Source organism: Embleya sp. NPDC056575 (assembly GCF_042793325.1).
Lineage (GTDB): Bacteria > Actinomycetota > Actinomycetes > Streptomycetales > Streptomycetaceae > Embleya.
In genome coordinates this window covers 1-57,671 of record NZ_JBHTVA010000022.1, presented here as the reverse complement: position 1 = coordinate 57,671, position 57,671 = coordinate 1, and the positions used below count along the sequence as shown (strand labels likewise).

37 protein-coding genes and 2 pseudogenes (1 of these 39 running past the window's edge) are annotated in these 57,671 nt (G+C 73.5%); 19 read left to right on the top strand and 20 right to left on the bottom strand.

The window, feature by feature from the left end; genetic code table 11:
* The 4 genes and pseudogenes from ACFRCG_RS19100 to ACFRCG_RS19085 form a co-directional block, all read left to right on the top strand.
* Nucleotides 1-3,538 (top strand): annotated as a pseudogene (locus ACFRCG_RS19100) (SDR family NAD(P)-dependent oxidoreductase); its annotated part reaches 6,911 nt to the left of the window's first position; the annotation flags it as partial.
* Entirely contained in the window at nt 3,424-10,308 is a 6,885-nt protein-coding gene (locus ACFRCG_RS19095) for an SDR family NAD(P)-dependent oxidoreductase (RefSeq protein WP_380032917.1), read from the top strand. The pseudogene ACFRCG_RS19100 and the gene ACFRCG_RS19095, both read left to right, overlap by 115 nt.
* 173 nt (nt 10,309-10,481) lie before the next feature.
* Nucleotides 10,482-18,221: an SDR family NAD(P)-dependent oxidoreductase gene (locus tag ACFRCG_RS19090; RefSeq protein ID WP_380033026.1), complete on the top strand. Its 7,740-nt coding sequence runs from the start codon at nt 10,482-10,484 to the stop codon at nt 18,219-18,221.
* Nucleotides 18,221-22,396, top strand: a complete 4,176-nt coding sequence (locus tag ACFRCG_RS19085; RefSeq protein ID WP_380032915.1) for a type I polyketide synthase — start codon at nt 18,221-18,223, stop codon at nt 22,394-22,396. The genes ACFRCG_RS19090 and ACFRCG_RS19085 overlap by 1 nt, the downstream gene beginning before the upstream one ends.
* 81 nt (nt 22,397-22,477) lie before the next feature.
* Here ACFRCG_RS19085 and ACFRCG_RS19080 read toward each other — a convergent pair.
* Nucleotides 22,478-30,103: pseudogene (locus ACFRCG_RS19080) on the bottom strand (SDR family NAD(P)-dependent oxidoreductase); the annotation flags it as partial.
* A gap of 290 nt (nt 30,104-30,393) precedes the next feature.
* Entirely contained in the window at nt 30,394-31,164 is a 771-nt protein-coding gene (locus tag ACFRCG_RS19075) for a TetR/AcrR family transcriptional regulator (RefSeq protein WP_380032913.1), read from the bottom strand.
* Between the two features lie 147 nt (nt 31,165-31,311).
* On the opposite strand from ACFRCG_RS19075, the gene ACFRCG_RS19070 reads away from it, so the two are divergent.
* A complete protein-coding gene (locus ACFRCG_RS19070; RefSeq protein WP_380032911.1) occupies nt 31,312-31,761 on the top strand; it encodes a DUF1707 domain-containing protein in 450 nt (149 codons plus the stop codon).
* A 35-nt stretch (nt 31,762-31,796) separates the two neighbouring features.
* Here ACFRCG_RS19070 and ACFRCG_RS19065 read toward each other — a convergent pair whose 3' ends face one another.
* From ACFRCG_RS19065 to ACFRCG_RS19025, 9 genes are all read right to left on the bottom strand, one after another.
* Entirely contained in the window at nt 31,797-32,339 is a 543-nt protein-coding gene (locus ACFRCG_RS19065; RefSeq protein ID WP_380032909.1) for a GNAT family N-acetyltransferase, read from the bottom strand.
* A 124-nt stretch (nt 32,340-32,463) separates the two neighbouring features.
* Entirely contained in the window at nt 32,464-32,688 is a 225-nt protein-coding gene (locus ACFRCG_RS19060; protein ID WP_380032907.1) for a hypothetical protein, read from the bottom strand.
* Nucleotides 32,689-33,136: 448 nt separating this feature from the next.
* Nucleotides 33,137-33,307 (bottom strand): DUF5670 family protein, encoded by a 171-nt coding sequence (locus tag ACFRCG_RS19055; protein ID WP_078973839.1) that lies wholly within the window; start codon nt 33,305-33,307, stop codon nt 33,137-33,139.
* A 127-nt stretch (nt 33,308-33,434) separates the two neighbouring features.
* Nucleotides 33,435-33,773 (bottom strand): ArsR/SmtB family transcription factor, encoded by a 339-nt coding sequence (locus ACFRCG_RS19050; protein ID WP_380032905.1) that lies wholly within the window; start codon nt 33,771-33,773, stop codon nt 33,435-33,437.
* A 213-nt stretch (nt 33,774-33,986) separates the two neighbouring features.
* Entirely contained in the window at nt 33,987-34,922 is a 936-nt protein-coding gene (gene nrfD, locus ACFRCG_RS19045; RefSeq protein WP_380032903.1) for an NrfD/PsrC family molybdoenzyme membrane anchor subunit, read from the bottom strand.
* Nucleotides 34,919-35,815, bottom strand: a complete 897-nt coding sequence (locus ACFRCG_RS19040; protein WP_380032901.1) for a 4Fe-4S dicluster domain-containing protein — start codon at nt 35,813-35,815, stop codon at nt 34,919-34,921. The genes nrfD and ACFRCG_RS19040 overlap by 4 nt, the downstream gene beginning before the upstream one ends.
* Before the next feature lies 1 nt (nt 35,816).
* On the bottom strand, nt 35,817-39,089 hold the full coding sequence (gene fdh, locus ACFRCG_RS19035) for a formate dehydrogenase (protein ID WP_380032899.1): 3,273 nt from the start codon (nt 39,087-39,089) through the stop codon (nt 35,817-35,819).
* A gap of 105 nt (nt 39,090-39,194) precedes the next feature.
* Nucleotides 39,195-40,055 (bottom strand): Rieske 2Fe-2S domain-containing protein, encoded by an 861-nt coding sequence (locus ACFRCG_RS19030; RefSeq protein WP_380032897.1) that lies wholly within the window; start codon nt 40,053-40,055, stop codon nt 39,195-39,197.
* A 140-nt stretch (nt 40,056-40,195) separates the two neighbouring features.
* A complete protein-coding gene (locus ACFRCG_RS19025) occupies nt 40,196-40,645 on the bottom strand; it encodes an Hsp20/alpha crystallin family protein (RefSeq protein WP_380032895.1) in 450 nt (149 codons plus the stop codon).
* A gap of 181 nt (nt 40,646-40,826) precedes the next feature.
* Here ACFRCG_RS19025 and ACFRCG_RS19020 point away from each other — a divergent pair, with 181 nt between their 5' ends.
* Entirely contained in the window at nt 40,827-41,498 is a 672-nt protein-coding gene (locus tag ACFRCG_RS19020) for a type III effector protein (RefSeq protein WP_380032894.1), read from the top strand.
* 30 nt (nt 41,499-41,528) lie between these two features.
* On the opposite strand, the gene ACFRCG_RS19015 is transcribed toward ACFRCG_RS19020, so the two are convergent.
* Nucleotides 41,529-42,368, bottom strand: coding sequence for an SDR family oxidoreductase (locus ACFRCG_RS19015; RefSeq protein ID WP_380032892.1), 840 nt, complete (start codon nt 42,366-42,368; stop codon nt 41,529-41,531).
* A gap of 199 nt (nt 42,369-42,567) precedes the next feature.
* Here ACFRCG_RS19015 and ACFRCG_RS19010 point away from each other — a divergent pair, with 199 nt between their 5' ends.
* The gene (locus ACFRCG_RS19010; protein WP_380032890.1) at nt 42,568-42,816 is read left to right on the top strand and encodes a hypothetical protein; all 249 of its coding nucleotides are present in this window, start codon (nt 42,568-42,570) and stop codon (nt 42,814-42,816) included.
* 161 nt (nt 42,817-42,977) lie between these two features.
* On the opposite strand, the gene ACFRCG_RS19005 is transcribed toward ACFRCG_RS19010, so the two are convergent.
* The 3 genes from ACFRCG_RS19005 to ACFRCG_RS18995 all read right to left on the bottom strand — a co-directional run bounded on the left by ACFRCG_RS19005 (nt 42,978) and on the right by ACFRCG_RS18995 (nt 45,078).
* On the bottom strand, nt 42,978-43,796 hold the full coding sequence (locus ACFRCG_RS19005; RefSeq protein WP_380032888.1) for an alpha/beta fold hydrolase: 819 nt from the start codon (nt 43,794-43,796) through the stop codon (nt 42,978-42,980).
* Between the two features lie 108 nt (nt 43,797-43,904).
* Complete coding sequence (locus ACFRCG_RS19000; protein ID WP_380032886.1) at nt 43,905-44,414, bottom strand: flavin reductase family protein; 510 nt, start codon at nt 44,412-44,414, stop codon at nt 43,905-43,907.
* Nucleotides 44,415-44,430: 16 nt separating this feature from the next.
* Nucleotides 44,431-45,078: a methyltransferase domain-containing protein gene (locus ACFRCG_RS18995; protein ID WP_380032884.1), complete on the bottom strand. Its 648-nt coding sequence runs from the start codon at nt 45,076-45,078 to the stop codon at nt 44,431-44,433.
* A gap of 99 nt (nt 45,079-45,177) precedes the next feature.
* Between ACFRCG_RS18995 and ACFRCG_RS18990 the strand changes: the two genes are divergently transcribed.
* Together ACFRCG_RS18990 and ACFRCG_RS18985 are read left to right on the top strand one after the other, a co-directional pair.
* Nucleotides 45,178-46,143, top strand: coding sequence for an LLM class F420-dependent oxidoreductase (locus tag ACFRCG_RS18990; RefSeq protein WP_380032882.1), 966 nt, complete (start codon nt 45,178-45,180; stop codon nt 46,141-46,143).
* A gap of 189 nt (nt 46,144-46,332) precedes the next feature.
* Nucleotides 46,333-47,451: a glutamate--cysteine ligase gene (locus ACFRCG_RS18985; RefSeq protein ID WP_380032880.1), complete on the top strand. Its 1,119-nt coding sequence runs from the start codon at nt 46,333-46,335 to the stop codon at nt 47,449-47,451.
* Between the two features lie 40 nt (nt 47,452-47,491).
* Here ACFRCG_RS18985 and ACFRCG_RS18980 read toward each other — a convergent pair whose 3' ends face one another.
* Nucleotides 47,492-47,899: an STAS domain-containing protein gene (locus ACFRCG_RS18980; RefSeq protein WP_380032879.1), complete on the bottom strand. Its 408-nt coding sequence runs from the start codon at nt 47,897-47,899 to the stop codon at nt 47,492-47,494.
* A gap of 182 nt (nt 47,900-48,081) precedes the next feature.
* Here ACFRCG_RS18980 and ACFRCG_RS18975 point away from each other — a divergent pair, with 182 nt between their 5' ends.
* From ACFRCG_RS18975 to ACFRCG_RS18955, 5 genes are all read left to right on the top strand, one after another.
* On the top strand, nt 48,082-48,531 hold the full coding sequence (locus ACFRCG_RS18975; RefSeq protein WP_380032877.1) for a MarR family transcriptional regulator: 450 nt from the start codon (nt 48,082-48,084) through the stop codon (nt 48,529-48,531).
* A 127-nt stretch (nt 48,532-48,658) separates the two neighbouring features.
* Nucleotides 48,659-49,024: a hypothetical protein gene (locus tag ACFRCG_RS18970; protein ID WP_380032875.1), complete on the top strand. Its 366-nt coding sequence runs from the start codon at nt 48,659-48,661 to the stop codon at nt 49,022-49,024.
* Nucleotides 49,025-49,137: 113 nt separating this feature from the next.
* Nucleotides 49,138-49,473 carry an STAS domain-containing protein gene (locus ACFRCG_RS18965; RefSeq protein WP_380033024.1) on the top strand — a complete coding sequence of 112 codons (336 nt, stop codon included), beginning with the start codon at nt 49,138-49,140 and terminating at the stop codon, nt 49,471-49,473.
* Complete coding sequence (locus ACFRCG_RS18960; RefSeq protein WP_380032874.1) at nt 49,470-50,399, top strand: anti-sigma factor RsbA family regulatory protein; 930 nt, start codon at nt 49,470-49,472, stop codon at nt 50,397-50,399. Before ACFRCG_RS18965 ends, ACFRCG_RS18960 begins: the two co-directional genes overlap by 4 nt.
* Before the next feature lie 108 nt (nt 50,400-50,507).
* On the top strand, nt 50,508-51,380 hold the full coding sequence (locus tag ACFRCG_RS18955; RefSeq protein ID WP_380032872.1) for an RNA polymerase sigma factor SigF: 873 nt from the start codon (nt 50,508-50,510) through the stop codon (nt 51,378-51,380).
* Nucleotides 51,381-51,515: 135 nt separating this feature from the next.
* On the opposite strand, the gene ACFRCG_RS18950 is transcribed toward ACFRCG_RS18955, so the two are convergent.
* The 3 genes from ACFRCG_RS18950 to ACFRCG_RS18940 all read right to left on the bottom strand — a co-directional run bounded on the left by ACFRCG_RS18950 (nt 51,516) and on the right by ACFRCG_RS18940 (nt 53,688).
* Nucleotides 51,516-51,761, bottom strand: a complete 246-nt coding sequence (locus ACFRCG_RS18950) for a hypothetical protein (RefSeq protein WP_380032870.1) — start codon at nt 51,759-51,761, stop codon at nt 51,516-51,518.
* 63 nt (nt 51,762-51,824) lie between these two features.
* A complete protein-coding gene (locus ACFRCG_RS18945) occupies nt 51,825-52,631 on the bottom strand; it encodes a restriction endonuclease (RefSeq protein WP_380032868.1) in 807 nt (268 codons plus the stop codon).
* 196 nt (nt 52,632-52,827) lie between these two features.
* On the bottom strand, nt 52,828-53,688 hold the full coding sequence (locus ACFRCG_RS18940) for a LysR family transcriptional regulator (protein WP_380032866.1): 861 nt from the start codon (nt 53,686-53,688) through the stop codon (nt 52,828-52,830).
* 93 nt (nt 53,689-53,781) lie between these two features.
* On the opposite strand from ACFRCG_RS18940, the gene ACFRCG_RS18935 reads away from it, so the two are divergent.
* Nucleotides 53,782-54,666, top strand: coding sequence for an aldo/keto reductase family oxidoreductase (locus ACFRCG_RS18935; protein ID WP_380032865.1), 885 nt, complete (start codon nt 53,782-53,784; stop codon nt 54,664-54,666).
* Between the two features lie 78 nt (nt 54,667-54,744).
* A complete protein-coding gene (locus tag ACFRCG_RS18930; protein ID WP_380032864.1) occupies nt 54,745-55,533 on the top strand; it encodes an aminotransferase class IV in 789 nt (262 codons plus the stop codon).
* Nucleotides 55,534-55,552: 19 nt separating this feature from the next.
* On the opposite strand, the gene ACFRCG_RS18925 is transcribed toward ACFRCG_RS18930, so the two are convergent.
* Complete coding sequence (locus tag ACFRCG_RS18925) at nt 55,553-56,158, bottom strand: hypothetical protein (protein ID WP_380032862.1); 606 nt, start codon at nt 56,156-56,158, stop codon at nt 55,553-55,555.
* A gap of 192 nt (nt 56,159-56,350) precedes the next feature.
* Here ACFRCG_RS18925 and ACFRCG_RS18920 point away from each other — a divergent pair, with 192 nt between their 5' ends.
* The 3 genes from ACFRCG_RS18920 to ACFRCG_RS18910 are packed head-to-tail and all read left to right on the top strand — an operon-like array spanning nt 56,351 to nt 57,629.
* A complete protein-coding gene (locus ACFRCG_RS18920) occupies nt 56,351-56,815 on the top strand; it encodes an SRPBCC domain-containing protein (RefSeq protein ID WP_380032860.1) in 465 nt (154 codons plus the stop codon).
* A complete protein-coding gene (locus tag ACFRCG_RS18915; protein WP_380032858.1) occupies nt 56,812-57,171 on the top strand; it encodes an ArsR/SmtB family transcription factor in 360 nt (119 codons plus the stop codon). The genes ACFRCG_RS18920 and ACFRCG_RS18915 overlap by 4 nt, the downstream gene beginning before the upstream one ends.
* Before the next feature lie 14 nt (nt 57,172-57,185).
* On the top strand, nt 57,186-57,629 hold the full coding sequence (locus ACFRCG_RS18910; protein WP_380032856.1) for an SRPBCC domain-containing protein: 444 nt from the start codon (nt 57,186-57,188) through the stop codon (nt 57,627-57,629).
* Nucleotides 57,630-57,671: the final 42 nt, after the last annotated feature.

Genomic DNA, 57,671 nt, shown 5'->3' with positions numbered 1-57,671 from the left:
CGGGCCGGCCGAGGGGGTCGGTGTCCTGGTGGTCGAGCGCCTGTCGGACGCCGTCCGCGACGGGCACCGCGTACTCGCCGTCGTTCGCGGATCCGCGGTGAACCAGGACGGTGCGAGCAACGGGCTGACCGCGCCCAACGGGCCGGCACAGCAGCGGGTGATCCGGCAGGCCCTGGCCAACGCGGGGCTGGCGACGCGGGACATCGACGCGGTCGAGGCGCATGGGACGGGCACCACCCTCGGCGACCCGATCGAGGCGCAAGCGCTGATCGCGACCTATGGTCGGGATCGGCCGGCGCACCTGCCGGTGCACGTCGGCTCGGTGAAATCCAACATCGGGCACACGCAGGCCGCGGCGGGCGTCGCGGGCGTGATCAAGATGGTGCTGGCGATGCGCGCGGGCGTCCTGCCCGCGACGCTGCACGTCGACGAGCCGACCCCGCACGTCGACTGGTCGGCCGGCACGGTGGAGTTGTCGACGGCGCCACGCCCCTGGCCCGACCTCGGCCGGCCGCGTCGGGCGGCCGTCTCGGCGTTCGGGGTCAGCGGTACGAACGCGCACGTGATCCTCGAACAACCACCCGCCGAGCCCACGCGGGAGCGGGCACCTCGCCCGGCCGACGGCCTCGGAACGGCCCCGCTCCGTCTGCCCGTCGTACTGTCCGCCCACTCCGCCGAGGCGCTGCGCGCGCAGGCCGCGCGGTTGGCCGAACACATCGAGTCGCCGACACCGGAGCGATCCGCCGATGGCCCTGTGTCTCACGAACCCGGGCACGATTACCGCGAGTTGCTCGACCTCGCCTACTCATCCGTCGTTTCGCGGGCCGGGCTCGAACACCGGGCCGTGGTCACCGCGGCCGACCGGAAGGGGTTGGCGACCGCCCTTGCGGGGTTGACGGCCGGGGGCTCTGGGGTCGACGCGGTGCTCGGTGTCGCCCAGGCTGGGCATCGTCCGGTGTTCGTCTTTCCCGGACAGGGTTCCCAGTGGGTCGGGATGGCCGGCGGGCTGCTCGACGCGTCACCCGAGTTCGCCGCGTGGATCCGGGCGTGCGAGGAGGCGCTCGCGCCGTTCGTCGACTGGTCGTTGACCACCATCCTGGGTTCGGATTCGGACGGGTGGCTGGAGCGGGTCGACGTGGTGCAGCCGGTGTTGTGGGCGGTGATGGTCTCGCTGGCCCGGTTGTGGCGGGCCTACGGCGTGCACCCCGCCGCCGTGGTGGGCCACTCCCAGGGCGAGATCGCCGCCGCCTGCGTCGCGGGCGCCCTCTCGCTGGAGGACGGCGCCCGGATCGTCGCGCTGCGCGGCCGGGCGCTGCTCGACCTGTCCGGCAAGGGCGGGATGGCCTCGGTGGCGCTGTCCGCCGACGAAGCGGGCGAACTGACCGCGCCGTTCGGCGACCGCGTCGCGCTCGCGGCGGTCAACGCCCCGCATTCGGTGACCCTTTCCGGCGACCCGACGGCGCTGACCGAGGTGCTGGCGCGGTGCGAGGAGCGCGACGTCTGGGCGCGGCGCGTCCCGGTCGACTACGCCTCGCACTCCCCGCAGGTCGAGTCGATCCGGGAAACACTGCTCACCGCCCTCGCCGACCTCGAACCCCGCGCCGCGGACGTGCCGTTCCACTCCGCCGTCACCGGCGCGGTGGTCGAGGGCACCACCCTGGACGCCGAATACTGGTACACCAACCTGCGCCGGACCGTACGCTTCGAGGAGACCGTCCGGGCCCTGCTCGACCAGGGCCACGACACCTTCGTCGAGGTCAGCGCGCACCCGGTGCTGACTACCGCCATCCTGGAGACGGTCGAGGCGGCCGGCTCGCGGGCCGCGGTCCTGGACACCCTGCGGCGCGGCGAGGGCGGCCACGACCGCTTCACCCGCGCCCTCTCCCGGGCGTACGTGCACGGCGTGGACGTCGATTGGCGGGTCGCCTTCGCCGACACCGAGCCGAGGGTGACGGACCTGCCCACCTACGCGTTCCAGCGGGAGCGGTACTGGCTACGGGACGACTCGGGCACCGCGACCGACGCGCGGGGACTGGGCCTGACCCCGACCGGACACCCCGTACTCGGCGCGGCGATCGACCTGCCCGGCGCGGCCGGGATCGTCTTCACCGGACGCGTCGGCCGGCACACCCATCCGTGGGCGGCCGAGTCGCCGTTCCCGGGCACGGTGGTGCTGGCCGGCGCCGCCCTCGTCGAACTCGCCCTGCACGCGGGCCGATCGACCGGGCTCGGCACGGTGGAGGAGTTGACCCTGACGGCGCCGCTACCGCTGCCCGAGCGCGACGGGGTCCATCTGCGGGTGGTGGTCGGCGCCGGCCGCCCCGACGGCCGCCGGACGGTGGCCGTGCACTCCCGGCCGGACGACCCGGCGGCGGCAGGAGCCTGGACCCGGCACGCCGAGGGCCTGCTCGCTCCCGTGGCCGAGGCGGCGGAGGACGCGGCCGGGCCCGAGGACGATCTGCTCGTGTGGCCGCCGGTCGGTGCGGTACCGGTGACGATCCCGGTGCCCACACCGACCGGTGACGACGGGGTGGATCCGGCCGATCAAGTGCTGCGCGGCGTATGGCAGTCCGGCGCGACCCGATACATGGAGGTCTCCCTCCCCGCCGATCGACGGCAGGACGCCGTCGGCTACGGGCCGCATCCGGTGCTCGTGACGGCCGCGTTGCGAGCGCTCGGCGCGGGCGCGACGGCGGGGGAGAGCGACGCGGCGATCCGCATGCCGTTCGTATGGTCCGGTGTCACGCCGCACGCGACCGGCGCGACCTCGTTGCGGATCCGGCTGGAGCCGACGGGTGACACCTCGGACACCCTGTCGCTGGTCGCGGCGACCACGACCGGCGCGGCGGCCTTCACGGTGCGCTCGCTCGTACTGGGCACCGTCTCGCCGGAGCGCTTCCGGGCCGCGCTCGCCGAGGCGAAATCCGCGGCGGAGGACAGCGATTCGGTCCCACTGCCGCAGCCCGTCGCAGTCCGGACGGTGGACGACGTCGATGCGGGGGACGAGGCGGCGTCGGCCGCGCTGGGTGCGCTGGGCACGACGGAGCGGCGGCGGGCGCTGCGCGACCTGGTGGTGGCCCATATCGCGGCCGTCCTGGGCCAGGTCGAAGCGGGCGTGCCCATGGACAAGCCGCTGCGCGACCTCGGCCTGGACTCGATGGCCGCCGTCGAACTGCGCGGTCGGCTGAGTACCGCCCTCGGCCTGCACCTGCCGGTGACCCTCGTGTTCAGTCACCCCACCGCGGCGGCCCTGGCCGCCCACCTGGACACCACCCTCGGGCCCGAGAGCACGACCGAAGTCGGTCCGGCGCCGATGGCGTTCGGCCGACTGGAGCACGCGCTCTCCCGGCTGCCCGCCGATTCGGCGACGCGGGCGGCGGTCGCCCGGCGCCTGGAAACCCTGCTGTGGACCTGGCGCGACGCGTGCGATGCCGAGGCGGCGGACCACGCCGCCCTGGACGGGGAGGCGCTGGCCGACTCCTCCGCCGAAGACATGTTCGACCTGCTCGACCGGGAACTGGGGCCCGACAGCGCCTGACCCGACGTAAGGGGACTCCCTCCGGCTTCCCTCCGGCCACCTGGCGAAAGTGGGCTCGCGTGTCGACCAACGCATCGAGCGACGCATCGGCGGACGCATCGACCAACCCTTCGACCAAGCCTTCGACCAACCCTTCGACCAACGAGGAAAAGCTCCTCGACTACCTCAAGCGGACCACCGCCGATCTCGGCCGGACCCGCCGCCGGCTGCGCGAGGTCGAGGCGGCGGCACACGAGCCGATCGCCGTGGTCGCCACCGCCTGTCGCTACCCCGGCGGGGTGGACACGCCCGAGGAGTTGTGGCGGCTCGTCGCCGAAGAGGTGGACGCGCTCGGCGACTTCCCGCGCGACCGCGGCTGGGACGTCGACGGGATCTACGACCCGGACCCCGCCCGGGCCGGGCACACGTACACCCGGCGCGGCGGATTCCTGGCCGGCGCGGCCGACTTCGACGCCGAACTGTTCGGCGTCAACCCGCGCGAGGCACTGGCCATGGACCCGCAACAGCGGTTGTTCCTGGAGACCTCCTGGGAGGTGTTCGAGCGCGCCGGCATCGACCCGACCTCGCTCGGCGGCAGTCGGGTCGGGGTGTTCGCGGGCGCCGTCTCCTCCGGCTACGCCGAGCGGATCGTCGACGTGCCGGAAGAGGTCGAGGGATACCTCGGCACCGGCGGCATGGTCAGCGTCGTCTCCGGGCGCGTCGCCTACACCCTCGGCCTCGAGGGCCCGGCCGTCACGGTCGACACCGCGTGCTCGTCCTCGCTCGTGGCCATCCACCTCGCCGTGCACGCGCTGCGTCGCGGCGAGTGCACGATGGCACTGGCCGGCGGGGTGACCGTGCTGTCCACTCCCGGCATCTTCGTCGAGTTCAGCCGGCAGCGCGGCCTCGCCCCCGACGGGCGCTGCAAAGCGTTCGCCGCGGCGGCGGACGGGACCGGCTGGGCCGAGGGCGCGGGAGTGCTGCTGCTCGAACGGCTCGGCGACGCCGTCCGGGCCGGACACCGCGTACTGGCCGTCATCCGGGGCAGCGCCGTGAACCAGGACGGCGCCGGCAACGGCCTGACCGCCCCCAACGACCTCGCCCAGGAACGGGTCATCCGCCAAGCCCTCGACGCCGCACGGCTGAACGCCCACGACGTCGACGCGGTCGAGGCCCACGGCACCGGTACGGTCCTGGGCGACCCGATCGAGGCGCGGGCGCTGCTGGCCACCTACGGCCGCGACCGGCCCGCCGGACGACCGCTGCGCCTCGGCGCGGTCAAGTCGAACATCGGCCACACCGGCGCGGCGGCGGGCGTGGCCGGCGTGATCAAGATGATCGAGGCCATGCGGCACGAACTGCTGCCGCGCACACTGCACGTGGACGAGCCGACCCCGCACGTCGACTGGTCGTCCGGCGGCGTCGAACTCCTCACCCGGGCCCAACCCTGGCCGAGCGACGGCCGTCCGCGCCGGGCCGGCGTCTCCTCTTTCGGGGTGAGCGGCACCAACGCACACGTGATCGTGGAGGAGGCGCCGCCGTCGCCGGCGGAACCGGCGCCGGGCGAACCCGACGTGCCGACCGGCGCCGACGCCCCCGCGTTGCCCTGGGTCCTCGGTGCCCGGGGCGACGAGGCGTTGCGGGAGCAGGCCGCTCGGCTCGCCGCGTATCTGCGGGCGCGGCCGGGGTTCCGGCCCGCCGACGTGGCCTATTCGCTGGCCGTGTCCCGCGCCGCCCTCGACTCCCGTGCCGTCGTCGTGGGCACCGGTCCCGACGACCTGCTCGCCGGGCTCGACGCACTGGCCCGAGGCGAGGACACCACCCGTGTCGTGCGGGGTCGGGTCGGCCAGGACGCCCGCGTGGCCTACCTGTTCACCGGGCAGGGCGGTCAGCGCCCGGGCATGGGCCGGGAACTGTACGCGGCCTGGCCGGTGTTCGCCGACGCCTTCGACGCGGTGGCCCGGGAGCTGGACGCCCGACTGGCCGGACACGTCGAACGGCCGGTGGCCGAGGTCGTGCTGAGCGTCGACGATCCGGGCACGGCGGAACTGCTCGGGCGGACCGTCTACGCGCAGACCGGCCTGTTCGCGCTCCAGGTCGCCCTGTTCCGACTGTACGAATCGTGGGGCGTGCGCCCCGAGTTGTTGCTGGGCCATTCGATCGGCGAGTTGTCCGCCGCCCACCTGGCCGGGGTGTGGTCGCTGCCCGACGCGGCGGCGCTGGTCGCGGCCCGAGCGCTCGCGATGCAGGAACTGCCCTCAGGCGGCGCGATGGTCGCGGTCGCCGCGAGCGAGGAGGAGGTGCGCGCCGCGATCGCCGACACCGTCGCCGCGCACGGCGGCGCCGTCGACGTGGCGGCGGTCAACGGCCCGGCGGCGGTGGTGGTCTCCGGGGACACCGAGCCGGTGCTCGCGCTGGCCCGCCGGTTCGCCGAACAGGGCCGACGGACCCGGCGGTTGCAGACGAGCCACGCGTTCCACAGCGCGCACATGGACGGCCTGTCCGACCGGTTCCGCGAGGTGGCGGCGAGCGTTTCGGCGTCGGCTCCGCGCATCCAGGTCATCTCCAACCGGACCGGCCGCTCCCTCACGGCGGAGGAGGCGGGCAGCGCGGACTACTGGGTCCGGCACGTGCGCGAGACGGTGCGGTTCGCCGACGGCCTCGCCGCGCTCGCCGACGCGGGCGCGAGCGCGCTGATCGAACTGGGCCCCGACGGGGTGTTGACCGCCCTCGCCCGGGACTTCCCAGCCGCCCGCAGATCCGGATCGGCCGCGATCCCGGTCTGCGTGCCGGCCCTGCGCCGGGGTCGACCGGAGGCGGTGACCGCGGTACACGCCCTCGGCGCCCTGCACGCGTCCGGCAGCCGGATCGACGGCGAGCGGTTCTTCGCCGGCACCGGCGCCCGCCGGATCGACCTGCCCACCTACGCGTTCCGCCGCAGGCGCTACTGGCTCGACGTCGACGCGGGCGCGCCGATGCCGGCCGGCCCGGGGTCGATCGCCACCGGCCACCCGCTGCTCGGCGCCGAACTGAGCCTGGCGGCGGGCGACGGACCGGTCCTCACCGGACGGTTGTCCCGCCGCACCCACCCGTGGCTGGCGGACCACGCGGTCGGCGGCAGCGTGCTCTTCCCCGGCACCGCGTTCGTGGAGGTCGCGATCCGGGCCGGTGACCGGGTGGGCTGCCCGCACGTGGCCGAACTCATGGTGGAGGCACCGCTCGTCGTCCCCGAGCACGACGCGGTGTGGATCCAGGTCACGGTCGGAGCGGTCGAGGAGGCCGGTCGCCGCCGGGTGGAGGTGCACTCCCGGCGCGAGGACACGGGCGATCACGGGTCGGGTACGGACGGCGCGTGGACCCGGCACGCGGTCGGCGTACTCACCCCCGAAGCCGTCGCCGAGACCGCGCCCGACGCGGATCCCGTCACCTCGGCGCCGTGGCCGCCGCCCGGAGCCGAACCCGTCGACCTCGGCGACTTCTACGCCGACCTCGCGGCCGGCGGCTTCGGGTACGGCCCGTCCTTCCGCGGCCTGCGCGCGGCCTGGCGGCTCGGCGATCACGTGTACGCCGAGGTCGCCCTGCCCGACGAACACCTCCCCACCGCCGCCGACTTCCTCCTGCACCCGGCGCTCTTCGACGCGGCCCTGCACGCCGGCGGCCTGATCGAGCACGGGCACGATCCCGGGCAGCCTCGACTGGTGTTCTCCTGGAGCGGGGTGAGCGTGCACGCCGTCGGCGCCGGTGCGCTGCGGGTACGCATGTCGGTCACCGGCGCCGACGCGGTCGAACTGGTCGCCGCCGACGGCTCCGGCAACCCCGTGGTCTCGGTCCGCGAACTGGTGACGCGCCCCAGCGGCCCCGCCGAGCCGGCCGGTGGCGAGCTGTACCGGCTCGACTGGGTCCCACTCGCCGTACCCGAGCAGCCGCAGGACACAACGGACGAGGGCTCGTGGGCGGTGCTCGCCCCCGACCCCTTCGGCCTGCGCGACGCGCTGGAGCGGGCCGGGATCGCGGCGCGCGAGCATCCCGAACTCGGCTCGCCCGCCGAGGAGTCCGCCCCGCCGGCGGTGTTCCTGCTCCCGCTCGCCCCGGAGCCCGTGGCGGCACTGCCCGACGCGGCCGACCGGGCCGTCGAGCGCATGCTGCACACCGTCCGGCAGTGGTTGGCCCACCCCGCGTGGGCGGCGACCCGGTTGGTCGTCCTCACACGCGGTGCGGTCGCGGCCCGCCCCGGCGAGGGCGTCACCGACCCGGCCCACGCGGCCGTCCGGGGCCTGCTGGGCTCGGTACAGGCCGAACACCCGGGGCGGTTCCTGCTCGTCGACATCGACCCGGACGCCGACGCGCCGACCACGCTGCCCGACGCCGTACGGGCGGCCTTCGCCGCCGGCGAGTCGCAGACCGCCCTGCGCGCGGGCGCGGCGCTGGTCCCGAGGATCGCCCGGGGCGACGACACCCAACTGCTGCCCGCCGCCCCCGACGGCCCCTGGGTGCTGGACACCACCGGCGCGGGCGACCTGGACCGCCTCGCGCCGCTGCCCTTCCCGGACGCCGCCCGCTCGCTCGCCCCGCACGAGATCCGGCTCGCGGTGCGCGCCGCCGGCCTCAACTTCCGCGACGTGCTGGTCGGTCTGGGCGTGGTACCCGCGCACGTCGGCATGGGCACCGAGGCCGCCGGGATCGTCACCGAGGTCGGCTCGGCCGCCGGCGCCTGGCGACCCGGCGACCGGGTGACGGGCCGGGTGCCCGCCGCACTCGGCCCGGTCGCCGTCGTCGACCACCGGGCGGTCGTACGCATCCCGGCGGGATGGACGTTCGCCCAGGCCGCCGGCATGCCGGTCGCCTTCCAGACCGCCCACCACGCCCTGTTCGACGTCGCCGCCCTCAAGCCGGGCGAATCCGTCCTGATCCACGCGGCGACCGGCGGCGTGGGCATGGCCGCCGTACGACTGGCCCGGCACCTCGGCGCCGAGGTCTACGCCACGGCGAGCCCCGGCAAGTGGGACACCCTGCGCGAACTCGGCCTGGATGACCGGCACATCGCCTCCTCCCGCACGCTCGACTTCGAGCACGCCTTCGCCGGCGCCGGCGACGGCCGCGGCGTCGACGTCGTGCTCAACGCGCTGGCCCGGGAGTACGTGGACGCCTCGCTGCGCCTGCTGGCCCCCGGCGGCCGACTGGTCGAACTCGGCAAGACGGACCGGCGCGACCCCGAAGCCATCGCCGCGCGCTATCCGGGGGTGACCTATCACCCCTTCGTCGACCCCGGCCCCGAGCGCATCGGCCGCATCCTCACCGAGATCGTCGACCTCGTCGAAGGCGGCGCACTGCACCTGCTCCCGGTGCGCACCTGGGACATCCGGGAGGCGGCACACGCGTACCGGTACATGAGCCAGGCCAGGCACATCGGCAAGATCGTGCTGACCGTGCCCGCCGCACCCGACCCCGACGGCACCGTACTGATCACCGGGGGCACCGGCGCCCTCGGCGGCCTGCTGGCCCGGCACCTGGTGACCGCGCACGGTGCCGGACACCTGCTGCTCACCGGTCGGGCCGGCGAGCGGGCCCCGGGCGCCCGGGCACTGCGCGAGGAACTGCACCGGCTGGGCGCCCGGCACGTCGAGATCGTCGCCTGCGACGTCGCCGATCGGGAGCAACTTGCCGGCGTACTGGCCCGGGTGCCCGCCGCGCACCCCCTGACCGCCGTCGTGCACGCCGCCGGCGTGGTCGAGGACGGCGTGGTCACGTCCATGACCGGCGAGGGGCTGCGCCGGGTGTTGCGCCCGAAGATCGCCGGCGCGATGAACCTGCACCGGCTGACCGCCGACGCCGACCTCGCGATGTTCGTGCTGTACTCGTCGGTGGCCGGGGTGTCCGGCGGCGCGGGACAGGGCGCCTACGCGGCGGCCAATACCTTCCTGGACGCACTGGCCCACCACCGCCGGGCGGCCGGGCTGCCCGGCGTCTCGCTGGCCTGGGGGTTGTGGGACCAGGCGAGCGGGATCACCGCCGGCCTCGGTCCGGCCGACCGGGCCCGGGCGGTGCGTTCCGGGATGGTGCCGCTGTCCGCCGCGCAGGGCCTGGCCCTGTTCGACGCCGCCACGAAACTGCCGGATCCGCTGCTGCTGCCGCTGCGCTTGGACGGCGCGGCCCTGGAACGCGGCGCCGGCCCGGTGCCCGCGGTCTTGCGCGGCCTGGTGCGCGGCCCGGGGCGGCGGAGCGTTCGCACCACCGCCCGGGCGGAGCCGGCCGCCGACCTGGGACGGCGCCTGGCCGCTTCGGCCGAGGCGGATCGGCACAGGCTGCTGGTCGACCTGGTCTGCGGCCACGCGGGTACCGTGCTGGGCCTCGGCGGCGCGGACGCGGTGGACCCGCACCGAGGCTTCACCGACATCGGCTTCGACTCGCTGACCGCCGTGGAACTGCGCAACCGCCTCGACGCCGCCACCGACCTGCGGCTGCCCGCCACCCTGGTCTTCGACCACCCGACCCCGGCCGACCTCGCCGACCACCTGTACGCCGAACTCGTCCCCGACACCGACACCTCCGCCGCGGTGCCCGCGCTGCTCGCCGAACTGGACCGCCTGGCCGCCCGGCTCGCCGAGGTGCGGGCCGACGAGGACGACCGCGCCGAGATCGCGGGCCGGATCGACCGGCTGCGCACCGCGTGGCGCGGCCGGGAGGAGTACGCGGCCGGGGCCGGCGCCTCGGCATCCGCCGCCGCGCGGCTCGAAGCGGCGAGCGCGGACGAGGTGCTCGACTTCATCGACCGCGAACTCGGGTCGTCCTGACCGGGGTTCCCCCGGCCGGTACAGCCCCGTCGAGCCGCCGGCACAGCTCGGCTCGGCCCCGTTTCGGCATCGTTCAGCTTCCGTCAGCCCCGTACAGCCCAGGAAGGACCGACACGACCATGCCGGACCGCGACCCGCCGGACAACCACAAGCTGGTCGGCTACCTCAAGCGCGTGGCCGCAGAACTGCACGACGCACGCGCGCAGTTGCGTCGCGTCGAGGAGCGGGACACGGAGCCCGTCGCGATCGTCGCGATGGCCTGCCGCTTCCCGGGTGGGGTGGCCTCGCCCGAGGACCTGTGGCGCCTGGTGGCCGAGGGGCGCGACGCGATCGGACCGCTGCCGACCGATCGCGGCTGGGACGTGGACGGGCTCGACGCCGTCGCCGGGAGCCGGGTGCGACAGGGCGGATTCCTCGACCGTGTGGCCGACTTCGACCCCGAGTTCTTCGGCATCTCGCCGCGCGAGGCCCTGGCGATGGACCCGCAGCAGCGCGTCCTGCTCGAAGTGGGCTGGGAGTTGTTCGAACGCGCCGGCCTGGACCGCGCCGCCGTGCGCGGCAGCCGTACCGGCGTCTTCGTCGGCGGCGGCTGGACCGGCTACGGCAGCGACCTGGGGGAGGTGCCCGACGGCGTCGGCGACCACCTGGCCACGGGGACGATCATCAGCGTCCTGTCCGGCCGCCTCGCCTTCGTGTACGGACTCGAGGGCCCCGCCGTCACCGTCGACACCGCGTGCTCGTCCTCGCTGGTCGCCCTGCACCTCGCCGTCCGGGCGCTGCGCGGCGGCGAATGCACGATGGCGCTGGCCGGCGGGGTCACGGTGATGCCGCACATGGGCGTGTTCGGCGCGCACGGTCGGCAGCACGGCATGGCACCGGACGGCCGATGCAAGGCCTTCGGCGCCGGCGCCGACGGCACCGGCTGGTCCGAGGGCGCCGGACTGCTCCTGCTGGAACGGCTCTCCGACGCGCGCCGCGCCGGCCGGCGGGTACTGGCCGTGGTGCGCGGCAGTGCGGTCAACCAGGACGGCGCCGGCAGCGGCCTGACCACGCCCAACGGCCCCGCGCAACGCCGGGTGATCCGGCAGGCGTTGGCCGACGCCCGGCTCACCCCGGACGACATCGACGCGATCGAGGCGAGCGCCACCGGCACCCCTCTCGGCGACCCGATCGAGGCGCGGGCCCTGCTGGCCGGCTACGGGTCGGGCCGCGACCCCCGGCAACCCCTGTGGCTCGGCTCCCTCAAGTCCAACGTGGGCCACACCCAGTCCGCCGCCGGAGTCGCGGGCGTGATCAAGACGGTCATGGCGCTGCGCCACGGCGTGCTGCCCAAAACACTGCACGCGGACGAGCCGACGCCGCACGTGGACTGGTCGGCCGGCACCGTACGCCTGCTGACCGAGGCGCGGCCGTGGCCCGACACCGGGGAACGGCCGCGCCGGGCCGGGGTCTCGTCCTTCGGGATCAGCGGCACCAACGCGCACGTCGTCGTCGAACAGGCTCCGGACGAACCAGAGTTCGAGTCGGAGCGGATCGCGGTCGTGAGCCGGCCGCCGGCGCCCTGGGTGTTGTCGGCGCGCGACGAGCAGGGGCTGCGCGCACAGGCGGAACGACTGGCGGCCCGGGTCGCCGCCGAGCCCGACCTCGTGCCCGACGATGTCGCCTACTCGCTGGCCACCACCAGGACGGCACTGGCCTGCCGCGCCGCGCTCACCGCCGCCGACCTCGACGGCTTCGCCACACGGCTACGGGCCCTGGCCGCCGGCGAGGGGACGGTGGCCATGGCCGCACGGGACCCGCGGCCGGTCTTCGTCTTCCCGGGTCACGGCCCGTCGTACCGCACCGACCCGTTTCGCGAACTGCTCGACACGAGCCCGGAGTTCGCCGCGACCATCGCCGAGTGTCAAAGCGCGCTCGACCCCTGGGTCGACTGGTCGATCGCCGAGCTGTTGCGCGCGGCGGACGAGCGGGCGCCGACACGGGTCGACGTCGCCGAGCCCCTGTCGTGGGCCGTGGCGGTCGCGCTCGCCCGGCTCTGGCAGGCGCACGGCGTGCGACCCGCCGCCGTGGTGGGCCACGGCCCCGGCGAGATCGCCGCGGCCTGCGTCGCGGGCGGCCTGACCCTGGCGGACGGCGCCAAGGTGGCCGCCCTGCGCGGGCGGGCCCTGCACGAACTGGCCGGCACCGGCCGCACGGTCGCGGGCGCGGTGTCGGACCACACCCCGAACGCGCCCCACGTGGAGGCGATCCGCGCCCGGCTGACGCGGGATCTGGCCGACCTCGCGCCGATGCCGGCCACCGTGCCGTTCCACTCCTCGACGACCGGCACACCGGCGGACACCGCCGTGCTCGACGCCGACCACTGGTGCGGGAACCTGCGGCGGCAGGGGCGCTTCGACGTCGTCGGCGGCCTGTTGGTGGAGGGGCACGACGTCTTCATCGAGATCGGCGTCCACCCGGTCCTCACCACCGCGTCGGCCGATACGATCGCCGCCGCCGAGGTGCCGGCGGTCGTGCCGGCGACGCTGCCGCGCCGGGCGGACGGTTCCGGCGGCTTCGCCGAGGCCCTGGCCGCCGCGCACGTGCACGGGCTCGGCGTCGACTGGCGGCATCTGTTCGACGGGTGGGCGGTGCCGCCGCGCCGGGTGGATCTGCCGACCTACGCGTTCCGGCGTCGGCGCTTTTGGCCGGCGATCGTCGGTGGCGGGGAGGCCGGCGGCGGACATCCGCTGCTCGGCGCCCGACCCGCGCGCCTCGACGCCGGGCCGGCCGGCATCGACGGCGGCGCGCCGGTTCGGGGCAACTCCACGACGGAGGACGGTGATCGGGACGTCGACCGCTTCGTTCGCGAACTGCTCGCCCTCGACGCGCCGGCGCGCGAACGTGCGCTGACCCGGCTGGTTCGAGTCCAGGCCGCGGCGGCCCTCGGCTACGACAGCGCCGAAGCCGTCGACCCGGACAGCCCGTTCAAGAGCCTCGGCGTCGATTCCGTCATCGCCCTCGACCTGCGCAACCGCCTGGCCGCACACATCGGCCGGCAGCTGCCCGCCACCCTGGTCTTCGACCACCCGACGGTCGTCGCACTCGCCCGACACCTGCGCACCGAACTGCTTGCTCCGGAAGACGAGTTCCCGACGCGTTCGGCACCGGCCCCGGCCCGCGTCGACCACGAACCGCTGGCCATCGTCGGCATGGCCTGCCGCTTTCCGGGCGGCGTAGGCTCGCCCGAGGACCTGTGGCGCATGCTGGCCGACGGCCGCGACGCACTGACCGACTTCCCCACCGACCGCGGATGGCCGCTCGACGGGCTCTACCACCCCGATCCCGACCACCCCGGCACCAGCTACGTGCGCTCGGGCGGCTTCGTCGAGCACGCGACCGACTTCGACGCGGGCTTCTTCGGCATCTCGCCGCGCGAGGCGTTGGCGATGGACCCGCAACAGCGCCTCCTCCTGGAGACCTCGTGGGAGGTGTTCGAACGGGCCGGGATCGATCCCGCCACCCTGCGCGGCTCCGACACAGGCGTGTTCGTCGGCGCCGTCGACATCGGCTACCCGACCGGAATGCGCGTCCCCGACGAACTCGGCGGCTACCTCGGCACCGGGAACGCCGCGAGCGTCGCCTCCGGCCGTCTCGCCTACACCTTCGGCCTGGAGGGACCGGCGATCACGGTCGACACGGCCTGTTCGTCCTCGCTGGTCGCGCTGCACCTGGCCGGGCAGGCGCTGCGTGGCGGCGAATGCTCCATGGCGCTGGCCGGCGGTGTCACGGTGTACGCCAACCCCGCGGCGTTCGTGGAGTTCAGCCGGCAGCGGGTGCTCGCCGCCGACGGCCGGTGCAAGCCGTTCGCCGCCGCCGCCGACGGTACCGGCTGGTCCGAAGGCATCGGCATGCTGCTCGTCGAACGACTGTCCGACGCGCGCCGCAACGGCCACCGCGTCCTGGCGACCATCCTCGGCTCGGCCGTCAACCAGGACGGCGCGAGCAACGGCCTGACCGCGCCCAACGGACCGGCGCAACAACGGGTGATCCGGCAGGCGTTGGCGAGTGCCCGACTGACCGCGCGGGACGTGGACGCCGTCGAGGCACACGGCACCGGCACCGCCCTCGGCGACCCGATCGAGGCCCAGGCCCTGATCGCCACCTACGGCCGGGAACACCACGCGGACGAGCCGGTCCGGCTGGGCGCGCTCAAGTCCAACATCGGGCACACCGCCGCCGCCGCGGGTGTGGCCGGAGTGATCAAGATGGTGTTGGCGATGCGGCACGGCGTGATGCCGAAGACGCTGCACGTCGATGCGCCGACGCCGCATGTGGACTGGTCGGCCGGCACGGTGGAGTTGTCGACCCAGGCGCGTCCGTGGCCGGAGACGGGCCGGCCGCGTCGGGCCGCGGTGTCGTCGTTCGGGATCAGCGGGACGAACGCGCACACCGTGCTCGAATACCGCCCGCCCGAGCCGCCGTGCGTCGAGGGGCGGGCCGATCCGGGCGTACTGCCGTACCTGCTCTCGGCCGCGACACTGCGGGCGCTCGCCGCCCAGGCCGAACGGCTGCACGCGCATCTCACCGCCGAAGGAGCGGAGTTCGCCCCGGCCGACCTCGCCGCCGCGCTGGCCGGCAGCCGTGCCGCACTGGAGCACCGGGCGGTGGTGACGGCCGCGGACCGGGCCGAGTTGCTGGCCGGCCTTGCCGCCCTCGCGGCGGGAGACCCGATCGGCACCGTGACCGTCGGCCTCGCACGGGCGGACCGCCGACCGGTGTTCCTCTTCGGCGGCCAGGGCGGTCAGCGGGTCGGGATGGGGCGTGAACTGCACGCCGTCCATCCGGTGTTCGCGGCGGCCTTCGACGAGGTCGTGTCCGCGTTGGACGACCGGTTGGCCGGGCACGTGGCGCATTCGGTGCGGGACGTGGTCTTCGGGACGGAGGGCACCGAAGGGCTCCTGGACGAGACGGTGTTCGCCCAGGCGGGGTTGTTCGCGGTGGAGTGCGCGCTGTTTCGACTGGTCGAATCGTTCGGCGTGCGGCCGGAGTTCCTGCTCGGGCACTCGATCGGGGAGTTGGCCGCCGCACACGTGGCGGGCGTGTGGTCGCTCGCGGACGCGGCGACCGTCGTCGCGGCGCGTGGGCGGTTGATGCAGGCGCTGCCGGCGGGTGGGGCGATGGTCGCGGTGCAGGCGACGGAGGACGAGGTTCGCAGCGCCTTGGACGGGCGGGGCACGGCGTGTGTGGCCGCCGTCAACGGGCCTGTGTCCGTAGTGGTTTCGGGGGACGAGGACGCCGTACTGGCGGTCTCCGCTCGCTTCGCGGAGCAGGGTCGACGGACCAGGAGGCTGCGGGTCGGCCACGCGTTCCACTCGGCGCGGATGGAGCCGATGCAGGCCGAATTCCGTGCCGTGCTGGCGGGTGTCTCCTACGCCGACCCGCGGATTCCGATGTTGTCCAACCTCACCGGCGCCGTCGCCGGCGACGGCGAGTTGGCGAGCCCGGACTACTGGCTGCATCAGGTACGCGAGCCGGTCCGCTTCGCCGACTGCGTCGCGTCGGTGCGGGCTTCGGGCGATCTTGTACTGGTCGACGTCGGGCCCGACGGGACGTCCACCGCGATGGCCCGCGAATGCCTCGGCCCGGCCGTCCGGACGCCGACCGCCGAGACGCCGACCGCCGATACACCGACCGCCGAGACGCCCTCCGTCGCGCTGCTGCGCCGGGACCGGCCGGAACGGGCCACGTTCACCGCCGCCCTGGGTGCGCTGCACGCATACGGGACACCCGTCGACTGGTCCGCCTCGCTCACCGGGCGCGGCTCGGCGGTCGACCTGCCCACCTACCCGTTCCAGCGACAGCGCTACTGGCTCGACCCACTGCCCGACGCGCGCACGACCGGCGACCCGGACAGGTGGCGGTACCGCGCCGAATGGACCGCGTGGACCGAACGATCCGACGCCGAACCGATCGGCACCTGGCTCGTGGTGAGCCATCCGACGAGCCCGTACACGGACACCTGCGTGCAAGCGCTCGAAGGGCGCGGTGCCGCCGTGACCCGGCTTCGGGTCGACGCGACGGAGTGCGATCGCGGCGTGCTCGCCGGGCACCTGCGCCGCCTCGGCCCGCTCGACGGTGTGCTCTCGCTGCTGTCCGACCTGCCGGGCGAACCCGCCGACCTGCCGGGACTGTCCCACGGCCTGGCGGCCACCCTCGCCCTCGTCCGGGCGTTCGCCGACACCCGTCCCGGAGGCAGATTGTGGTGCCTGACCTCCGGCGCGGTATCCGTCGCGGAGGGCGACCCGCTCGGCGCTGCCGACCAGGCCGGGATCTGGGGATTCGGCCGCACCGCCGCGCTCGAACTGCCCGGCCTCTGGGGTGGTCTCGTGGATCTCCCCGACGGCACGCGGCCCACGGTCGACACCGTCACGGAGGAGGCCGACGCCGCCGACGTCCGGTCCCGGCTCGCCGACGTGCTCGCACAGGGTGCCGAGGACCAGGTGGCGATCCGCGCCGACGGCGTCCACGTACGCCGCCTGGTCCGCGCGCCCGACTCCACCGGGACCGCCGACCGGCCCTGGCAGCCCACCGGCACCGTACTGATCACCGGCGGTACCGGCGGCCTCGGCGCGCACGTGGCGCGCTGGGCGGCGGGCGCGGGCGCGGAGCGGGTGGTCCTGGCCGCGCGTCGGGGTGCGCGGGCCCCCGGGGCGAAAGACCTCGCGGCCGAACTGTCCGGCCTCGGCGTCGCCGTACTGGTCGAGAGTTGTGACACGGCCGACCGGCACGCGGTGGAGCGTCTGGTCGAGCGCGTCGACGCCGACGGGCCGCCGCTGAGCGCGGTGGTACACGCCGCCGGGGTGGCCCAGGCCGCGCCGATCGCGGACACCGATCCGGTCGAGGCGGCGCGCGTCATCGCGGGCAAGGCCGCCGGCGCCGCCCACCTGGACGCCGTGCTGGGCGAGCGCCCACTGGCGGCGTTCGTGCTCTTCTCGTCGATCGCCGGCATCTGGGGCAGCGGCGGTCAGGGCGTCTACGCGGCCGCCAACGCACACCTCGACGCGCTGGCCCGGGACCGGCGCGCCCGCGGCCTGGTCGCCACGTCGATCGCCTGGGGCCCGTGGGCCGGAGGCGGCATGGTCGAGCACGCCGACGGGGACCGGCTCGCCCGGCTCGGCCTGCGCGCGATGGACCCGCGGGCCGCGGTGGCCGCGATGGCCCGTGCGGTGGGCCGCGGCGACGCCGACGTGGTCGTCGCCGACGTCGATTGGCCCGCCTTCGCCGCGAGTTTCACGTCCTCGCGCCCGAGCCCGCTGCTCCGCGGCCTGCCCGAGGTCGACGCCGCGCTCGCGGCACCGGGCGCCGGCGCCGGCGCGGCGGACCCCGGCCTGATCGGGCGGCTGGCCGCGGCGGGACCGGCGGAAAGCCAGACGATCCTGCTCGACCTCGTACGCGGCCAGGTCGCGGCCGTCCTGGGCCACACCTCGGCCGGGCGGATCCGGGCCGACCAGGCGTTCGGCGACCTGGGCTTCGATTCGCTGACCGCCGTCGACCTGCGCGACCGGCTCGGTCGGGCGACCGGCGTCGAACTGCCGAGCACGCTGGTGTTCGACCACCCGACACCCGTCGACCTGGCCGCCCGACTGCGGGCCGCGCTGACCGACGGCGACGCATCGGTGCTCACCCCGGTGCTGGCCCAACTCGACGGCCTGGAAGCCGCGTTCGGCCGGGTTGCCGACGAGGACCCGCAGGTCCGGGCCCGCGTCGTACTGCGCATGCGCCGCTTCGCCGAACGGCTCGGCGCCCTCGACCGGGACGACACCGCGACCCCCGACGGAGCCCGAGTCGAGGCCGCATCCGACGACGAACTGTTCGCGCTGCTCGACGACCATCTCGAAACCCCCGGGCAGACCCCGAAAGGTGACCACTGATGAGCGGCGGCGAAGACCGACTTCGGGACTACCTCAAGCGCGCGACCGTCGATCTACAGCGGGCCCGCGCCCGGATCGCCGAGTTGGAGCGGCCACCCGAGCCGATCGCCGTGATCGGCATGGCCTGCCGCTACCCCGGCGGCGTGCGCTCGCCCGAGGACCTGTGGCGGCTGGTCGCCGATGGCGTGGACGCGGTGAGCGGCTTCCCGAACGATCGTGGCTGGGCCGTGGACGAGCTTTACCACCCCGATCCCGGACACCGGGGCACCAGCTATACGCGCGAGGGCGGATTCCTGTCCGGAGCGGGCGAGTTCGATGCCGGCTTCTTCGGGATCTCGCCGCACGAGGCGCTGGTCATGGACCCGCAGCAGCGGCTGCTCCTGGAGACCTCGTGGGAGGCGTGCGAACGGGCCGGGATCGATCGGCGTGCCCTGAAGGGCAGTTCGACCGGAGTCTTCGTCGGCGGCACGCCCAGCGGCTACGGCTTCGGGGTCGAGCGCCTGCCCGACGGGGTCGAGGGATACGCGCTCACCGGCGGGGTGGGCAGCGCGATGTCGGGCCGGGTGTCCTACGTGCTCGGCCTCGAAGGTCCGTCGGTGACCGTGGACACCGCGTGTTCGTCCGCGCTGGTGGCGCTGCACCTCGCCGTGCGGGCGCTGCGCGGCGGCGAGTGCACGATGGCGCTCGCGGGCGGGGCGAGCGTGATCGTGAACCCGGCCGTCTTCGTCGAGTTCAGCCGGCAGGGCGTGTTGTCCGCCGACGGCCGATGCAAGTCCTTCGCCGCCGCGGCCGACGGCACCGGGTGGGCCGAAGGGGTCGGGATGCTCCTGGTCGAGCGGCTGAGCGACGCGCGCCGCAAGGGGCACCCGGTACTGGCCGTGGTGCGCGGCAGCGCGGTCAACCAGGACGGCGCGAGCAACGGCCTCACCGCCCCCAACGGCCCCGCGCAACGACGGGTGATCGAGGCGGCGTTGGCGAACGCGGGCCTGGCCCCCGCAGACATCGACGCGGTGGAGGCGCACGGTACCGGCACCCGGCTCGGCGACCCGATCGAGGCCCGGGCGCTGATCGCCACGTACGGCGGCGGCCGGGACCCCGAACGGCCGCTGTGGATCGGCTCGGTGAAATCCAACATCGGGCACACCGCCGCCGCCGCGGGCGCCGCCGGGGTCATCAAGATGGTGATGGCGATGCGCCACGGCGTGCTGCCCGGTACGTTGCACGTGGATGCGCCGACTCCGCACGTCGACTGGACCGCGGGCGCCGTCGAAGTACTCGCCGAGGCCAGGAGTTGGCCCGGCGACGGAACACCGCGCCGCGCCGGCGTGTCGTCCTTCGGGATCAGCGGTACCAACGCGCATCTGATCCTCGAACAGGCCCCCGAGGCGGCCCCGGTCCCCGACGGGGAAGGGGAGCCCGCCGCACCGGTGTTGACCGACCCCGCCGTGCTGCCGTTCGTCCTGTCCGCGGACAACCCCGAGGGCCTGCGGGCCCAGGCCGCGCGCCTGGCCGCCCACCTGGACACCGACGCCGGCCGGGACGCCGGGCTGCCCGACCTGGCCCACTCCCTGCACGTCACCCGATCCGCTCTGGACCACCGCGCCGTGGTCCGGGTCGACGACCGCGACCGACTCCGGAAGGCGCTGGCGGGCCTCGCCGCCGGCACCCCGACCGCCGCGGTGACCCGGGGCCAGGCCCGATACGGCGAACGCGTCGTGTTCGTCTTCCCCGGCCAGGGCTCCGAGTGGGTTCGGATGGCGGTCGAACTGCTCGACCACGCACCGGTGTTCGCCGCACAGATCGCGGCGTGTCAGCAGGCCCTCGCCCCGTATGTGGACTGCTCCCTCGAAGAGTGGTTGCGCGCCGATGCCGACACCGCACAGGCGTGGTTGACCCGCATCGACGTACTGCCGGTGGTGTTGTGGGCGGTGATGATCGCCCTGGCCGAACTGTGGCGCGCCTGCGGTGTCGAACCCGCCGCCGTGGTCGGCCACTCGCAGGGGGAGATCGCCGCCGCCTACATCGCGGGCGCCCTGACCCTGGCCGACTCCGCGAAGATCGTCGCCCTGCGCAGCAGAACCGTCGTGGCACTGGCCGGCCGCGGCGGCGTGCTCTCCGTCGGTGAACCCGCCGCCCGGGTCGCCACACGGTTGGGACGGTGGCCCGGCCGGTTGTCGATCGCCGTGCTCAACGGCCCCGTCTCCACCGGGGTCTCCGGCGACACCGCCGCCCTCGACGAACTCTCGGCGGAATACGCGGCCGAGGGCATCCGCCACTGGCGCATTCCCACCACCTACGCCTCGCACAGCCCCCAGGTGGAGGAGATCCGCGACGGGTTGGTCGACGCCCTCACCGGGATCGAACCGCGCCCGGCCCGCATCCCGTTCTATTCGACGGTCACCGCCGGCCGACACGACGCCGGCGAACTCGACGCCGACTACTGGTACCGCAACCTGCGGCAGACCGTGCGCTTCGAGGAGACCGTACGCAACCTGGTCGACGCCGGACACACCGCCTTCATCGAGATCAGTCCGAATCCCCTGCTGGTCCCGGGCATCGAGCAGATGCTGGACGAAACGGACCGCACCGCGGTCGTGCTCGGCACACTGCGCTACGGCCGATCGGACGTGGCCCGATTCCTCGGCTCGCTCGCCGAGGCCCACGTGCACGGGCTGCCGGTCGCGTGGAGCGCGGTCCTGGGCGCCGACTTCGGCCGGCGGGTGCCGCTGCCGACGTACGCGTTCCGACACCGGCACTACTGGCTGGAGTCCGGCGGCGGCCGGACCGGCGCGGACGAGGCCGGGCTCGCCCCCGTCGACCATCCGCTGCTGCGCGCCGGCACCACGTTGTCCGACCTCGGCCGATCGGTGCTGACCGGGTCGATCTCGGCGCGTACGCACCCCTGGGCCGCGGAACACGCCGTCGGCGACACCGCCGTGTTGCCCGCGACGGCCCTGGTGGAGCTGGCGATCCGGGCGGGCGACGAGGTGGGCTGTGGCCGCGTCGACGAACTCGACCTCGACGCACCGGCGATCCTGCCGCCGACGGGTGGAGTGCGGCTGCAGGTCGTGGTGGGCCCACCGGACGAGACGGGCCGTCGCGAACTCACCGTGCACTCGCGCCCGGTGGGCGACGAGGCCGCGGATGACGGGGGTTGGCGGCGCAACGCCACCGCCGTACTCGATCCGCGGGTTGCCGCCGCGGACTTCGACCTCACCACCTGGCCGCCGGCCGACGCGGTCGCGGCGGACACCGATGCCGTCCGGGACCGGGCTCGGGCCGACGGCCGGGCGTACGGGCCCGGCTTCCAGGGCCTGGAGCAGGTCTGGCGGGTGGGCGAGGAGGTGTACGCGGAGGTCGCGCTGGGGGAGCGGGAGCGCGCCGAGGCCGGGCGCTACGGCCTGCATCCGGTGCTGCTCGACCTCGCGCTCCGGCCGTACGACCGGACCGACTCGGGTGACGCGCACGACGGGGTCCTGCTGCCGTGGACCTGGCGCGGCGTCTCGCTGCACGCCTCGGGAGCGCGGCGGCTGCGTGTGCGGCTCGTGCCTCGCGGCGCGGACGCGGTCACCGTGCTGGTGGCCGACGCCATGGGTGCTCCGGTGTTGCGCGCCGAATCCGTCGAACTGCGCCGGGTCCGGGTCGAGCGGGCGATCGGCGCGGATGTGCCGCGCGGCCCCGCCCGGGCGCCGGCTCGGCGGGTGGCGGTGGACGACGCGACGGGCTCGGGGCCCTCGCTCGGGCGGCGGTTGTCCGGACTGTCCGCGGCGGACCGCGAGGACGTCCTCGTCGACCTGATCCGCGCGCAGGTCGCCGCGGTCCTGGGCCACGGGTCGGCGGGCGCGGTGGATCCGGACCGGGCCTTCCGCGACCTCGGCTTCGAGTCGGTCACCGCCGTGGAACTGCGCAACCGCCTCACCGCCGACACCGGACTGCGGCTGCCCGCGACGCTGGTCTTCGACTACCCCACGTCCGTCGACCTGGCGCGTCGGCTGCTGGCGGATCTGGCTCCGGAACCGGCCGGGCCGCCGCCTCCCGGCCCGGGGGCGCCCGCAACATCGCGCGTCGGCGGCCCGCCCGCCCACGACCGCACCGAGGAGGCGGTGGCATCGATCGCGCGGATGGACGCCGACGACCTCGTACGCCTCGCCCTCGACGGCCTCGACGAACTCTGACAACGAGACCGACCCGGACGAGCGGCGGCGGCGGCTGTCGACGGGCGTGGGCGCAGTGGGTCGGGGGGCGTACGGGCGGCGTCAGTGGGATGCGCCGAGCCAGTACGGCTCGCGTTGGAATGGGTAGGTCGGCAGGTCGACGCGGCGGGCGGGTACGTCCCGGAACAGCGTGGCGGGGTCCGGGGCGGCGCCGGCCGTGTACAGCCTGGCCACCGCCAGCGCCACCGCGCGAGGGGCGGGCAGTGTGTCCGACAACAGGTGCACCGTGCCCGGTCGGTCGCGGCCGGGAGCGCCGAGCACCACGACGAGGTCGGTGTCGAGTGTTCCGGTCGTCGCGTCGGACCCCTCGCCCGAGGCACCGGCGAGCAGCGCGGCGGCGTCGATCCGCGCGCCGCCGCCCGCCGCCAGGACCGGAACGCGCGGTGGCGCGACCGCGCGGTCGTTCGGGTCGGCGCTGCCCCGGACGGCCACGGCGGCGGCCTGACGCAGGGTCAGGATGCCGCCGAGATGGGCGGCGGCGAGCCGGCCCGCGCCGCGCCCGGCGATGGCGTCCGGGCGCAGCCCCAGGCCCTCCAGGAGCCGGTACGCGGCGACATGTGCCGCGAACGCGGCCGCGCCGGCGTGCGGTTCGGCGTCCTTGCCCGGTGTGGGCAGCGGTTGATCCAGGTGGGGGGCGAGGGCGTGGGCGGCCTCGTCCCAGGCGTGCGCGTAGGCCGGGAACGCCGCGTAGAACTCGGCCTCGGCGGCGGCCGAGCGCTCCTCTGCGCCGGGCAGCAGCGCCACCAGGCGGGCGTCGTCGCCGGCGGCCCGGCCGGTGACCACGGCCGGATGCGCGCTGCCGGCGGCCAACGCGGCCAGGGCGTCCAGGAGTTCGGCCCGCTCCGTCACCGGGATCGCGGCGCGCTGCTCGAACACGGTGCGGGTGGTGGCCAGCGCCCGGGCCACTTCGGCCGCGGTGACGGTGTCCGGGCCGGCCGCCAGGTGCTCGCGCAGCCGGCGGGCCTGTGCGGCGAGCGCGGGTGCGGTGCGGGCCGACAGCAGGCACGGCGGCGAGGACGATCCGGCCTCGTGTACCGGCGTGGTGGACTCCTCGGGCGGCTGCTCCAGGATGAAGTGCACCTTGGTGCCGTTGCCGCCGAACGAGGACACCCCGGCGCGGCGCGGCCGTCCGGTCTCCGGCCACGGCATCGCCCGATGGGGCAGGGCGATGCCGCTGTGCTCCCAATCGACGTCGGGCAGCGGCTCGGCGGCGTGCAACGCCTCCGGTATGACGCCGTGCCGCATCGCCAGGATCGTCTTGATCACGCCGACCACCCCCGACGCGGCGTGGGGGTGGCCGATGTTCGCCTTGACGCTGCCCACCCACAGGGGCCGGTCGGCGGGACGGTGCCGGCCGTACGCGTCGATGATCGCCTCGGCCTCGACGGCGTCGCCGAGCGGGGTTCCGGTGCCGTGCGCCTCGACCACGTCGATGTCGGCCGGGCCCAATCCGGCCTCGGCGAGCGCCAGTCGCATCACCCGGCTCTGCGACGGGCCGTGTGGCGCGGTCAGCCCGTTGCCGGCGCCGTTGTGGTTCAGCGCCGAGCCGCGGATCACCGCGAGTTCCGGGTGCCCGCGGCGCCGGGCCTCGGAGCGGCGTTCGACGATCAGTACGCCGGCGCCCTCGCCCCACCCGGTGCCGTCGGCGGCGGCCGAGAACGACTTGCACCGGCCGTCGGGCGCGATGCCGCCGAGGTTGTCGAAGGCGGCCGGGAAGGCCAGCACGGTCACCCCGCCGACCAGCGCGGAGTCGCACTCGCCGCGCCGCAGCGCCTGGCAGGCCAGGTGCAGGGCGACACCGGAGGACGAACAACCGGTGTCGACGGTGAGCGTGGGCCCCTCCAGACCGAACGTGTAGGCCACCCGGGCGCAGGCGAACGTCGGGCCGGAGCCGGAGGACACGTAGGGCAGGCTCGCCGGCGGAACCGCCCCCGGGTCGAAGACATAGTTCTGGTAGAAGGTGCCCAGGTAGGCGCCGACGCGGCCGGCGTCCACCCGGCGGGGGTCCTGTCCCGCGCGCTCCCACGCCTCCCACGCCAGTTCCAACAACAACCGCTGCTGGGGGTCGATCACCAGCGCCTCGTCCGGCCCGATGTCGAAGAACGCCGGGTCGAAGCCCGAGGCGCCGGTGATGAACCCGCCCTCGGGCAGCAGGCCGACGCCGGGCATGGTGTCGATCAGGGCGGCGAACCGGCCCCGATTCCAGCCGCGGTCGTTTGGGGCGGGCCCGATCGCGTCGCCGCCGGCCGCCAACAACTCCCAGAGCGCTTCCGGTGATTCGATGCCGCCGGGGAGTCGGCAGCTCATCCCGACGACGACCACCGGATCGTCCTCGCCGACCGGCTCGGCGCGACGGCGCGCGGCGCCGATCGGGGCGGGTTCGTCCGTATCCCCGGTGAGTCGGGCGCGCAGGTGTCGGGCGACGGCGCCGGGTGTGGGGTGGTCGTAGATCAGGCCGACCGGCAGGCGCAGTCCGGTGCCGGCGGCCAGCCGGTTGCGCAGGTCGACGGCGTTGAGCGAGTCGAAGCCCAGTTCGCGGAAGGGCCGCCCCGGGCCGACCGCGTCGCCGTCGGGGTAGCCGAGGACGGCGGCGGCCTGGGCGCGGACGAGGTCGAGCAGGATCCGGGTGCGCTCGGCGGGCGGTTCGGCGGCCAGTCGGGCGGCGAGGTCCGCGCCGTCGCCCACGCCCGTGCCCGCGCCGACGGCACGGCGCAGCGGGGCGCGGATCAGGCCGCGGTACAGCGGCGGCGGGGCGCTGCCGGCGAGTCGGCGCGCGAAGGTGTCCAGGTCGATGCGCAGCGGTACGAACAGCGCGGTGTCGCTGCCCAGCGCGGCGTCGACGACGGCCATGCCCTCCGCCGTCGACAGGGCCAGGACCCCGGCGTCGGCCATGCGCTCCCGGTCGGCACTCGACATGCGGCGGGTCAACTCGCTCAGCTCCGCCCACGGGCCCCAGGCCAGCGAGGTGGCGGGCAGGCCGTGCGCGCGGCGGCGGGCGGCCAGGGCGTCCAGGAAGGTGTTGGCGGCGGCGTAGTTGGCCTGCCCGGGGGTGCCGAGCACGCCGGCGGCCGAAGAGTAGAGCACGAACGCGGCCAGGGGCGCGTCGCGGGTGAGTTCGTCGAGGTGCACGGCCGCGTCCACCTTGGGGCGGAAGACGGCGGCCAGGCGCTCGGGGGTCAGCGCGTCCACGACGGTGTCGTCGACGGCCGCCGCGGTGTGCACGACGGCGGTGAGGGGATGCTCGGCGGGGATGGCGGCCAGGACGGCGGCGAGTGCGTCCCGGTCCGCGGCATCGCACGCGGTGATGGTGACGTGGGCACCGAACTCGCGCAATTCTGCGGCCAGTTCGTCGGCACCGGGGGCGGTGGGGCCGCGTCGGCTGAGCAGGGCCAGGCGCCGGATGCCGTGTCGGGTCACCAGGTGGCGGGCCACGAGTCCGCCGAGGGTGCCGGTGCCCCCGGTGATCAACACGGTGCCGTTCGGGTCGAGCGGGGTGTGTTCGGGCGCGGGCGCCGTGGTGGCCCGACCGAGCCGGGGTACGCGAAGCGTGCCGTCGCGGACGACCAGCCGGGGTTCGTCGACGGCCAGGGCGGTGCGGAGCGGATCGGCGGAGAGCGCGGCGGCGGGGTCGGCGTCGGTGGTCGCGTCGTCGTCGAGCAGCAGCAGGCGTCCGGGGTGCTCCGCGGCGGCCGAGCCGACGAGTCCCCACAGGGGCGCGAGGTCCGGGTCCGGGATCTCGCCCGCGTGTACGGCGACCGCGCTTCGGGTGAGCAACACCAGCCGGCTGTCGGCGAGTCGGTCGTCGCGCAGGAACGCCTGCACGGTCGCCAGGACGGCGCGGGTGGTGGCCTCGGGTCCGTCGTCGCCGGTCGGGATCGGGACGACGACGACATCCGGGACGGGGGCGCCCGCGGCGACGGCGGCGCTCAGCTCTCCCAGGTCGCGGTGCACTCGAACCTCGGCGCCGGCGGTGCGCGCGCCGGCCGACAGGCGGACGTGGTGGGGGTCTTCGGTGAGCAGCGCCCACACCGTCGGTGCGTCGTCCGGCACCGCGACCACCGGGACCCACTCGACGCCGAACAGCAGGTCGGGCGGGAGCGACGTGGCCGGGTCGGCCGTGGCGACTCGTTCGAAGGCCACCGGGCCGAGGTCGGCGAGGGGTTGCCCGGCGGCGTCGGCGAACGCCGCGGTGACCGTACCGTCGGCGCCGGGACGAAGGCGGACACGGGCGGTGTCGGCACCGACGGCGTGTACGACGACCCGCCCGAGCGAGGTGGGCAGCAGGTCGCGGCCGCCGCCGCCGTCGTCCGGGGTCGGTCGGGCGAGCCGCCAGGCCCGGAGCGCGGCGTCGAACAGCGCGGGATGGATGCGGTAGCCCCGTACCTCGCGGGCGTCGACGTCGAGCGCCACCTCGGCGAACACCTCGTCCCCGCGCCGCCACAACCCGCGGATCACCGCCGCGTCGGACACGCCCTCCCGGTCGGGCGGTACGAGCGCGTCGGCGTCGCGCGGCGGCCACTCGTGCTCCGCCGCAGCCGGAGGCCGCGCCGGTTCGGCGAGGGCGGCGCCGGCGTACCGGACCCAGCGGCCGTCCCCGACGTCGGGGTGGCGGGCGTGCACGGTGAGCGTACGGGCGGCGACGGTCACCTGGATCCGGGTGGCCCCCGTCGGGGACACCACCAACGGGCGGTCCAGGGTCAACGCCGCCACCGCGCCGCGCACTTCGTCGGCGGCGCGCACCGCCAACTCCGCCAACGTCCCCGCGCCGAGCGTGGGGATGCCGCGCGGATCGGGTCGCACACACGGGTCGAGGGCGTCGACGGCGCCGGTCAGGACGACCTCGTCGCGCTCGGCCGACTCCAGCACGGCACCGAGGATCGGGTGCTCGGCGGCCTCCAGTCCGAGTGCGGCCGGCTCGCCGGCCGGGCCGCCCGGCAGCAGCCAGTAGCGGGTTCCCTGGAACGGGTAGGTGGGCAACTCCACGTCGGCCGTGTCGATCTCGGCGAACAGCGGACCGAGGTCGACCCGTGTGCCGCGCACCGCCGCCTCGGCCAACGAGGCACGAAACCGCAGCAGGGAATCGTCGTCGCGGCGCAGCGTCGCGACGGCGACGGCATCCGCCTCGGTGCTCTCGACGCACTCCTCGACGGCCGCCGTGAGCACCGGATGCGGCCCCATCTCGATGAACACACCGTGCCCGTGTTGTCGGAGCAGTGCTCGCACACCCTGCTCCAGCAACACGGGCCGGCGCAGATTGCGGTACCAGTAGTCGGCGTTCAGGTGTGTGGTGTCGATCCAGTCGCCGGTGACGGTGGACCACATCGGCACCTCGCCGTCACCGGGCGCGATGTCCGCGAGTTCGGCCGTCAGTTGCTCGCGCACGGCCTCGACCTGGGGCGAGTGCGAGGCGTAGTCGGCCGCGATGCGGCGCACCCGCACACCGTCGGCCTCGCAGGCCCGGACGAAGGCGTCGACCCGGTCCGGCAGGCCGGAAACCACGGTGGAGCGGGGGCCGTTGTGGGCGGCGAGGGACAGTTCGCCACCGGTGCCGGCGATTCGGGCCAGGACCTCGTCGGCGGACAGGGCGACCGAGGCCATCGCGCCGCGACCGGACAACGCGGCCACGGCCCGGCTGCGCAGTGCGACGACCTTGGCGCCGTCGGCCAGGGACAGCGCGCCGGCGACGCAGGCCGCGGCGATCTCCCCCTGGGAGTGGCCGAGCACGGCGGCCGGCCGCACACCGTGGTCCTGCCACAACCGGGCGAGGGAGACCATGACCGCCCACAGCGCCGGCTGCACGAGGTCGACCCGGGCGAGCGCGGCCTCGTCGTCCAGGATCCGACCGAGCGGCCGGTCCAGCCACGGTGCCAGGGCTTCCTCGCACGCGGCCAAGTGGGCGGCGAACGGCGGGCATTCGGTGCGCAGCCGGGTCGCCATCCCGGTCCACTGGGAGCCCTGTCCGGGGAAGACGAAGACCACCTTGCCGCGGACGGTGGCCGCCCCCTCGACCGACAGCGGTGACGCGGCGCCGGATTCGAGCGCGCGCAGCGGCTCGAAGGCCCGGTCGAGGTCGTCGACCAGGACCACCGCCCGGTGCTCGAAGGCGGCCCGACGACGCGCCAGTGCGGCGCCGACCGCGACGGGGTCCGGCCGGGGATCACGCGCGCACCACGCGGCCAGTTCCCCCGCGCGTGCCCGCAGCGCCTGCGGGGTGGCCGCCGACAACAACCACGGCACCGGTCCGCTGTTCAGCGGACCGTCGGGCCGCCGCTCGCGGGGTACGGCCGGCGGCGGATCGTCGGCGGGGTCGGCCTGTTCGAGCACGACGTGCGCGTTGGTGCCGCTGACCCCGAACGAGGAGACCGCGGCGCGGCGCGGCCGGTCGGTGTGCGGCCACGGGTGGGCCTCGTCGGCGAGCCGGACGTCGCCGGCCGACCAGTCGATGTGCGGCGAGGGCGCGTCGATGTGCAGGGTGCGCGGCACCTGCCCGTGGCGCAGCGCCAGAACGGCCTTGATCACCCCGGCGACCCCCGCCGCGCCCTGGGCGTGTCCGATGTTGGACTTGACCGACCCGAGCCACAACGGCCGTCGCGGATCGCGTCCCTGCCCGTAGGTGGCCAGCAGGGCCTGTGCCTCGATCGGGTCGCCCAGTGCGGTTCCGGTGCCGTGCGCCTCGACGAGGTCGATCTGATCGGGCGTCAGTCCGGCGTCGGCGAGGGCGGCTTGGATCACCCGCTGCTGGGACGGGCCGTTGGGCGCGGTCAGTCCGTTCGACGCGCCGTCCTGGTTGACCGCCGAACCGCGCAGCACGGCCAGCACCCGGCGGCCGTTGCGGCGGGCGTCCGACAGTCGCTCCACCAGCAACAGGCCCGCGCCCTCGGCCCACGTGGTCCCGTCGGCCGCGGCGGCGAAGGGTTTGCAGCGGTTGTTCGGGGCGAGCAGGGCCTGGTCGCCGAAGCCGTGGAAGATGGCGGGGGAGGCCATCACGGTCACCCCGCCGGCCAGGGCCAGCGAACATTCGCCGGAGCGCAGCGCCCGAACCGCCAGGTGCAGTGCGACGAGCGAGGACGAGCAGGCGGTGTCCACCGTGACCGCCGGGCCCTCCAGGCCGTAGACGTAGGAGAGCCGGCCCGAGAGCACGCTGCTGGACGCGCCGCTGAGCAGGTAGGTGGCCACGCCCTCGGGCACCTCGGCGACGCCGTTGCCGTAGTTGCTGACCGTGGCGCCCACGAAGACGCCGGTGGAGCTGTGCTTGAGCGAGGCCGGCACGATGCCGGCGTTCTCCAGGACCTCCCAGGAGGTCTCCAGGAGCAGTCGTTGCTGGGGGTCCATCGCCAGCGCCTCGCGGGGCGAGATGCCGAAGACGGAGGCGTCGAAGAGGTCCGCGCGGTCGAGGAATCCGCCCTGGAGGTGTGGGCCGATGCCGAGCCCGGCCGCGGCGAAGTCGAGCAACTGCCGTTCCCAGCCGCGATCATCGGGCGGATCGCTGATGGTGTCGACGCCGTCGACGAGCACCCGCCACAGATCCCGGGGAGAGGACACCGACCCGGGCAGGCGGCAGCCCATCCCGACGATCGCGATCGGCTCGCCGGCGGCGGCGGTCAGTTCCGCGTTGTGCGCGCGCAGCCGTTCGTTCTGCGTCAGAGCCGCCCGAAGCGCCTCGACGAGCCGATCGGAGGAGGCATTGGCAGGCGGGGATGTGGCACTCACGCCGAACTCCGCTCGTCGCAGTGAACAGGCCGGCACCGGCACGGGCCCCGGCGGAGAACAGAACGATCCCCAACCTAATCGCCACGATCCGCGATCCCCGACCCCACCTTCCCGCCGTGCGACCCCTGCCCACTTCACGCCAACCCCTCACGCCCCCAGGCCCCACCCCGGCCTCCGGCCACGCGTCGCATGTGGGGTGTCGGGGCCGGGGTGCTCGTCGTGTGGCCGGTGGGGCGAGGAAGTGCCGGTCACGGTCGGGGAATGCCCGCCAGGCCCCGGATGAAGATGTCGAGACCGAATTCGATCCTGGCCTCGCGGTCCCCGCTGATCAGGTGCGGCAAAAGCGCGACCAGCGTCGGGAAACGTTCCGGCGGTAGCGCGGCGATCACCTCGCCGAGATACGCCTGCGCCATCGCCATCGGATTCTCGCCCTCCTCGGCGCGCGACAGGTACAGCGCCGCCTCGAACACGTCGGCCGATATGTAGAGCTGAAGCACGTCCAGCACCCACGCGCTCGCCTGCTCCGGCACGCCGCCGCCGCGCATGACGGCCAGCAGCCCCTCGCTGATCCGCAGGGCGTTGGGCCCCGACGGGATCGCGGCCAGCGCCGCGCGGCCCAGGTCGCGGTGCGAGGCCAGGACGCGGCGGAAGTCCAGCACGACCTCCCTGAGTTGCTCCTGCCAGCGGGCGGGGTCCGGCGTCGGGATCCGCACCTCGCCGAGCACGTGGTCCAGGACCAGTTCGAGCAACTCCTCCTTGCCCGACACGTGGACGTACAACGACGCCGGCCCGGTCTGCAATTGTTCCGCGACCCGGCGCATGCTCACCGCCTCCAGCCCGCCGGCGTCGAGCACGGTCAGCGCGGCGGCGACGATCGAGTCCCGGCTCAGCGGCGGTCGTACCGGCCCCGCTCGACGCCGCCGCCACGGGGGCGCGGGCAGGTCCGGTACGTCCGCGCCGGTGGATTCCGGTTGCCGGTCGCCGTCGGTGGGAGGCGCGGTCCGCGACGTTTTCGCCATGTGATGCCCGTCCTGCGTCGATCGAGGGTTGCGATCAGCGTAGTTGACCCGAACACTGGCAGATGAAGGAACGTCGTTCGTTGCAACGAACGCCATTCGTAAAGGAGTTGCCATGTACTCGGACACCACCGGCACGGGAGCCACCCGATGACGTACGACATCGGCGTCGCGGTCCGCGAGGACGACCGCGACGCCGCGGCGGACCTGCTCGCCGTGCACTATGCCCTCGGCACGCTGGACAAGGAGACCCTGGACGCCCGCCTGAGCGACGTGCTCACCGCCGCCACGACCACCCAACTGTCCCTGGCGACGGCGGACTTGCCTGCGTTGCGGCAAACTCCCGCGCCGCCGTCCCGGGCCACCCGCCGACGGGACGAACGTCCGGGCCGCACCGACTCCCGACACCCGGCTCGGTCGTCCCACCACGTTCCCGGGCGGCATCGAGGCGGCCACAAGTACGCCTTGGCCGCCCTACTGGTCGTCGTTCTGTGCCTGGTCGTCGACGACCCCTCGGCCCGAATCCTCGTCGCGATCCTCGTGGCGACGGCCCTCACCCGAAAGCTGCACCACCACCGGCATCACCACCGGCGGGCCTGACCACCGACGGCGGTCGCGAGGTATGCGTCGGCCGGCTACGCGCGGTCTCGCAACACCTTGCGGAACAGGATGCCCGCGCCACCCTCGAAGGTGACCCCGGGGATCTCGAAGTCTCGGGTCTCCTCGTGGAATCCCATGCGGGCGTGCAGTGCGATGGAGACGCGGTTCCGCGCGTTGCAGAAGTACCGGGCCTCGGGGGCGTGGGCTTCGATCCAGTCCAGACGGGATTGGGTCAGACTCGTTCCCACCCCGAGGCGGCGGGCGTCGGGATCGACCACGACGCCCGCCAGGTAGTAGCCGGTCGGCGCGGTCGCGGCGTCCAGCCGGACCACGCGCCCGTACCCGACCACGCCGTGATCGGCGCCGATCGCGACCAGAAAGCACCCGGTGGACTGCCGCAACCATCCGCGAACGAGGGCCTCGAAGTCGACCACGCCGGCGCCGTCTCCCGCGTGCCGCCGGGTCAGGACGGCGCATCGCTCGACGTCGGCCACGGTCGCACGGCGCACCGATATCGGCATGGCGCGTGGTTGCCGGGACCCGCCCTCGGAGGTCTCGAAGTCGGCGAACTCCGGCATTGCTCGACCTGTTCTCGCGATCCGGACGTGGAAATGTACGGGAAATCTACCGCGTCACGGGTTTCGCGGGCCGGGCGTGGTTGTTCGGTCGCCGGTCGGGCCCGTTCCGGCGGTGTCGGGGTCGTCATTCGGTGGGGGCGATGTCGGGGGTGGGGCGCTCACCTGCCGTGATGGCGGACTTGCCGCCGATGGCCGACATGCACGCGGGGCACAGCAGGTCGGACAGGGCGTCGTCGACCGCCGCGGTGGTGTGGTCCGGCAGTCCGACCCCGCACGCGGCGGTGCGGAAGTGCGCGACGGCGTGCCACCAGCGGGTGTCCTTGCTTTCCACTGCTCGCAGGATGTGCATGACAACCTCCTGGGTGTCGGATCATCGGCCGTCGTCCATGCAACTACCGCCGCTCGCCGGCCGCACCCGCACCGTGGAGGCGCGCCCGGCCGCGGAGCCGGGCAGGCGGGACGGCGCCCGGGACCGGCGCACATCCACCGGTGTCGGCCGAACGAGTGCGGCGAGGCCGGACACGCGGGCCGCCCGCGTCGTGCCCGGGTGCGTCCGGGCGGCTCGGTATCGCGTCGGGACGGTCGGGTGGCGAGACGCGGTCGATTCCCGGCGGTTTTCCCGGCGGCCCCGGCTTGTTTTCGCCATTGCCCGGCCGCAGGAATTCAACCGTCGGAGCGGAGCGATCTCCTCGGGAATTCCGGCGCCGCGTGACATGCGAAAAAGGGCGGGGCGCGGCCGGACTCGATAAATCGAGTCGAGCCCCGCCCCGCCCCGCCTTTGGGTGGCGGTCTACGGTCTACCAGCGATACCAGCGCCCCCGCCTGCCGCCGGTGCCCGCCGAGCGGAAAACGAAGCCGAGGGCCCAGACGACCAGGACGATCACGGCTATCCACCACAGGGCTTTCAGCGCGAAACCTGCGCCGAAAAGGATCAGCGCGAGAAGCAGGACTACCAAAAGGGGAATCATTGTTTTTACCTCCGACCCACGTCTGCCCCGCCCGCCGAAGCGCATTCCCAGGAATTCCCTTGTTTTGCCCGCCCGTTTCCGGAAAGACTCCGCCGATGCCCATGTGCGCGGGGTCGGCCCGCGTCGGTCAGTCGGCCGGGTCGGATTCGGGGGTGGCGCCTTCGGCGAGGATCAGGGACAGAAGGCCGGGGAAACGTCGGTCGATGTCCTCGCGGCGCAGTTGCGCCTTGCGGCTGTTGCCGCGGTCGACCTGTCGGATCAGGCCGGCCTCGCGCAGGATCCGGAAGTGGTGGGTGAGGGTGGATTTGCCGACGGGCAGCACGAAGGACGTGCAGGTGCGTTCGGTGGTGTCCGGGTCGTGCACGAGGACCTTGACGATCCGCAGCCGCATGGGGTCGTCGAGAGCGGCCAGCACCTGGGCGAGGGTGACGTTCTCGGTCTCGGGGTGGAACAGCTCTCCCGGCATGGCCCTCGTCTCCTCGTGCGGTTCGTTGGGCGGCGCCGCGGCCCGTCGCTCATGGTAAGGGCTGGATCGTACCTCCCTACGGTCCCGTCGCGGCGAGGGCGCGGCCACCGTCCGGGTCGGTGGTGACGGTCGCGGGCATCGGGTCGGTCGCGTCGTCCGCCGCCGGATTCGGCAGCCGCTCGGGACGACCGCCGGCCCGAGGACGCCAATCCCTCACCGTCGGGCGGCGCGGCGTTCGTGTTGGGGGATCACCGTGTACTTCGGGTCCTGCGCCGAGGCCATGCCGGCGGCGAACACGCCGAAGCGGGTGCATACCGAGCCCGCGAGCAGGGCGGTGCCGGCCACGGCGGCGGTGACGCGGCGGGTGGTGGGCCGGCCGCGGATCACCCCGGACAGGGCCGCGGCCACGGCGCCGGTGACGGTGAGGGCTTCGGCGGCGCGGGTCAACCGGCCGGCCCTGCCGGCGCGGTAGGTCTCGGCGACGATGCCCATGCCGGCGCGCATGCGGCGGGCGGCGAGCAGGTCGAGGAGCGCGCCGCCGATCGCGATGCGGCGGGCGGGAGCGGCCTCGTGGGGCGAGACCGTGAGCAGGGCCAGGCCGGATGCCGCGCCGGCGGCCGATCCGGCGAAGAGGAAGGGGAGTTCGCGATGACCCTCGTGCCAGGCCGGTACGGCCGTGTCGGCGAACAGGACCGCGGTGTAGGTGGCCACGGCCGGACCGAGCAGGGCGGCGACCGTCGTCGCGGCCCGTCCGAGTCCGGGCAGCCGGCCGCTCACGTCGGTGGTCGCCGCGACGCCCGCGGCCGGTCCGTACGCCGCCAGCAACCACGAGCCCATGTTCATCGGCGAGGTCGGCTTGAACACGCGCAGCATGTTGACGAAGCGCCCCGGCCGACCCAGGTCGTGCACGAGCGCGACGACGGACAGCGAAATCCCGCCCAGCGCGGCCACCTTGCCGGTCCGCGCCAGGGCCGGCCGCCCGGTCGCCTCCGCGCCCGCCGCGAGCAGCGAGGACACGCCCGCCAGGCCGCCCAGGAACACGTAGCCGGCGATGTCGGTCGCCGCCCACACCGGCGCCTTGATGATCGGCCGCCCGTAATACGACGTGGTCTCGACCTTCGGCACCATCCGCGCCTCGCCGCGCGTCATCGCCGTCCTCCCCGCGACCCGAAGGCGAGCGCGACCCCGGCCGCCAACGTGAGCGCCGCCGCACCCGCGTGCCGCCACATCGACGGCAGATCACGCGTGGTGACCACCGGATCCGGCGGCAGACCGTAGACCTCGGGCTCGTCGAGGAGCAGGAAGAACGCCCCGTCGCCGCCCACACCGTCCTCGGGATCGTGCCCGTACAACCGGGCCTCCGGAACACCGTCGGCATGCAGGTCCCGTACCCGCGTCTCGGCCGCCGCGCGCAACTCGTCCAGCGGGCCGAAGCGGATCGACTCGGTCGGACACGCCTTCGCACACGCGGGCTCCGCCCCCACGCCCAGCCGGTCGTAGCACATCGTGCACTTGAACACCCGCCCGTCCTCGGGCCGTTGGTCGATCACCCCGTACGGGCAGGCGGGCACGCAGTAGCCGCAACCGTTGCAGATGTCCTGCTGCACCACGACCGTGCCGAACTCGGTGCGAAACAGCGCGCCGGTCGGGCAGACGTCCAGGCACGCGGCGTGCGTACAGTGCTTGCACACGTCGGAGGACATCAACCAGCGCATCGAGTCCCCCGAGCCCGAGTCCGCGTCCACACCCCCGGCCGCCCCGATCGCTCCCGTCGCCACCGGTCGTTCCTGCTCGATGAACGCGACGTGGCGCCACCTGTTCGCGCCCAGCCCCTCGCTGTTGTCGTAGGACATCCCGGTGAGCGCGAGACCGTCCTGCGGCACGGCGTTCCACTCCTTGCACGCCACCTCGCACGCCTTGCACCCGATGCACACCGACGTGTCGGTGAAAAAACCCATCCTCGGCGGGTGTTCGTCCCCCCACCCGGCCTCGCCCGCCGGGTCGCCCGGTCCGCGTCCGATCCCGCCGATGAACTGCGCCATGTCAGACCTCCGTCCCGGTCTGCTCGGTGATCCCGGCCCGGCGCCGGTAGTCGGCGACGAACCGCGACAACTCCGGCCCGCGTGGGCGTCGACCCGGTCGGATGTCCGCGCTCATCGCCTTGACCTCCTGGATGTGCACGTTGGGATCGAGCGTGATCGACGCCAGTTCGTTGGCCGCGTCGCCGCGACTCATCCCGTTGGGACCCCAATGGAACGGCAGCCCGATCTGGTGCAGCGTGCGCCCGTCCACGGTCAGCGGACGCATGCGGCGCGTGACCATCACCCGGGCCTCGATGGCGGTGCGCGCGGTCACGATCGTCGCCCACCCCATGTGGTCGAGTCCGCGTTCGGCCGCCAGTTCGGGGGAGACCTCGCAGAAGAACTCCGGTTGCAGCTCGGCCAGATACGGCACCCAGCGGCTCATCCCGCCGGCGGTGAAGTGCTCGGTGAGCCGGTGCGTGGTCACCACGTACGGGAACACCTCGCTGCCCGGCTCGTCTCCGCTGGGATGGGAGCGGTTGTGCCGCCGGCTGAACACCTGGCGGACCGGGTTGCGCGAATGCTCCGGGTGCAGCGGACTGGTGAACGGCGAGTCCTGCGGCTCGTAGTGCGTGGGCAGCGGTCCGTCCACCAACCCGCCCGGCGCGTACAACCAGCCCTTGCCGTCCGACTGCATGATGAACGGATCGTTTCCCGCCAACGCCTCGACGCCGCGCGCCCCTTCGGGAGGGCGATAGTCGGGGGCCCTGTCCGGCGGGAAGTCCGGGACGTCGGGCCCGGTCCATCTCCCCGCGTCCGCGTCCCACCGCAGCAGCGCCTTGCGCTCGCTCCACGGCCGGCCCTCCGGGTCGGCGGAGGCGCGGTTGTACAGGATGCGCCGATTCGCCGGCCACGCCCAGGCCCACTCGGCCGCGAGCCAGTCCTGCTCGGTGTGCGGCCGGCGCCGCGCGGCCTGGTTGACGCCGTCCGCGTACACGCCGCAGTAGATCCAACACCCGCACGAGGTGGACCCGTCGTCGGCCAACTCGGTGTAGGCGGACAGGTGTTCGCCGTTCGGCCCGAAACCGTTGATCTCCGCGAGCACCGCCTCCGCGCTCGGGTCGTCGTAGCGTCCCTCGGTCGGGTAGTCCCAGGTCAGATCGAGCAGCGCGCGGTCCATCGGGTCGACGGAGCCGGCGAGTTCGGCCCGGATCAGCCGGCCCAGGTGATACGTGAACCACAGGTCGCTGCGCGCGTCGCCGCGCGGCTCGACCGCCTGGTGGTGCCACTGCAACCAGCGGTTGGTATTGGTGAACGAGCCGGACTTCTCCGTGTGCGCCGCGGCCGGGAAGAAGAACACCTCGGTGCCGATCTCCTCGGTGCGCAACTCGCCCGTCTCGATCTCCGGGCCGTCCTTCCACCACGTGGCCGACTCGATCAGCGAGAAGTCGCGCACCACGAGCCAGTCCAGTTCGGCCATGCGCGCGTTCGCCGAACCCACCGCCGGGTTCTCGCCCATCAGGAAGAAGCCCTTGCAGATCCCGTCCAGTTGCGCCATCACCGTGTCGTATGTGCTGTGCGATCCGGTCAGGCGCGGCACGTGCCCGAAGCAGAAGTCGTTGTCGGCGGTCGCCGCGTCGCCGTAATACGCCTTGAGCAGGCTCACCGTGTACTTGCGCATGTCGGCCCAGTAGCCCTTGTCGGCCACCATGGTCGCGATGTAGGCGTCCAGATCCTCGTCGGCGTGCGCGTGCGGCATCGGCAGGTAGCCGGGCAGCAGATCGAACAGGGTCGGGATGTCGCTGGATCCCTGGATGCTCGCATGCCCGCGCAGGGCCTGGATGCCGCCGCCGGGCCGACCCACATTGCCCAGCAAGAGCTGCAGGATCGACGCGGTGCGGATGTACTGCGCGCCCACCGAGTGCTGCGTCCAGCCCACCGCGTAGACGAAGGCCGACGTGCGCTCCCGCCCGGAGTTCTCGGTCAGCGCACGACACACCGCCGCGAACGCCTCCCGCGACACACCGCAGGTGCGTTCGACGAACTCCGGGGTGTAGCGCGCGAAATGGCGCTTCAGGATCTGGTACACGCAGCGCGGATGGGTCAGCGTCTCGTCGCGCGGCGCGTCCGCGTGCATTTGCGCGCCGCCCGAACCGTGCGACTCGCTGCGACCGGCCGCCGCGAGCGACTCCCGTTCCTCGGCCACCCGTTCGTCGTGGCGCGCGTCGCGGTCGCCCACGGCCGGCTCGACCGAACCGCCCTCGTAGGCCCACGACTTCTGGTCGTAGTGCCGACGCTCGGCGTCGAGGCCGGAGAACACGCCGCCCAGGTCCTCGGTGTCCCGGAAGTCCTCGCCCACCAGCGTCGCGGCGTTGGTGTACGCGAGCACGAACTCCCGGAAATCCCTGCCCTCGGTGAGCACATGATTGATCACGCCGCCCAGGAACGCGATGTCGGAGCCCGCGCGGATCGGTACGTGCAGGTCGGCGAGCGCGCTGGTGCGGGTGAAGCGGGGATCGATGTGGATCACCGTCGCGCCGCGCTTCCTGGCCTCCATCACCCACTGGAAACCCACCGGATGCGCCTCGGCGTAGTTGGAGCCCTGGATCACGATGCAGTCGGAGTGCTGGAGGTCCTGCATGAACATCGTCGCGCCGCCGCGACCGAAGGTGGTCCCCAGACCCGCGACCGTCGAGCTGTGACAGACCCGGGCCTGGTTCTCCACCTGCACCACGCCCAGGCCCGTGAACAGCTTCTTGATCAGGTAGTTCTCCTCGTTGTCCAGCGTCGCCCCGCCCAGACTGGCGATGCCGAGCGTGCGGGCGACGCGCATGTCGTCGTGCTCCCACTGCCAGGTCTCGCGTCGGGTGCGCACGACCCGTTCGGCGACCATGCGCATCGCGGTGTCCAGGTCGAGTTCGCCCCAGTCGCTCGCGTACGGCGCCCGGTACAGGACCCGGTCGCGGCGGGCCGAACCCGTGGTCAGCTGAAGCGTGGCCGAACCCTTGGGGCACAACCGGCCCCGGCTGATCGGCGAGTCCGGGTCACCCTCGACCTGGACCACCCGTTCGTCCTTGACGTAGACCTGCTGTCCGCAGCCCACCGCGCAGTACGGGCACACCGAACGCACCACCCGATCGGCGTCGGCGATCCGCGGCCGCAGCTCGGCGGTCGCGGCCGAACGCGCCGCCGCGCCGCGGCCGAGCCGATCGGCTCCGACCACCTGGCGCCGCACCGGCCAGTCGCGCCACCACGTACGTGGGTCCACGTCAGCTCCTCGCCGGATCCGGGCCATCGACGCGAGACGACTACCCGGGGTGAGGGCGGGCATGCGCTGCGGCTGGGCCGAATGGGGCCGGGGCCGGCGCCTGGGCCTGGGCCGGGGCCGGAGAGCGCGGGGTCAGCCGGCGCCGGGGAGGCGTACGCGCAGTTCGTCCCCGTCCACACGCGTCTCGAAGACCGGTTGCGGGGCCGTCGCCGGGCCGTGCACGACCTCCCCGGTGCACAAGTCGAAGACGCTGTCGTGCCAGGGGCAGGTCACCCGGCCGTCGCGGACCTCGCCCTCGGACAGGGGACCGGAAAGGTGCGCGCAACGATCGGCCAGAACGTCGATCCGATCCGTGCCGCGCACCACCAACACCGGCGTCTCGCCGACGAATCGGCGCACCGGCTTGCCGAGCGGCAGCGCGGACAACAGGCCGATCGAGTGCCACCGCGATCCGTCGCCCACCACGTGGGGCACCTGCTCCGCGTGATTGACGCCGGTGGCCTGCCGGTAGGCCAGATGCCCGCCGAGCAGGCCGCCGGCGCCCACGGCGGTCAGCCCGGCCAGGGCCAACAGACGCCCGCGGAACGGCCGTCCGCGCAGGCGGGCCCATAGGGACGCTGCGTAGAGCCCGACGGCGGCCGAGTTGGCGGCGGCGTGGACCAAGCCCACCCGCTGCTGCTGCTCGTGGGTCTGCGCCCAGTCGATCGCCCCGGCCGCGGCGGCGGGCAGCGCGGCGCCCAGACCGACGGTGATCAGGACACCCGACGCGGGGCCGGTGCGCGGCACGAAGTCCAGCACCGAGGCGGAGATCCAGGCGCCGATGGGCACCTGTACCAGCAGCGGGTGCACGGGGTGTCCGATGGGGACCCCGTGTGCGATGTCCCGAACCCTGCCCTCGGGCACCCGCCCGACGATGCCGCGCAGCAGGGAGGCGGGCCGATCGAGGCCCCGGGCCTGCTCCAGTCGGGTCGTGATCGCCGTTGTCATTCTCATGTTCGCCCGCTGCCCCGGGATCGCCACACCATGTCCGGCAGGCGGATGAACGGCGGGCGGGGCGAGGACGGGTGCCCACTGTCGAGAACCCCGATCCTCGCGCCCGCCGGCCCGAGGCCGCTGTGCGTGCGCCGCCCGGCTCAGGCCGTGATGACCCTGTGGTCGGCGCCGCCGCCGATCGAGATCTTGCGCGGCTTGGCGCGCTCGGCGATCGGGATCCGCAGGGTCAGCACGCCGCTTTCGTAGTCGGCGCGGATGCGCTCGGTGTCGAGCGTGTCGGCGAGGACGATCTGCCGGGAGAAGACGCCGACGGGTCGCTCCGACAACTCCATCTGTACGTCCCTGCCCTTGTCGCCGTCGTTGCCCCTGGCGATCGGTTCGCGCCGGGCCTTGACGGTGAGCATGTTGCGTTCGACGTCGATGTCGATCGCCTCGGGGGTGACACCGGGCAGATCGAAGACGACCACGTACTCCTCGCCGTCACGGTAGGCGTCCATGGCCATCGCCGTCGGCCGGGAAGGGGTCCCGGGCACGAGAAGCTGCTGCGCGAGCCGGTCGAGCTCGCGGAAGGGGTCGGTACGCATCAACATCGCGAAAACACCTCCGAAAGTTTCGGTCGGAAGCGCCCTGACGGGCTGCCTGGAACTGTTGTAGCATGTCGTCGAAGCGATGACAAATAAAGACGTCATCCAAAGAGTGACGGATGATCGGGTCGTCGGACAGATGACCATGTGGAGGTCATCCGAGTGATGACGAACCGAGAGGAGTCCGATGGATACGACCGACCCTCGGCACGAATCGACCGCTTCCGCCGCCGACGCTGCCCACCGGGTGGGGCCGGCCTCCTTTTTCGCCGCCGCGGCGGCCCTGGAGGTCATCGACGAGGCCGTCCGCGGCGCGCAGGAGCACCGGGGCAAGCACTCCGGGGCGGACGCGGACCCTCGTCGGGCGCTGGCCTCGCTCCTGCTGTTGCGCGAGATTCGCGAACGACTCGCCGGGTGGGAGACCGGATTGATCGAAACGGCCCGGGACGCCGGGGCCAGTTGGGCCGACCTGGCCGGGCCGCTGGGTGTGGCCAGCAGACAGGCGGCCGAGCGCCGCTATCTGCGCCTGCGTCCGGGGCCGGTCGGCAGTACCGGCGAGCAACGTGTCACCGCCACCCGCGAACGCCGGGCCGCCGACCGCGCCGCCACCGCCCGTGCCCGCGACAATGCCGCCGACCTGCGCCGCCTCGCCGGGCAGATCACCGCCCTCACCGACCTCCCGCCCGGTTCCCGGGCCCTCGTGGCCAGGCTCGATCGGGCGCTCGGGGCGGACGACCCCGCCGCGCTGCTGGACCCCCTCGGCGCGGCCCGCCCGCATCTGGCCGCGGCCCATCCGGATCTGGCCACCCGGATCGACGCCCTCGTGAACCCGGCGGGCGAGGGTCCGGCCGGGTTCTGAGGGCCGTGTCGATCGTGGGATGGGAGCGGATCAGGCGAAGTCGGCGACGTGGTCGGCTGCCCAGCGGGCGTAGGTGCGGGGTGTGGTGCCCGTCAGGCGGGACAGGGTGGAGGTGATCTCGGGTCGGGCGTCGACGGTCTCCCGCATCAGGTCGAACAGGGCGTGGACGAAATCGGCGTCCATGAACGTGGCCATCCCTTCGCGCACCGCCGCGGCGTCGGCCTCCTCGAAGACGAGCCGTCGCCCGAGCGCCTCCCCGAGCAGCCGCACCTGGTCGGCCTGGGTCAGCGCCTCGGGGCCGGTCAACAGGTAGGTGCGGCCCGCGTGTCCCTCGTCGGTGAGGACCCGGACGGCGGCGTCGGCGACATCGCGCTCGTGTACCGGCGCGGTGGTCGCGCCCGCGTAGGGGGCCCGCACCACGTCGCCGTCGGCCAACTGCATGGCGAACGCCAGCGAGTTGATCGCCGGGAAGAACAGCCGCAGGAACGTGTGCGCGATCCCCGTCGCGGCCACGGCCTGCTCGACCCGGGCGTGGTACGCGGCGATGACGTCGGGTTGGACCGTCGCGCCGTCGACGACCGCGCCCGAGGACAGGAACACGATGCGTTGCACCCCGGCCGCGCCGGCGGCGTCGAGCAACGCGTCCGGGGCCGTTCCGTACGGCAGCGTCAGGAACAGCGCGGTCACCCCGTCCAACGCCTCGGTGAGCGTGGCGGGATCGGTGAAGTCGCCGCGGACCACCTCTGCCTCCGCCGGCAGCCCGGCCCGCTCGGGGTCGCGACTCAGGGCGCGCACCGGGACCTTCGCCGCGGCCAGCGCCTCGACGGTCTGCCGGCCGAAGTGTCCCGTGGCTCCGGTGACCAGGATCATCGTCGTTCCCCTTTCGTGACGGGCGGGGACCTCGTTGGGGTCCTCGTCCCGCTCGACAACGACGGTAGGACGCTATTGGGAACATTACGTTCCGCATTGTGCCGCTCGCCGCTCGCGGGCCGGCCGGACTCCGGGGATGAAGCGCGCGCCGACGGGGCACACGACGCCGGTATCGATGGCCGAACGAAGGGAACACGACATGAGGCCCAGGAGGAGAGCCGCGCTGTTCGCCGCGGCGGCGGCGTTGATCGCGGCCCCCGGCGTCGCGGCGGTCCAGGCGGCGGCCGCGGCCGTGCCCGGTCCCGGCTGGCACCACGTGCAGGACTTCGCGCCCGAAGACCTCGGCGGATGCCACACGAGGGGGCAGTGGTATCTGGAGAACGGGGCGAACAGGTACGAGTGCCGGCCCGCCGGCGTATGGCAGTTGTGGGTGCTCACCGACGGGTGACGCGAACCCACGCGCCCGTGCTCCCGGGACATCCGCGGTGTCCCGGGAGCACGCACCGCGGTGTGAGCCGGCTCGGCGGGGCCTCGACACGTATCAGCGAAGGCTCGTAGCCGGCGGCACGCCGACGCCGAGCCGGGGTGCGCGCCGGCCCCCGCGAGGGGTCAAAGGACCTCCCGCAGGCGGGTGGTGAACCCGGCGGGGTCGTCGACGAAGCCGGTGTGGTCGCCGGGGAAGAGCACGGGTTCGCCACCGAGGGCGCCGGCGAGGGCTCGGGAGGTGCGGTCGCAGAGTTGCCCGGTGGAGGCCTCGCCGATGCCGACGATGATCCGCGTGGTCGCCGTACGCAGTGCCGCGAGGTCCGGGCTCCAGTGCGTGGTGGGCCGCAACTCGTGCGCGAACCAGCGGAGTTCGTCGGCCTCCTCGCGCGGGCCGCGTTCCGCGCCGAACATCGTCTCGATCACGCCGTCGGGCAGCACGATGCCGGCCTGGGTCAGGAACTTGGTCCAGGCGCCGGTGACGTCGCCGCGCAGGCGGGTGGCGATGATGTCGTCCGTGCCGGCGTGGAGGTGCTCGCGGTCGTCGAGGAGTTCGACGAGCGGGGGTTCGTGGGCGACGACGGTGTGCACACGGTCGGGGTGGGCCCCGGCCAGGGCCAGGGCGGTGACGGCTCCGCCGCTGGAGCCCAGGACGGCGGCCGGGCCGAGGTCGAGCCGGCCGATGAGGTGGGCCAGGTCGGTGGCGCGCAGTTCCGGGGTGGAGTCCTGTTCGGGGTCGTCGAGGGGGCTGCGGTTGATGCCCCTGGGGTCGGTGGTGAGCACGGTGTGGTCGGCGGCCAGCAGGTCGGCCAGTGGCGCGAAGGAGGCGGCGTCCATCGGGGCGCCGACGAGCGCGATCAGCGGGCCGGTGCCGCGTACCTCGTAGTGCAGGCGCGCGCCGGGCACGTCGAGGGTTCCGGTGGTGACGGAAACGCTCGTGGTCATGGGGTCCTCCTCGGACGGCGAGGCGGTCGTTCCGCCTCCTCACCATGACGACGAACGGGAATGGGCCCGATCGACACGGGCGTCGAGAATTCTTGTGCCGCGGGGTCTTCAGGCGGGGTGGCCCGGGTGCAGGTCGCGCACGGCGGAGAACATCAGCGGGGCGTGGTGCCCGCGCGGGGGTCCGGCGTCGTCGCTGCCGGCGTCGGGTTCGATGGGGGCGAGGACGAATCCGGTGTGGTCGCCGAGCCGATCCAGGCGATGCAGGACCGTGCCGACGATGCGTACCGGGCAGTCCGTCAACAGCGGCACCCCGGCCGGACCGGGTTCCCAGGCGCACTGGGCGAACTTGTCGACGCGGTCCCCGGTGCGCTCCCCGAACAGCGCGGCCTGCGCGTGCTGCCGCTCTCCCAGTGCGTGGACGGCCAGTACCGGCGAGGCGAGCGCGATCTTGTGGGTGTGGTTGACGGCGGATACGCACACCAGGAATCGCGCCGGCGCCATGCCGCACTGCGACGCGAACCCCACCAGGCATCCGGATCGTTCGCCGGTGACGGGATGGACCGCCGTCACGACGAACATGGGGTAGTCCAGCGTGTCCGCGAATCGTTCGAACAACACCGGGACTCCTCCTGGTCTAGGGACGGCGGGCCAGCAGGTGGGTGTCGAGGAAGCCCCGCTCGGTGGCGGGGTCGTGGAGCAGCCGGGCGAACGGGACGAGCCCGGCCTCGGTCAGCAGTTCGGCGAAGCGGTCCGCCGGCCAGCTGTAGGCGGGCGCCACCTTGTGGTCGAAGCGGATCGGCTCCGGCCCTTCGGTCCCGAAGCACGAGACCAGGAGCAGTCCGCCCGGCGCCAGCACCCGCACCTGCTCGGCGAGCAGCGCGGGCAGTTCGTCGGGCGGGGTGTGGATCATCGAGTAGTGGGCCAGTATCCCGCCGAGCGCGGCGTCCTCGACCGGCAGCGCCTCCATCCGAGCCTCGTCGAAGCGCAACGTCGGATGTGCCCGCCGGGCGTGCTCGACCATGGCCGGGGAGAGGTCGAGCCCGAAGGCGTCCAGCCCCAGTTCGTGCAGCATGGCCGTCAGATGTCCCGGCCCGCACCCGACGTCGGCCGCCCGTGGGTTGCCCGTCCCGCGCACCAACTCGGCGAAGGTGGCGATCATGTTCCGCGAGAACGGATGTGTCTCCAACCGATCGGCGAACAGCGACGCGTACAGCTCGACGACGCCGTCATAGGCCGCCCTGGTCTGGTCCCGGTGCTCCGTCACGGGAAGGCAAGCTAGCATCCGCGCGCGCCGCTCCGGGCGAGTGGACACGGCGAGGCGGCCGGCCGCCGGCGTTACTTGCCCGGTTTTCGGTCGCTCTCCCCGGGCACCGGCCCTCCCATGGTGAAAATCGGCTACACGATGATGACCGAGCAGGCCGGCCCCAAGGATCTGGTCGAGCACGTGGTGCATGCCGAGCGGGTCGGATTCGACTTCTCGGTGACGTCGGACCACTACTTTCCGTGGCTCGACGCCCAGGGGCACGCGCCGCACGCGTGGACCGTGCTGGGCGCCGCGGCGCGGGCCACCTCGACGATTCCGTTGATGACGTACGTGACCTGTCCGACCATGCGCTACCACCCGGCGATCGTGGCGCAGCAGGCCGCCACGCTCCAGCTGTTGTCGGACGGGCGGTTCCGGCTCGGACTGGGCTCCGGCGAGAACCTCAACGAGCATGTGGTGGGCGGCGGTTGGCCCGCCGTGGACGTGCGGCAGGAGATGTTGGCCGAGGCCGTGGAGATCATCCGCGCGTTGTTCGCGGGCGGCTACGTCGATCACCACGGCACACACTACGACGTGGAGTCCGCGAAGTTGTGGGACCTGCCCGAGTGGCCGCCGCCGATCGGGATCGCGGTGTCCGGCGAGCAGAGTTGTGCGCTCGCCGGACGGTCGGCCGACCTGGTCATCGCGACCGAGCCGGACGCGGAGCTACTGGCCGGGTTCGACCGGCACGGCGGTGCGGGAAAGCCGCGGGTGGGGCAACTTCCGGTGTGCTGGGACCCCGATCGGGACGTGGCGATCCGGCGCGCGCACGAGCAGTTCCGCTGGTTCGGCGGGGGGTGGAAGGTCAACTCGGAACTGCCGGGTACGGCGGGCTTCGAGGGCGCGACGCGGTTCGTGCGGCCGGAGGACGTGGCCGAGGCGATCCCGTGCGGAGACGACGTGGACACGTTCGTGGAGGCGGTACGCCCCTTCGTCGAGGCCGGGTTCACCGAGGTCGCCCTCATCCAGGTCGGCGGCGATACGCAGCACGAGTTCCTGGACTGGGCCCGCGACAGGCTGCTCCCGGCGCTGCGCGAACTGTGAACCGCGCTTCGGTGGTTTCGGCCCGGAGTGGAATCGAGATCGCAGGGAAGCAGTCGATCGCGACGCCGACCTCCGGGGTCGCGTGAGCAACCGCCCGGTGAATCGAGTCGCCCGGGGAGCGCGCCCCCCGCGTCCCCCGGGCGACTCGTTCGGACGGGGTCGCGAAGCCAGAAGGCGAGGAGCTGCCCGGTGATCACTCTCGGCGTCGAGGAGGAATACCTCCTGGTCGACCACGACAGCGGTCTGCCCGTCCCGCGTTCGCCGGCCGTGCGCGCGGCCGTGGGGTTGCAGGCCGCGCTGGACGACGACGAGGTGCAGCCGGAACTGCTTCAGGTACAGGTCGAGGTCGCCACGCCCGTGTGCGAGACGCTCGACGAGATCGGCGGCCACCTGCTGCGCCTGCGCCACGCGGTGGCCGAGGCCGCGGAGCAGTGCGGATGCCGGCTCGCCGCGGTCGGCACCGCGCCCTTCGCGCCGGACGAGCCGATGCCCGTCACCGACAAGGAGCGCTACCGGTCCCTGCACGTCGACGCGGCGCGCCTGGTGGACGAGGCGTTGATGAACGGGATGCACGTACACGTGGCCATACCCGATCGCGGGGCCGGCGTCGCCGTGCTCAACCGGATCCGCCCCTGGTTGTCGGTGCTGCTCGCGATGTCGGCGAACTCGCCGCTGTGGCACGGGGACGACACCGGATTCGCCAGTTGGCGCACGCTGGTTTTCGGACGCTGGCCGCTCACCGGTACGCCACCCCGGTTTCGGGACGCGAACGACTACGATCGGCGGCTGGACGGGCTCACCCGAGCCGGAGCGCTGGCCGACCGGGGCCGGGTGTACTGGTCGGCGCGGTTGTCGGAGCGGTTCCCCACCGTCGAGGTGCGGGCCATGGACGTGCAGTTGCGCGCCGACGACGCGGTGATGCTCGCGGGACTCGTGCGCGCGCTGGTGGCCACGGCGCTGCGCGAGGAGGCGGAGGGCCGCCCGGAACTGGCCCTCGCGCCCGAACTCCTGGACGCGGCCGTCTGGCAGGCGGCCCGCCACGGCCTGTCCGGCACCCTGATCGCCCCCGACGACGGCCGCCCGCGACCGGCCCCCGAGGTCGTCGCCGCGCTGCTCGCGTACGTCGGACCGGAATTGGATCGGGCGGGCGACACTCGGCGGGTGAACTCCCTGGCCGGGCGGCTCCTGCGCGAGGGTACCGGCGCGGAACTGCAGCGCCGAGCACTTGCGGCGGCGGGGCGTTCGGGCCTGACGCGCATGATCACCGCACATACGGTCGGCCTGTCCCCCGACGAGCCGCACGCGTGAGACCCCCCGGCCCGTCGCCGCGGCATCGGGTCGTGACCGGTCATGGTCGGACGGGCATGGCGAGGGGGGCGAACAGGTGTGCCATGTTCGTGATGGCCAGGATGCGCCGCAGCCGGTCGCCGGGCGCGAGGGCGAGTTCGACCCGGCCGGCGGTGGCCTTGGTCCGCGCGTGCGACAGGACGTGGAGCGCGGTGCTGTCGCAGAAGGTCACCCCACGCATGTCCACGTCGACGCGGCATGCCCCGTGATCCAGCGCGGTGTCGAGGGCGGAGCGCAGCAGCGGCGCGGTGTCGATGTCGATTTCCCCGCTGACGCGCAGGAGCAGGCGGTCGCCGTACGGCATGACCCGTACGCGCAGGTGCGTGGCCGTTTCCCGATGGCGACGGCCGGGGCGACGCGCCGTCGCGGCCGGCGCAGGGCGGCGGTTGCGGGGTCGGCGTGAAGACATGGATGTTCCCTCACACGTCTGACAGGTGGGGACGGGTCGCAAGCGCGAAACGGAGGCGATGGGGACCGAGCCGGGTCGATCCTTCTCGTCAAGGATCCGACGCGACCCAACATGCGTCAAGTTATTCAGGAACTCCATTTCAGGTATCGTGTTGCCGGAATGAACGACCTTACGATGGGCCCATGAGTGATGCGGACGCGTCCCGACCGTCGTGGACGTTCTTCACCAGCCACGCCCGGGTGCTCTCGGCGATCGCCAGGGATCCCGAGGCGAGGGTGCGCGACATCGCGGCCGTGTGCCTGCTGACCGAGCGCGCCGTCCAGGGCATCCTGGCGGACCTGGAGGCCGGCGGCTACCTGACCCGGCAGCGCAACGGACGGCGTAATACGTACCGGGTCGTGCCCGGAACGGAGGTGCGGCATCCGGCGGATCGGGGCCGGGCCGTCGCCGACGCGCTCGACCTGCCGGTGGAGCCATTCCCCGGCGGTTCCGGTACGTCCGCCTCCTCCGGCGGCCCCGATGGCTCCGGCGCGCCCGGGGATCGTGATTCGCCCGGCGACCGTGGCGTAAACGACGATCGTGAAGCGCCGGGGCGGGCGGACGAGGGGCCCTTCGAACACGAGGCGCGTTGACGATCGCCGGCGGACGCGACTCGGCGTCCGGCGTCGCGGTACGCCTGAAACGCGCGGCAGCGGGCATGCGCACGGTTCGAGCGATTCGGATTCGACCGGGAATGTGCTGCCGAAGGGACTGCGTGAGATGAGCGATCCGCTTGCCCTGCCGTTCGTCGACGAGGCCGAGGACGGCGAACTCGACCCGAACCAGGCCCCCTTGGGCGCGACGGTGCGAGTGCCGGCGTACGCCGGGATGGCCGCCGGCGATGTCGTCACGGTGCGCTGGGAGGGTTCCGACGGGGCCGTGTTCGAGGAGTCCGCGCCCGTCCCGGGCAAGGGCGTCGGACATCCGGTGGTCTTCCGGATCCCCGCCTGCGAGCTGCTGCCCCACATCGGCTCCCGGATTCGGTTGAGCTACGACGTCGACGGCGCCGCCTCCGCACTGCGGCGCACCTCCGACGTCGTGGTCGTGCGGGTCGACCTCCGGGAACGGTTGTTCCCCACGGCTTGATGTTCACGGTTTCGGCGTGGTTCGGCGGGGTTCGCGCCGCCGGGCGGAGTCCGGTGGAGGCTCGGAGGCACGCGCTAGGATCCGCCGGGAAGGGCGGTGGGGCTTTCGTGGCGATGGTCTATGCGGACGGGGTGCTCCGCGTCGAGCGGGTCGGGCCGCCCTCGGTGGTGCGGTTGGCGGGGGAGGTCGACGCGGACAACTGTGCGCACGTACGTTCCGCGTTGGACGCCCAGCGGGCCGGTTGCGCGGGGGATGTGTGTGTGGACGCGGCGTTCCTGGAGTTCATCGACGTGGCGGGGGTGCGGACCCTGGTGGAGACGGCGGGGCGCATGCCTTCGGGCCTGTCGGTGGTCGTACGCTCGGCCTCGGCGCAGTTGTGCGACCTGGTGACCCTCGCGGGCTGGGACGGGGCGCCCGGGCTGGTGCTGGAGAAGGCGGTGCGGCGATGACCGTTCCCGTACCGGACGTGTTCCGTCACAACGCCCTTCTGTATGCCGGTCTCGACGACTTCGTCGACCGCACGGCCACGTTCGTCCGCGCGGGTCTCGAAGCGGACGAGGCCGTCGCCGTCGCGGTGATCGAGCCCCGCGCCGGTGCCCTGCGCAAGGAACTGGCCGCCGACGCCGAACACGTCTCCTGGATCGACATGGAACGTGTGGGCCGCAACCCCGCACGGATCATCCCCGCCTGGCGCCAATGGACCCACGACCAGGGCACCCGGGCGTTCCGCGGGATCGGCGAACCCATCTGGGCGGGCCGCTCCGAGGACGAACTCGTCGAATGCCGCCACCACGAATCCCTGCTCAACCTCGCGTTCGACGGCGTGCCGTGGCAACTCATGTGTCCGTACGACGTCACCACCCTCGACCCCTCGGTCATCGACGCCGTCCGGCACTCCCACCCCCGAGTCCTGGACGCCGGAGCCGAACACCGGCACGCCCACCCCGGTCCGGACCACTACGCCGCGACACTGACCGGACCACCGCTTCCGGACGCGCCCGAGCACGCCGAACACCTCGCCTTCGCCGCCGGGGATCTCGCGCGCGTGCGCGCCTTCGTCCGCGGTCGACTGGGCGAGGCTCCTCGGGCGTATGTCGGACACGCCCTGTTGGTCGTCACCGAGATCGCCGGCAACAGCATCATCCACGGCGGCGGACACGGCGAGGTCGGCCTGTGGAACGAGGGCACGACGCTGGTCTGCGAGATCCGCGACGCGGGCAGGGTCGACGACCCGCTGGCCGGACGGCACATCCCGCACCCGGACGTCGAGGGCGGGCGCGGCCTGTGGATCGCCAACCAACTCTGCGACCTCGTCCAGATCCGCTCCACCGACTCCGGCACGACCGTGCGACTGCGCCTGAACCACGAGCGGTAGCGGGCGCGCAGCGGCGCGGGGTGTGGCCTACGACTCATTCGAATGGGTGTACTGGTCAACGATCCGGGTAGGGGGCCCGTGCCGATTCGACGACCCCAAGGAGCCGAGATGACCTTGTCCACGGTGAGTGTGTCGACCTCCGCCGACTCCGCGAGCGCCACGCCGGACGGTGGGGCGGTCGGCGGTCTCCCGCGGATCGAGGACCCGACGGCGGTGGGGGCGGTCGACGCGCGCGCGATGTCGAAGGTGTTGTTCGCGCGGCTGAGGGCGCTGGAGGAGGGCACGCACGAGTACCAGTACGTGCGCAACACCCTGGTCGAGCTGAACCTGCCGCTGGTGCGCTACGTCGCCGGCCGGTTCCGCTCGCGTCCCGAGACCACCGAGGAGATGGTCCAGACCGGGACCATCGGGCTGATCAAGGCCATCGACCGGTTCGATCCCGCACGCGGGGTCGAGTTCCCCACGTTCGCGATCCCGACCATCTCCGGCGAGATCAAGCGCTTCTTCCGCGACACCTCGTGGTCGGTCCACGTGCCGCGCCGTCTCCAGGAACTGCGCCTGGAGCTGGCCCGGGCCCGCGAGGCGTTCACGACCGAACACGACCGGGAGCCCACCTCCGCCGAACTCGCGGAACGGGTGGGCGTGAGCGTGGCGGAGGTCGACGAGGGCCTGATCGCCTCCGCCGCCTACTCCACCGTGTCCCTCGACGCCCCCGCCCCCGACGACGAGGGGTCCACGCCGGCCCTGGCCGGCCGGGCGGCGTTCGTGGAGCCCGGCTATGCGATGACGGAGAACCTGGTCGCCCTCAAGCCGCTGATCGCCGCGCTCGGCCCGCGCGATCGGGAGATCCTGACCCTGCGCTTCGGCGAGGAGTTGACCCAGTCCGAGATCGGCGAGCGCCTCGGCATCTCCCAGATGCACGTCTCCCGGCTGATCAGCCGGACCGTCGCGACCCTGCGCGCCCAGCTCCTGGCCGACTGAACCGCGGGGCGCCGGCGCGTGTGTTCAAACTCCCGCCGAGATCCACGACGCCCGGCACCGCACCTCGCCGCCCCGGAGACGCGCCGGCCGGGGGACGGGTGCTTTCGCCGTCCACCCGGCGCTGCCCGGCGCGGGCTACGCGTCGGCGATCCGGGCGCTCCAGCCGTCCTCCAGCTCGGCCCCGTCCACGGTGATGGCCTCGACCGTCCTGCCGGCCGGATCGATGTCGGCCTGCACGCCGTCGCCCGCGTAGCGCGGATGGCCGGTGGCGCCCTCCTCGCCGGTGGGCCGGACCGTCGCCGACCGCACGGCCGGCCCGCGCGCCGCCGGCGGCATGTCCTGCGTGTTGTACGGATAGATCAGCACCTCGAAGGTCTCCATCCCGCGCGTGTACCCCAAAACGGTGCGGCCCACGAACGCGGTGGTCGACAAATCCGGGACGGGTCACTCGGGTAGCGGGGCCACGGCCTCGGACCGGGACCCGGGGTACGGGAGGGTCGCCGTGGCGGGTTCGGGTTCCGCCGGCGGGTTCGCCGCCATGCCGAGCAGGGTCGGGAGGTCGGTGCCGGCCATCCAGCGGCCGAGGGCCCTGCGGTCGACGGTCACGATGTCCTGGGCTCGGGCGAGTCGGCGAGCGGGTGCGGTGAAGCGGGAGTTCGTGACGAGCATCGCGACGTCGGCGGCGTGCACGGGGCGGGCGGTACCGACGAAGCGTTGCATGTCGGGACTGCCCACGGCGCGGGTGCGGCCGAGCCGCTTGCATTGCACGACGAGACTGCGACCGTCGGGCAGCCGGGCGACGACGTCGGCCCCGAGGTCGCCGGCGCCACCGCTGACCACCACGTCGCGGCATGCGTCACGGCGGCACAACTCCGCGACGTGCTCCTCGAATCGGGGGCCCGTCATGGCGTCGACGGTGGCGAACGAGACCGCGCGTGCCCGAGGGTTCACCCGCCTGCGCGGTGCCCACCGCCGTGCCTCCGAGCGCGTCGCGGCCCGAAACAGGCCGCAGACGTACAACGCGCCCATCGCCACCACGGCGACGCCCGCCATCGCCGCGAGCAGATCCCACTGCCGCCGCACACCGCAGTACGCCGCGACGACACACACGATCGGGGCGAGCCACCAGAACACCCGGTCGTAGCGGACGAATCCATCGGTTCGTGGCGCCGCCGTCCCGGCGTGTGGTCCGGGCAGTCGCCCGCCCGACGCGGATTCGGGATCGTCGATCGTGGGACGTATCGCACTCAAAGTCCGCTCCTTGCTTCCCGCTCCCTGCCGACTCCCTGCCGAAGCCACCGGACGCGCCGGGCAACTCGCCGACGTGCCGGGGAAGTTCGGGCGCTTCAGCGGCTGCCCGCGATCATCGACTCCAACCCTCGCCGCTCCGGGGACACCCCGACACCGGCCGACCGGGGCGTATGCGCGGGAGGCCGGGGTGTGCGGGTCACAGTCGTGTGGCCGTGTGGATCAGGCCGGCGAGGGCGAGTGAGCGGCTGTGGGCAGGCCAGGCGATGTGGGTGACGACCGGGGGCGCGTCGACCAGGGGGACCGCGGTGTGCTCGGCCCACAACCAGGCGCGGGCGGAGTCGGGGAAGACGGCGACGGTGCGGCCGAGGGCGATCAGCTGGGCCAGCTGCGTCTGGTCGCGGATCTCCGGGCCCGGGCCGGGCGCGTACGTGCCGTGCCGGGGCCAGCGGGCGAGCGGGAGGTCGGGGATGTCGCCGACGTCGGCCAGGGACAACGTCGCGCGCGCGGCGAGGGGGTGTCCGGCGGGCAGGATGGCGATCTGCCCCTCGGTCATCAGCTCCTCGCTGTCGAACCCGGCCAGGGAGTTGAACGGCGCGTGCATCAGCGCCACATCGGCGCGGCCGTCGCGCAGCAGCTCCGCCTGCTCGCACAGCCCACTCGGCAACACCTCGATCTCGGCGGCGTCCGGCTCGGCCGCATAGGCGTCGAGGAGCTTGTGCAGCAGCTCGTGGGACGCGCCGGCCTTCACCGCCAGCACCAGGCGATGGTGTGGACCGCCCCCGTCGGCGCCACCGGCGCGACGCGTGCGGCGCACGGCGGCGGTGGTCGCGTCGAGGGCGGCGCGGCCCTCGTGCAGCAACATCTCGCCGGCTCCGGTCAGCGCGACGCCCCGGCGGTTGCGCTGCAACAGGCGCACGCCGAGGCGCCGTTCGAGCTGCTGGATCGCCCGGGACAGCGGTGGCTGGGCCATCCCGAGGCGTTCGGCGGCGCGGCCGAAGTGCAGTTCCTCCGCGACGGCGACGAAATACCTCAGCTCGCGGGTCTCCACGGTGTCCATGGCCTCAACATACCTCGGTGATACCCACCGGGTATGACAGGGCACTGGATCGGTATTGGCCGCCCCGCCCGCCCGAGAGCGAGCATCGACGGCATGAACGAAACCACCGACACCCCCGGCCCGGCACTGCCCGGCGGCACATGGACCCTCGGCGATCTCACCGTCACCCGATTCGGCTACGGCGCCATGCAACTCGCCGGCCCCGGCGTCATGGGCCCGCCCGCCGACCACGCCGGTGCGCTCGCCGTCCTGCGCGAGGCCGCGGCCCTCGGCATCACCCACATCGACACCGCCGGCGCCTACGGACCACGCGTCACCAACCGGCTGATCCGGGAGGCGCTGCACCCCTATGCCGAATCCCTGCACATCGTGACCAAGGTCGGCGCGGTCCGCGACGAGCGGGGCGGTTGGCCCCCCGCCCGACAGCCCGAGGAACTGCGCCGCGCCGTCCACGAGAACCTCGAGGACCTCGGCCTCGACACGCTCGACGTGGTCCTTCTTCGACTCGGCGACGCCCAGGGCCCCCGCCCCGGCTCGCTCGCCGAACCCTTCGAAACCCTCGTCGAACTCCGACGAGAGGGCCTGATCCGACACCTCGGCGTCAGCAACGCGACGCCGGAACAGGTCGCCGAGGCGCGGGCGACGGCCCCGATCGTGGCCGTGCAGAACATGTACAACCTCGCCCACCGCCAAGACGACGCGCTGATCGACGAACTCGCCGACCAGGGCATCGCCTACGTACCCTTCTTCCCCCTCGGCGGCTTCACCCCGCTGCAGTCCACGACGCTGTCCACCGTGGCCGACAGACTGAACACGACTCCCACGTCGATCGCCCTCGCCTGGCTACTGCACCGCTCCCCGAACATCCTCCTCATCCCCGGCACCTCCTCGCTGCCCCACCTCCACGAGAACATCACAGGCGCGGGCCGTGCCCTCTCCACCGCGGACCTCGCCGAACTGGACAAGATCGGCCGCTGACGGTGCCGGTGGCCCGGTTCCTCCGGGGGGGGACGAGAGAGGGGGAACCGGCCCGGTGGAGTGGCTATTGTCGGGGGCATGGGTGATCTGGCGGGGGTGCGGGTCGAGGTCGACGGTCGGGCCACGACGGTGGATCGGCTGCATGCCGTCGCAGTGGGGGGCTATGGGCACTTCACCGCGATGCAGGTGCGTGGTGGGCGGGTGCGTGGGCTGGCGGATCATCTTCGGCGGCTCGACGCGGCCAATCGGGAGTTGTTCGGCAGCGCCCTGGACGGGGAACTGGTTCGGCGGTACATCGGGCATGCGCTGGCCGACGATGTCGTCGACGCGTCGGTGCGGGTGCATGTGTTCGCGGTGGACGAGGACGGGGCGTTCGCGGTGCTGGTCTCCGTGCGGCCGCCGGGGGACATGTCGGGCGCGCCACAGGCGTTGCGGTCCGTGCCGTACCTGCGTGCCGTGCCGCACATCAAGCGGGTCGGGGACTTCGGGCAGGCCCACTATCGGCGACTCGTCGCCCGCGAGGGCTTCGACGAGGCGCTTTTGACCGGTGCGGACGGGGTCGTCGCGGAGGGCGCGATCACCAACATCGTCTTCCACGACGGCGCCTCGCTGATCTGGCCAAACGCGCCGGTCCTCGAGGGCATCACCATGCAGTTGCTCGAACGGGCGCTCTCCGCGGGGCCGTTGCCCTCGCGACGCGGCCCGGTCCGGCTTTCCCAGGTGGGTTCGTTCCGGGCCGCGTTCGTGACGAACTCGCGCGGCATCGCGCCGGTCCGGCTGATCGACGACGTGCCGATCCCCGTCGACACCGCGCTGACGGCGATGCTCGGCGAACTCTACGCGTCGGTCGAGTGGGACCGGATCTGACGACCCGTCGGCGGGCGGGCTACTCCCAGACCGTGGCTTCGAACATGACCGCGCTGCGCGTGGGCACACTGGTGATGCGCAGGTAGGCGGTGTGGCCTTCGTCGGTCTGCAGGCACACGCGCATGCCCTGGGACAGTTCGCCGCTCGTGTAGGTGCCGCGCTTGGCGATCGCCTGGGCGCAGTCGTCCCGGGTCGGCTCGGGGCCGTCGGGCGGGGCGATGGCCACGACGTCGGCCGACTTGATCGGGCCGAGTGTCAGGTCCGGGAGGTTGAACCCGACGAACGCGTCGGCACCCTTGGATCCGGGTTGGCCGAAGGGCGACGAGGTGTCCAGGTCGATGTAGTGGGCGTCGGGCTTGAGGGTGATCTTCGCCGGTCCGGCGAGCACTTTCGCGGGTGCCTTGGGTGCTGACGAGGTCGCCGGGTCGGTCCCGGGTTTGGCCCCGGGCGACCCGTTGCCCCCGCCGCTCGACGCGGGGGTGCTGATCGGGGCGCTGTTGTTCGTCGACTGTGACTTGTCGTCGTCGGAATCCGACTTCGTGGCCACCTGGACCGTCACGATGATCCCCACGACCGGGATCACGATCCCGACGACCCACCAGGCCCACTTCGGCTGATCGCTCACAATACCCCCGTATATACATCGTCCGAGCGCGGCGAGCCTACCACCGGCTTTCGGCCGTGGAGCGGCCCGAACGCGCGGGTGCGAAACGGTCGACGCGACACGCGGCCCCCTCCTTGTGCAACCAATGGTTGCATCTTTGTGGGGGTGTCGGTTAAGGTGATGTGCAACCAAACGTTGCAGAAGGTGGGACACATGGAATTCGGAACGATCGAGCGGGAGATCCACATCGACGCCTCACCCGAGGTCGTCTTCGACGTGGTGAGCAGCCCCGAGCACCTGCGCGAGTGGTGGCCGGACGAGGCGGAGTTCCCGGCCGTACCCGGGGGAGAGGGGCGGATCGGCTTCGGGGACTGCGCGCAGGGCGGCGGCACCTGGATGCGGTTCACGGTCGTCGAGGCCGTGCCGCCGCGACTCTTCTCCTTCCGGTGGACCCACGAGGAGGGGGAGACGGCCGCCTCCGGCAACTCGAACCTGGTCGTCTTCGCCCTCGAACCCGCCGGGACGGGGACGCTCCTGCGGATGACCGAGAGCGGCTTCCGCGAGCGCGGCTGGGACGAGGCGAAGGTCGCCGCCGTATACGCCGAACACACCACCGGCTGGGACCACTACCTGCCTCGGCTGCCGACGTATGCCGCGAAAGTCGGAGCGGGCGCGTGAGCGTGATGGTGGACGACGACCTCTGGTCGGCGGTCGGCGACCCGATCCGGCGCCGCATGCTCGATCTGCTGCTGAACGACGGCAGCGGGACGGCGACCAGCCTGAGCGAGCACCTGCCGGTGACCCGCCAGGCGGTGGCCAAGCACCTCGTCGTGCTCGGTCGGGTCGGCCTGGTACACGCCACCACCGCCGGCCGCGAGCGGCTGTTCCACGTCGATCAGGCCCAGCTCGCCCGCGCCGTCGCCCAGCTCGCCGAGGTGGGCGCCACCTGGGACGCCCGTCTGCGGCGCATCAAGCGCATCGCCGAGACGATCCAGCGCGCCAAGGAATCGACCGACGAGACCGGAAAGCAGTAGAGAGGAACACCGACATGGCAGACATCCTTCACCGCATCGGCGTCGAGCACGCCTCGCCGGAGCGGGTGTACGAAGCACTCACCACCGTGGCCGGCCTGGCCGGCTGGTGGACCGAGAAGACATCGGGGGAGAGCGACCTCGGCGGCGTGCTCGAATTCCGGTTCGGGCCGGGCGGGTTCGACATGAAGGTCGTCGAACTCGACCCGGGACGGATCGTGCGTTGGGAGGTCGTCGACGGGCCGGAGGAGTGGGTCGGCACGCGTGTGGAGTGGAACCTCCGCCAGGAAGGCGACTTCACCATCGTGCTGTTCAGGCACGAGGGCTGGCGTGAGCCGGTCGAGTTCATGCACCACTGCAGCACGAAATGGGCCGTCTTCCTGTTGAGCCTCAAGCAACTCCTGGAGACCGGGGAGGGAACCCCCGAACCCCGCGACGTGCGGATCGGCGACTGGCACTGACCGGCCGGCGCCGACGGGGCCGCGTGCGCGGAGGATGACGAC

Excerpts from the sequence above, each read along its gene's own strand:
- ACFRCG_RS19085 (WP_380032915.1), top strand. The coding sequence starts at position 18,221 with ATGAGCGGCGGCGAAGACCGACTTCGGGACTACCTCAAGCGCGCGACC.
- ACFRCG_RS19075 (WP_380032913.1), bottom strand. The coding sequence starts at position 31,164 with ATGGCGAAAACGTCGCGGACCGCGCCTCCCACCGACGGCGACCGGCAA.
- ACFRCG_RS19070 (WP_380032911.1), top strand. The coding sequence starts at position 31,312 with ATGACGTACGACATCGGCGTCGCGGTCCGCGAGGACGACCGCGACGCC.
- ACFRCG_RS19065 (WP_380032909.1), bottom strand. The coding sequence starts at position 32,339 with ATGCCGGAGTTCGCCGACTTCGAGACCTCCGAGGGCGGGTCCCGGCAA.
- ACFRCG_RS19060 (WP_380032907.1), bottom strand. The coding sequence starts at position 32,688 with ATGCACATCCTGCGAGCAGTGGAAAGCAAGGACACCCGCTGGTGGCAC.
- ACFRCG_RS19055 (WP_078973839.1), bottom strand. The coding sequence starts at position 33,307 with ATGATTCCCCTTTTGGTAGTCCTGCTTCTCGCGCTGATCCTTTTCGGC.
- ACFRCG_RS19050 (WP_380032905.1), bottom strand. The coding sequence starts at position 33,773 with ATGCCGGGAGAGCTGTTCCACCCCGAGACCGAGAACGTCACCCTCGCC.
- nrfD (WP_380032903.1), bottom strand. The coding sequence starts at position 34,922 with ATGACGCGCGGCGAGGCGCGGATGGTGCCGAAGGTCGAGACCACGTCG.
- ACFRCG_RS19040 (WP_380032901.1), bottom strand. The coding sequence starts at position 35,815 with ATGGCGCAGTTCATCGGCGGGATCGGACGCGGACCGGGCGACCCGGCG.
- fdh (WP_380032899.1), bottom strand. The coding sequence starts at position 39,089 with ATGGCCCGGATCCGGCGAGGAGCTGACGTGGACCCACGTACGTGGTGG.
- ACFRCG_RS19030 (WP_380032897.1), bottom strand. The coding sequence starts at position 40,055 with ATGAGAATGACAACGGCGATCACGACCCGACTGGAGCAGGCCCGGGGC.
- ACFRCG_RS19025 (WP_380032895.1), bottom strand. The coding sequence starts at position 40,645 with ATGTTGATGCGTACCGACCCCTTCCGCGAGCTCGACCGGCTCGCGCAG.
- ACFRCG_RS19020 (WP_380032894.1), top strand. The coding sequence starts at position 40,827 with ATGGATACGACCGACCCTCGGCACGAATCGACCGCTTCCGCCGCCGAC.
- ACFRCG_RS19015 (WP_380032892.1), bottom strand. The coding sequence starts at position 42,368 with ATGATCCTGGTCACCGGAGCCACGGGACACTTCGGCCGGCAGACCGTC.
- ACFRCG_RS19010 (WP_380032890.1), top strand. The coding sequence starts at position 42,568 with ATGAGGCCCAGGAGGAGAGCCGCGCTGTTCGCCGCGGCGGCGGCGTTG.
- ACFRCG_RS19005 (WP_380032888.1), bottom strand. The coding sequence starts at position 43,796 with ATGACCACGAGCGTTTCCGTCACCACCGGAACCCTCGACGTGCCCGGC.
- ACFRCG_RS18995 (WP_380032884.1), bottom strand. The coding sequence starts at position 45,078 with ATGCTAGCTTGCCTTCCCGTGACGGAGCACCGGGACCAGACCAGGGCG.
- ACFRCG_RS18990 (WP_380032882.1), top strand. The coding sequence starts at position 45,178 with ATGGTGAAAATCGGCTACACGATGATGACCGAGCAGGCCGGCCCCAAG.
- ACFRCG_RS18980 (WP_380032879.1), bottom strand. The coding sequence starts at position 47,899 with ATGTCTTCACGCCGACCCCGCAACCGCCGCCCTGCGCCGGCCGCGACG.
- ACFRCG_RS18975 (WP_380032877.1), top strand. The coding sequence starts at position 48,082 with ATGAGTGATGCGGACGCGTCCCGACCGTCGTGGACGTTCTTCACCAGC.
- ACFRCG_RS18970 (WP_380032875.1), top strand. The coding sequence starts at position 48,659 with ATGAGCGATCCGCTTGCCCTGCCGTTCGTCGACGAGGCCGAGGACGGC.
- ACFRCG_RS18965 (WP_380033024.1), top strand. The coding sequence starts at position 49,138 with ATGGTCTATGCGGACGGGGTGCTCCGCGTCGAGCGGGTCGGGCCGCCC.
- ACFRCG_RS18960 (WP_380032874.1), top strand. The coding sequence starts at position 49,470 with ATGACCGTTCCCGTACCGGACGTGTTCCGTCACAACGCCCTTCTGTAT.
- ACFRCG_RS18955 (WP_380032872.1), top strand. The coding sequence starts at position 50,508 with ATGACCTTGTCCACGGTGAGTGTGTCGACCTCCGCCGACTCCGCGAGC.
- ACFRCG_RS18950 (WP_380032870.1), bottom strand. The coding sequence starts at position 51,761 with ATGGAGACCTTCGAGGTGCTGATCTATCCGTACAACACGCAGGACATG.
- ACFRCG_RS18940 (WP_380032866.1), bottom strand. The coding sequence starts at position 53,688 with ATGGACACCGTGGAGACCCGCGAGCTGAGGTATTTCGTCGCCGTCGCG.
- ACFRCG_RS18935 (WP_380032865.1), top strand. The coding sequence starts at position 53,782 with ATGAACGAAACCACCGACACCCCCGGCCCGGCACTGCCCGGCGGCACA.
- ACFRCG_RS18930 (WP_380032864.1), top strand. The coding sequence starts at position 54,745 with ATGGGTGATCTGGCGGGGGTGCGGGTCGAGGTCGACGGTCGGGCCACG.
- ACFRCG_RS18920 (WP_380032860.1), top strand. The coding sequence starts at position 56,351 with ATGGAATTCGGAACGATCGAGCGGGAGATCCACATCGACGCCTCACCC.
- ACFRCG_RS18910 (WP_380032856.1), top strand. The coding sequence starts at position 57,186 with ATGGCAGACATCCTTCACCGCATCGGCGTCGAGCACGCCTCGCCGGAG.